Raw genomic sequence first — 56,249 nt, 5'->3', positions numbered from 1 at the left:
AGCAGCCAGCCCGTACTGCCACGCAGGCGACGGGCCTGCGCAAGACGCTCCGTGCCCTTGCCGCACGGCGGATCACCGCCACCGCGCTGACGGAGCAGGCCCTCGAAGCGGCGGAGGCCAGCAAGCGCTCCCTCAACGCGTTTTCCGCCATCGACTGGGATCGTGCGCTGAAGGCAGCTGCGGAAAGCGACCGCCGCTATGGCGAAAACCGGCAGCGCCCGCTCGAAGGGCTGCCTATCGCCATCAAGGACCTGATCGACACGAAGGGCATGGAAACCCGGTACGGGTCGGCTGCCTATCTCGGCAATCTGCCCGCTGCCGACGCCGATATCGTGAGAGCGCTGGTGGAGCGCGGCGCCATCATCATCGGCAAGACCACGACCCACGAGTTCGCGTGGGGCGTGACGACTGCCAGCGCCAGATTCGGCGACACCCTGAATCCGCTCGACCGCTCGCGCATCCCCGGTGGCTCCAGCGGCGGTGCCGCGGCGGCAATCGCGCACGGTGCCGTGATGGCGGGCGTGGGGACCGATACCGGCGGTTCGGTCCGGATTCCCGCTGCACTCTGCGGCGTCGTCGGCTTCAAGCCGACGCTCGGCACGCTCTCCACACGTGGCGTGTTTCCGCTGGCGCCGTCTTGCGACCACGTTGGCCTGCTCGGCGAACAGGTCGACGACGTGGTGATGCTCGCGGAAGCCCTTCACATCGAGGTTCCCGAGAGCGACGCGTGGCTTTCCGCTCGCCTCGGCGTGATCCGCGAGATCGCACCGGTGCCGCTGAGCCCGGATATCGCGGCCGCCTTCGATGGCGCCATGCAGCGCCTGGCGCAGATATTTGCGTGCGTGAACATCGGCACCTCTGGCCTGTTCGATGCCGTGTTCGATGCCTTTGCGAGCATCGTGCTGATCGAAGGCGGCATCGAGCACTTCCGTCGCAACGACTGGGACCGCATCGCCACGCACTACAACCCGGAGACCGTCGACCGGCTGAAGCGCGCGGAAACCATGGATCTGCGCGCCTATGCGGCGGCCCAGCAGACACGGCGGCAATTCACGGCGAGGCTGCATGAGGTGATGTCGACGGTCGACTACCTCGTGCTGCCCACATGCCCATGCATCGCACCGCATCTCGATGCCAGCAACGTCAGCATCGGCGCTTGGACCGGCACGGTCCGCGAGGCGCTGATGACCTATACCGCGCCGTTCAACATCGCGGGATTTCCGGCCATCTCGATTCCCTTGCCGACCGGCGACCACAGCCTTCCCGCGGCATTGCAGATCGTCGCGAGGCCCGGCGACGACGGCGCGCTGCTGCAGATCGCGCAACAGATGGAGCAGATGCTGCAAACGGTCGCCACCTGCGAGCCCTGACAGACGTACCCCCACAACGAGGAGACAACGATGAACGAACCCGTCAAGAATGCGTGCCCGGCACCGGCCGGCGCGTCGACCGGGCAGACGCCCTACAGTGCGTGGATGCACACCGACGTGCTCCACTCGCTGCAACATCCGGTCAGCGATCACCCCGGAGAGCATGCGTGGATCGTCTCGGTGCAGGTGTCCGAGCTCTACTGGATGCTGATCATCAAGGAACTGCAGATCGCCCAGGCGCAATTGCGCGCCGATGACCTCACGCAGGCCTGCCGGACGCTGCGGCGTGTCGTCGCCCATCATGAGCCGCTCAATGCCACGTGGCGCTCGATCGCGTGGATGACGCCGACCGATCTGCTGTCCATCCTGTCGCGCGCGGTGGCGACGTATGGCAAGGACACCGCGCTGCAGGGTTGGACGTATCGGCAGATGGTCTACCTGCTCGGCATCAAGCAAGCGGAGCATCTGCAGCACTTCACGCCGCAGCCCGAGCGCTGGAAGCAGCTCAACCAGGCGCTGGCCGAACCGAGCCTCTATGACGACGTGCTCGCCTATCTGGACCGCAACGGCTTTGCGGTGCCGGCGGCGATGCTGGATCGCGATTTCGGCGTGCCTTACGCGCCGAGCAAGGCCATCGAGAAGGTCTGGCGCGATGTCTACGCCGACCCGAACGAAAACCGGGAGCTTCAGCAGCTCGGCGAGACGCTGGCCGATATCGCCGAGGGATTCTCCACCTGGAAGTATCTGCACCTGATGGCCACACGCCGCACGTTTGGCGGCCGGCCGGCCTACTTCGGCACCGAGGGCGTTGCGTGGCTGGTGCCGACCATGGACGAGATTCCGTTTCCGGAACTCTGGTCGGCGCGCGGCTTCATCGGCGACCCGCCTGCGGTGTGTCCGCACATGCACAAGTAATGGGACGCGCGATTCGCGGAATCCTGTAAGCCAACCGCCAACCATTTAGCCAGGGGAAGCCAGCAATGAGCAATGATCAGGGGATAAAAGAACTCGCGGCGGGTGCCCGCGCCGCCATGGCCGATCCCGCGCGGATCACCATCGTGGGCCATGACGCGAACCCGCGTTTTGAACTGTTCCACGCGGCCAGTTCGCTGTGCTCGCAAAAGGTCCGCACGGTGCTGTTCGAAAAGCAGCTGCCGTATCGGTCGAACGATATGAAGATCCTGAGTTCGATGGGTCCGGACGGCGTCGTTCCCGCCGAGCACTACCACCCGCCCTACGTCCGTCTGCGGCTGATCGCCGGCCGGGAAGTCGGGCGGGCGTTTGTCAGCGGCTATAGCGGGCGCACGTCGGTGGAGACCGAGGGCTTCGATCCCTGCACGGTGCCGTTGCTGGTGGATTACGAAGCCGGCCGCGTGATCGCGGACTCGCAGCGGATCTGCTGCTATCTGGACGCGGTATCGCGCGATCCGGTTCAGCTACTGCCGGACGACGCCGAGGCGCGTACCGCGGTGATGCGTCAGGTGAGCATCGTCGACCGGATTCCGAACGGCACGCTGCTCTACGGCTTTCATCCCGACGCCGACCTGCGCCCCGATGCGCTCAAGACGGTCATGGAAACGGTCTACGACTACAAGATCATGGCGCTCGAAACCATGATCGCCGCCAATGCCGGGGATGCGAAACTGGTTGCCGCCTATCGCGCGAAGATCGCGAAGGAACGCGGCGGCAAGTCGGTCTGCCACGATGCGACCTTTCAGCGCGTCACTCGTCAGCACGTCGCGAATCTGCTGAAAGAGCTGGACGGTACGCTGGGTTCGGCAGCGGGGCCCAAATCGGGTCTCGATTCAGGGCCCTATCTCGCGGGCGCATCGTTCTCGCTTGGCGATGTGCTGTGGGGCGTCAATCTGGTGCGGCTGGCGTATCTGGGGCTGGCGTCGATGTGGGACGACCTGCCCGATGTCGCACGCTATGTCGATGCGCTGGTCAGGCGGCCATCGCTGCGCAAGGAAGCGCTCCAGGCCACCATCGACGCCATGCCGCCATCGCGGTATATGGATGCCCTGGCAGGCTGCGGGGGGACGGTATCGGCGTAGTCTTCCGAGTGAGCCCCTGCCTGATGACGGCACCTGCGCTGCAGGTACTGTGTTGACGCAGGGGCGATCATGCGTCCACCATCAGGGAAGCCAGCGCAAACGCGCCGAGCACGGCCACGATGACGGCAACCCAGTACGCCAGATTCCACTGTGGCAGCATGCCCTCGCGGTGCAGCGCACGCACGCGACGCCTGTGCTGGATCACCGCCGCGATCAGGGACCCGGTGCCAACCAGCACCATGGCGATCCCCACCACCGTCGGCGACCAGGTGTTGCCAAACCGACCAACCAGCGGCGCGCCCCGCTGGCTTTCCAGATACTGGAAGAACTTCGCCAGCGTGAAGCCAAAGCTGATCATCGACAGGGAGGTGCGCAGCCAGGCCATCAGCGTTCGCTCGAAGGCCAGGAAAGTACGTTCGATGGCAAGCGAAGTCGCCGTCGCCGGCGATTGCTTGTTTTCGTCAGCCCTTGAATCGCGCTTGGCGTCCGACGTCGGCGCGACTGCGGGTTCGCGGTCGGCAGGGAGGGTCATGGTGGGGACCTCAGGCTCGTTCCGAGTCGCCTTGCGCGCGGCTCGTCAAGGAAAGTCAGGGATGGATCGCGCACGGCGGCGCTGCCATTTCACGTAGGGAAGCGCCACGCCCGCGCACAGAATCAGGTAGAGGATCAGGGTCGGGGCAAACTGTTCCCCGGGATAGTTGGCCGACGCGACAGCCATGGCGATCGCCGGATGCCGCGAGGCCGTCGACAGCGCCAGCACCGAGGCGTGCTCCCGCGCCGGCCCGCCCAGCATGTGGCCGACGAGCAGGCCCAAGAGCACGAACGCGATGATCGCAAGCACCGTCCCATGCCCGGTGACCGACCAGATCGCGCGCCATGTGCCCGCCAGCAGGGCCAGCACCCCCGCAGCCAGCAGCCCGTTGGCCACGCGGCGCACGGGCACGAGCAGTGCTCGCGCACCACGAGGCGCCAGCTTCGAGAACAGCAATCCGGCCACCAGCGGCGCCACCACCATGGTGAGCACGATTTTTACGATGGCGTCCGGCCGCATGGCCAGCGGCTGTGCGAACACCAGGTCGAGAAGCGCGACCCAGAGCGGCACCGTGACGATCGCACCGAGCCCGAGCAGCAAGAGCAACGCCAGCCCGTACGATGTCGCGCCGCCGGCCTTCTTCTCCCTCGCCGGCAGCAGCGGTGGCACCGGCGAAATGGCCAGCGCGACCAGCACTACGCCAGTGGGCTGCGGCAGGTCCAGCAGCTTGACGCAGACGATCACCACCACTGGCACGATCACCAGCACGGCCAGGAGCGAGCGCAAGAGCAATCCGGGACGAATGGCGAGGTACAGCACGTCATCGCGCGTTGCCTGGAGGCCGTAGCTGAATACCGTCCCCGCGATTGCGATGTGGAACGCGAAAAGAACCAGGGTCTTGACGTCCATGGCGTGTCCTGGCGATGCCGGGCCCGGGGAGATGTCCCGAAGGACACCGCCCCGGCCGGCACCGGCATGTCGCCCAATTAGCGCCCGAATAGCGGCCAATCAGCGCCAGAAAGGCGCGGCTAACGCTGCCCGCCGCCGGCTGAGTCCATCATCTTCTCGATCACCTGGTCCACACCGAAGCTCGCCGCCTTCTGTCTCGGCGGGAATGCCTTGAACGTCTGCAGGAATTCGGCCACGCCGGCCTGCGCCGGCACGAGGATGAATACGTGGTCGAGCAGCCAGTCGTAGTAGGTGTTGGACGTGATGTCCGCCCGCTCGTAAGGGTCCGTGCGCAGGTTGAACACCTTGGGCACGCGCAGCGTGACGAGCGGTTCGGCCCAGATCCGCAAGGTGCCGGGCGTGCGCTGTTCCATGAAGACCACCTTCCAGTTGTCATAGCGCAGGCAGGCAAGGTCACCATCGTCGGTGAAATAGAGGAAGCCCTTGCGCTCCGGCTTCGCGGCCTTGCCGGTCAGGTACGGGACCAGGCTGAAGCCATCGAGATGTACCTTGAAGGTCTTTCCGTTGGCCTTGTGTCCCTTCTTCAGCTTTTCCTTGACTTCGGGATCGCCTGCCGCGTCGACAATCGTGGGCAGCCAGTCGAGGTGGCTGACGATCTCGTTGCACACCGTGCCCGGCTTCACGACACCCGGCCAGCGCACCATGCAGGGCACGCGGTATGCGCCCTCCCAATTGGAATTCTTCTCGTTGCGGAACGGCGTCATCCCCGCGTCCGGCCAGGAGTTCATGTGCGGGCCGTTGTCGGTGCTGTACATGACCATCGTATTGTCCGCAATGCCCAGCTCATCGAGCAGCGCCAGCATCTCGCCGATCTGCTTGTCGTGCTCGACCATGCAATCGTGGTACTCCGACTGCCATCGCCCCGCCTGGCCGCGGATGCGGTCTTCGATATGCGTCCGGAAATGCATGTGCGACGTATTGAACCAGAGGAAGAACGGCTTGCCCTCCTTGTGAGCCTTCTGGAGGAACGCCTTGGCCGCCTTGAGGAATTCGCCGTCGAGGGTCTTCATCCGCTCCTTGGTGAGTGGCCCGGTGTTCTCGATCTTCTGGCCGCCCTTGCCGTCAGACCAGCAGTGCAGCACACCGCGCGGGCCGAACTTCTTCCTGAAGTCGGGAAACTCCTTGGCATCCGGGTAATCGGGCAGTTCCGGCTCCTCTTCCGCATTGAGGTGATACAGGTTGCCAAAGAACTCGTCGAAGCCGTGCATCGTCGGCAGATGCTCGTCGCGGTCGCCGAAATGGTTCTTGCCGAACTGGCCCGTGCTATATCCCAGGTCCTTGAGCAACTCCGGGATATTCGGGTCCTCGGCGCGCATGCCCAGTTCGGCGCCTGGCAGACCCACCTTGGTCATCCCCGTACGCAGCCCGCACTGTCCGGTGATGAACGACGCGCGCCCCGCTGTGCAACTCTGCTCCCCGTAGTAATCGGTGAACAGCACGCCTTCCTCGGCAATACGGTCGATATTGGGAGTGCGGTACCCCATCAGGCCCTTGGTGAAGATGCTGAGGTTGGACTGACCGATATCGTCGCCCCAGAGGATCAGGAAATTCGGCTTCTTCTTTTCTGCCATGACACTCTCCTTTGTATCGAAGCCACCGTCATCGGTAGCGGATCTCCCGAGGGCCGGTTGCTGACAGGTCACGCCCGGGGTTCTTCTCGTACCTTGCTCAAGCGGGCGAATCTCCGCGTATCACGCAACGAAAGCCCAAATGGCATGTGGACGTGTCGACGGCCTGCGGCATTCTCGCGGCGGGCCGATAGCGCCTGCAGTAGTTCGGCGCGCACAGGTATGACCCGCCCTTCATCACCTTCCGTGGAATCTGAATCTGCGGTGTCAGTGGATCGACGCTAGCTTCGAGGGCCCCGCCGCGCGGGTTGTCCAGCGTGCAACAGGCCTTCACGATCTTGCCGTGGTCCTGGTACCAGTCGCTCGTCCACTCCCACACATTGCCGGCCATGTCATAGAGCCCGTAGCCGTTCGGGGCGAAGGAACCCACCGGCGCGGTCCACTCGTAACCGTCCTCCAGCAGGTTCTGCCAGGGAAACTCGCCTTGCCAGGTGTTAGCCATATGCTTGCCGCGCGGGGTAAATTCGTCGCCCCATGCGAACTCCGCGCCATCGAGCCCGCCGCGCGCGGCGAACTCCCACTCGGCCTCGGTCGGCAGGTCCTTGCCGGCCCAGGTCGCATACGCCATGGCGTCCTGGTAGGCGATATGCACGACGGGGTGGTCCCAGAGACCTTTGAGCGAGCTGGACGGCCCGCGTGGATGTCGCCAGTCGGCGCCGGGGGTGTAGACCCACCAGTTGTAGCGATCGCGCAGATCCACGCGATGCGAGGCCTTGGCAAACATGACTGAAGAGGGTGCGAGCATGTCCGGCAGTGCGCCCGGATAGTCTTCCGGGTTAGCGGGACGCTCGGCCAGCGTAACGTGGCCCGTGGCGTCGACGAAGCGCCTGAACTCGGCGTTCGTCACCGTGTGGCGATCCATCCAGAAGTCGCGAACGCTGACCTTGTGCGCCGGCGCCTCCTCGGGATAATGGCTGTTCGATCCCATGAGGAACGTGCCGCCGGCGATGGGCACCATATTGGCGGTCGGGGTCGACGCGTTGACCGAGCGTTGCTCGGCGTTCAACTCGCTCGCTATGTTCAGTGATCGATTAGCCATACATGACCCCGCGAGTCAGGCGTAAAGCCATTCATATCGACTGAACCATCCTATACCATGGCCCGATGCGTGCGCGGGCTGTTACCGATTGCGGGCGCGGCACATGATCGGACTGGCGGGTGTCGCGGCAGTGTCGCCACTAGCGCGACACTGCGCGAACGATGCGCGTCAGGCTGCCACGGGTTCCTGCGCGCAATGCAAGGAACGCGCGACGCTCGTTACCCTGCGGCCCTGGAAGCGGGCAACCGCCAGGTGGTCTTCATCGGGCTTCACCGCGTCGAGCTGCGAGACATGGGTGGCGCCATAGGGCGTGCCGGCCTTGAACATCGCGGCGTCGGCATAGCCCAGCGGCACGATGATCAGGCCCAGGTGCGCCATCGGCGTATAGATCGACAGCAGCGTGGATTCGTTGCCGCCGTGGCGCGATGACGTGGAACCGAAGACCGATCCCACCTTGCCGTTCAGCTTGCCCTGGAACCACAGGCCACCGAGCCCGTCGATATAGGCCTTGAGCTCCGTCGAGATCGAACCGAATCGCGTCGGCGTGCCGAACACGATGGCATCGGCCCACTCGGCGTCGGCCTCGGTCGGCGCTTCGTATTTGGCATTCATCTCCGTGGCGTTCTCCAGCCAGCCCGGCGCCTGACGCATGACGTCGTGGCCGACAACCTCGCGCGCGCGCCGCATGCGCACTTCCGCGCCGGCCGCGATGGCCCCTTCGGCCACGGCCTTGGCCAGCAATTCCGTCGAGCTGTTGCGCGAGTAGAAGACGATCAGTACTTTGGGTTTCTGCATTTCTGGTCCTGACAGCGTGAATACGGTTAAACGGAGATGGGTTCGAGGCGGCCGAGCAGTTCGTCCTTGCGATCCACCAGCCAGGGCGGGAGCTGGAATTCCTCGCCAAAGTGGCCGGGTTTTTCGTCGATGGCGAAGCCGATATCGGTGGTCGCCGCCTCGAACATCACGCCGCCCGGCATCTTGAAATACATCGAACGGAAGTAGTTGCGGTTCACCGACTCGGAGGTGTCGATGTAGCCCAGCGCCATGAACTTTTCCTTGAGGATCATTTGCTGGTCCATGCTGTCCACCGCGAAGGCCACATGATGGATCGTGCCTTCGCCATAGACCGACGACCCCTGGAGCCGGTCGGGCTCATGCTGGAACTCGACGACCATGCCGGGGCCGCCGGTGTGCGTCTCGAAGCGGTAGTAAGGCCCCGACTGACCCACCTGGCGGAAGCCGATGGCTTCGCTCATGAAGCGGATCGATTCCTCGACTTCGCGCAGCGACAGCGTGATGCTATGCACACCCCGGATTGCACAGGCTTCAGGAATGTCGCTCGCCATGCAGGCGGGGCGCATATCGAGATCCGTCTCGACGAGGTCGAACTCGATGCCGCACGGATGATGGAACCGCTGGCGCCGCTCATCAAACCGCTCGGTGATCTCGGTGTCATACGCGATGTTCATCGCATCGAAGCGGTTGCGCCAGAACGCGAGCGAGCCCCTGGGGACCGAGTAGTTGATGACCCTGACCTGGCCCGAGCCGGGGCGCGCCATCACGCCGCGCTGGCGGAACGGAAACGAGGTCACCAGCGTGCCCGGATCGCCGTTCGCATTGCCGTAGTACAGGTGATAGATCGGATCCTCGCCATCAAGCAGAACGGTCTTCTTCACCAGGCTCTGCCCAAGCAGCTTGACATAGAAATCCACATCTTCCTGAGCGTGTCTGACACCCGCGGTCAGGTGATGAAATCCCTTGATCATCGACATTGTCTTCTCCACTTTGAATATTGACGTACCAGAAAGAGACAGCGTGGGGGGCCGCTCTGGTGCGACAAGCTTAAGCGTTCAATATCGATTGGGAAGCCGTCATAACGTGTACGCAAGGTTCGGCAAAATCGAACGATCGCGGGCCGTGCGAGGTGGCGTGCACCAAGGTTTGCCCGGATGGCACCGTGCTCGGGGCGTGGAGTATGATCGGGCCCCAATTACAGCCCCCACCACAGCCGTTGCCATCGCCGGCAATGGCCCGTGCGCCCCCATGCAATGCTGGATCTGAAGGACGTCTATTTCTTCGTACAGGTGGTTGACCGTGGCGGATTCACCTCGGCCGGCGAGATGCTGCGGCTGCCGAAGTCGACGCTGAGCCATCGGGTCAAGGAACTGGAAGCGTCGCTGGGCGTCCGGCTCATCAACCGGACCTCGCGCCAGTTCGCCATGACCGAGGTGGGCCAGGAGTTCTACCAGTACGCCATGGCCCTGCTGCGGAGTGCCGAGGTTGCCGAAGAGGCCATGCGTCAGCGGCTTGCGGAACCGAGCGGCATCATCCGCGTCACGACCGCCGCCGAGATCGCGCAGTTTGCGCTGCGCCACGTGCTGCCCACCTTTCTCTCCAGCCACCCCAAGGTGAAGATTGTCGAATCCGCGACGGACCGGATGGTGGATATCGTGGGAGAGGGATTCGACCTGGCGATCCGGGGCCATACCGGCCAGCTCCAGGACTCCAATCTGGTCCAGCATCCGCTAGCCAAGGCGCCGTGGTTTCTCTTCGCGGGGTCGGAGTATCTGGAAAGGACGTCGCAGCCGGAACAGCCGGAAGATCTGGTGTCCCACTCGATCATCTCCATCACCGGCAAAGGGGCGCAACAGTGGCAACTGCAGGGGCCGGACAATCGTGTGGTCACCGTGCCGATCGATCCGAGATTCCAGAGCAACAGCCTGATTTCGGTGAAGGAAGCCGCCTGCGCGAACATCGGCATTGCGGCCCTGCCCGGATATATCTGCCAGGCTGAACTGAAGGACGGCACGCTGCGGCAGATCCTGCCTGACTGGATGGCCGCCGATGCCCGCATCACGGCCCTGATTCCGTATCGCACCGGCCTGCTGCCGGCGGTACGCACCATGGTCGACTATCTGGCGGTGGTGCTGCCCAAGGTGACGGCTTTCGACCGGAACTGAATCGGGCGATCCGTCGCGGCTACTCCCCGGAGCGCAGCCGACGTGCGGGCGAGCCGCCGCAAGGCGCCTCCACGGCACCACCGGGCAGCACCTCGATGGGCCCCGAACGCAGGGCGCGCAGCGAGGCTTCGGACAGCGTCAGCGGCGGTTCCGCCGTGGGCCGCGCCAGCAGATAGCCTTGCGCATAGTGGATGCCGAGATCACGGCAGATAAGCAGGTCGGCTTCCTGCTCGATGCCTTCCGCCACCAGCGCGGTGTTGCCGATCTTTGCCAGCTGGCACATCGCACGCAATGCCTCCAGCTGGAACGGCGACGACACCACGCCATCCACCACCACGCGGGCGATCTTGACGTAGTCGGGTTTCAGCGCGATCCACTGCCCGAGGTTGGCATGGCCGGTGCCGTAGTCGTCCAGCGCGAACTGCGCACCCCGGCCACGGATCGCGGCGACAGCTTGCGCCAGCGTTTCCAGCGAGCCGAGCGGCGCCTGCTCCGTCAGCTCGATCACGATGCGGTCGGTGGTGAGGCCCTGGCTTTGCAGGAACGCCCTCACCTCCTCGCGGGAACCGTCAATCTCGCGAATCGAATCGGCGCTGTAGTTCAGGAAGAGCTTGCCGGGCAGCCTGGCGCGCATGAACGCGGCGATGGCGATGCGCGAGGCCAGCCGCTCCAGCCGGACCAGGCAGCCCGCGCGCGCCGCTTCCGCGAACAGCGCGATGGGACTTTCCAGCGGCGTGCCGGCGGGGCCGCGAATCAGCGCCTCATATCCCATCACCTCGCCAGTGGCGAGTGACCCGATCGGCTGGAATACCGGCCGCAGGCGTTGGTGTTCGAGGCAATCGGCAATAGAGGGCGTCAGAGGTCGCGACAAGGCTTGCACTCAAACTGGCTGTGGATCGTGCTGTGGGCGAAAGCCACTCCCACCGCTGACTAACGGCGCGATCACGCCCCGACTTGAGCCCCCACTTGCCGGGGGTATGCCCCGGATGCCTCGCGCGCGCCCTGACAACGCGCGCAGGACGCGGTCAGACCAGCCCGATATCGCGCGGCCGGCTGCCCGGAAACACTTGCGCCAGGCGGCTCTCGTCCAATCCATACAGACGACGGAACACACCGCCCAGGATGGCCCGGTAGTCGTTGAGCACCGGCCAGTCGCGGTTCTGATTGAGCGTCGACTGCGACACGGCCACCTGCTCGCCGACGATGCGCCCGCCACGCACGGCACCGCCCGCCACCCAGTACACCGTGCCGTGTCCGTGATCGGTGCCGCGCGTCCCGTTCTCGCGGAAAGTACGGCCGAATTCGGAGATCACGACGACCGTGGTCTGGCGCCAGGCCGGCCCCATTTCCTCGGCGAAACCGGAGAGCCCCCGCCCGAGGTTATCCAGCAGGTTTGCGAGTTGCCCCTGCGCGCCGCCCTCGTTGACGTGGGTATCCCAGCCGCCCACATCGATAAAGCCGACGTTGAACTTGTCGCGCATCAGGCCAGCCATGCGGCGCGCCTCCTGCTCGAATCCGCGCGCGCTCAGGGACCGCCGGTTGGCCGCCTGCATCTCCTGCATCCGCCCCGCCATCGATTCGCCGCCGGCCTGCATCGCGGCCTCATGCCGGCGCATGGCTTCCGCCTGCTCCGCCACGGTCTGCCGCAAATCGAAGCCCTCGGCGATCAGCGACTCAAAGCGCGTGCCCTGGTACATCTGCGCGAGCAAGCTGGTTTGCCGCGCATCGAACGGCGTGCGGCCGGGGCCCTTGAGCGATACGTTCGGCACGCTGAGACCACCGGACAACACCATCGGCAGGCCATCGGTGAAGGCGACGGGCGCCGCCTGTCCGCCCATCGACTGCGCGAGCCGGTTCAGGAAACCGCTGCCGCGCGGCACGCCGCCGGCGTGGGCATCGCCGGACAAGCCGGCTTCGATCCCGTCCTGCGTCTCGAAATGGCTGCGCGACATGTCGTCCGTGCCCGCAAAAGGCACGAAAGCCAGTTCCTGACGCTGCCACAGCGGCAGCACCGTCGCGCCCAGCGCGGGATGCAGCGCCCACGTATCGACGCCCTCTCCACTCCCCGACCTGGGCAACGAGAGCGACAAGGCCGCTGCCGGGTCCGGTGTGCTGTCCGGCGCCACCGGCCGGCGGATCGCGATATTGGGTCGCGACGCGTAATAGAAATCGCTGCCGGCAGGCACCAGCACGTTCGCCGCGTCATAGCCACCGCGCAGGAACACCAGCAGGAAACGCGCATCGGCCTGCGCGGGCATTGCGAACACGCGCGAAGTCACTGCCGGCAGCGTCAGCGCCAGGCCCGCGCCACCCAACGTCCTGAGCCAGTTCCGTCGATTCATTGCCCGCTCCTATGCGCCGTCATCGTTGCATCCATTCCGGCGAACTCAGCAACACCGCATTCCACTCCCCCTGCGACGCGGCCTGCGCCAGCGCATCGCGCGTGCCGGGGCTGAGCGTTGCCTCGATGGTGTCGTAGAACATGCGGCTGTTCGGCACTGGGAATCCTCGCCGCGTGGCTGGCTGGCCATCCTCTCCGGCGAACAGGCCGGCCGGACCGCTACCGATCGCACGTGCGATCTCGAAGCGCCGCACCATCTGGCCCGAGCTGGCCCAGGCGCTTTCCATGGCCGGATAGCCATCGGGCGCCACGTGGCCATAGAGCGGCTCGCCCAGCTGGTTGAGCCAGTTGACCACCGGCCGCAGGTTCGTGACCGGCCGCCCGTCGTAGGCCAGCCGCATCGATGACACCACGAACACCATCGGGTCCTTGAACTTGCGGGTGCCCGCCGCAGGCAGGCGGTCGAATTCCTTCGACAGGAACAGCGTGGTCAGCACCGCGCCGATATCGCCATCCGTACGGACGAATGTGCCGGCCATGCGCTCCACCAGGGCCGGCGGCGGACTGTCGGCAAGGAAGTAGGTGGCGAGCTTGGCCGAGATGAATCGCGCCGTGGCCGGCTGGCGTGACAGGATCGCCACGGCCTGCTCCACTTCGGCAAAGCCTGACGGATCGATGCGCTGGCCCAGCAGCGTCTTCGGGCCAAAGTCATGCCGGTTCGGGTTGAACTCGAACAGCCCTTCGCCGCGATACAACCCCGCCCGCGCCGGCCCCAGCCGGGGCGGCTCGCCGCGCAGGTTGACGCCGACGCCGGTCAGCACCCGCGCCAGCTCCTGGACGTCCTGCTGCGTGTATTGGGACCCGCTGGGCCCGCCGGAGACACCGAGCGTGTGCAACTCCATCAGCTCGCGCGCGTAGTTCTCGTTGATGCGATTGACGGCGCTCTGCGCATTGTCGAGATACAGGAGCATGGCGGGCGCGGTGACCGTGGCCATGACCAGGTCGCGGAACTTGCCCAGCGCGCGCGGGCGAATCACCTTGTCTTCGTAGTCGGGCAGCGCCAGCCGCACCTGCCCCTTGCCGGCATAGACGCTGAAATGATTCATCCAGAACCACGTCATCTGCTCCCGCAGTTGCGCCGGCGAGTACAACGCGCGAAGAAGGTGGCGGCGGCCGGCATCGATCACCAGATCGCGCCCCTGCCGGTTCAGGGCCTGACGCGCCTGCTGGCGCTCGGTCTCGTCACTGAGCGCGGCGATGCGCTGGCGCTCGGCGCGCAGGGCCTGCTGGCGCGCCAGCGCGTCGGACTGGCTGACCGGCAATGCCGCGATGGCGGACGCCAGCGCCGGTGGATCGGCCACGGGCAGCGTCAGCTGTTCCTCCAGGTAGCGCTGGCGGCCGATCGCCTGCAGCCGCTGGACGCTGGCCTGGTCGGCACCGAAGCTGATCGTATTGAGCCAGCGCAGGTCCACGGCGGACAGGCTGCCTTTGGCACCTGCAGCGGCGGCGGCATCCGGGGACAATGCGGGCTGCGCACATGCCGCCAGCAACAGCGGCAACGCGAGCCACGACGCCAGCCGCTGGGTCCAGCGTGCCCGAGGATTGGGGTGAGCCATGTGGGAAGGCCTCTCGCATGCAACCGGGATGCCGGTTTGACGCATAAGCACGCGGATGGTTGACAGCACGATGCCGTCGCCCAGTTACAAAAACTTTCCCGCCAGACACTTCCCTCGCGACATCGGGATGAAAGCCCAGCAAAAACAACGATTTGCGGGCACCTAAGACCTGCATGCATGGCTTGACGTTGCGGCCTGGGGGCCACTCAGGCGCCGGTAGACCCGGCGCGCAGGATTCATGCTGCGGTGCACCCCGCGCCGACGCCGGTCAATCCAGATCTTCTCAGCGGTTGTGCCGGGCAGCATGGGCCGGCCCGACACTGCGCCATCACGAAAAATCGGTGCTTCTGGAAATGGCCTCGGAGGCGTGAAGCTCCTTATCCAGCGCCGCTCGCCTCGCCGTCACCAGATCGAAGGCATCGTTGCCCAGCAACAGGTGGATCGGCGGGTTTTCACGCTCGACCAGCGATAGCAGCACGGCAGCCGCCTTGGCGGGATCACCTGCCTGCTTGCCGTTCCGTGCCAGGCGGCCCTCGCGGAGCCGGTTGAACACGGCATCGTAATCATCGATGCTGCGTTCGGCGCGCACCATGGAACGCCCCGCCCAATCGGTGCGGAACGAGCCCGGCGCCACGGCGGTCACCTTGATGCCGAAACCGCGTACCTCGGCGGCGAGCGCCTGCGAGATGCCCTCGAGCGCAAACTTGCTGCCCGAGTAATACGTAATGCCCGGCAGGCCGATATGACCGGCCATCGACGTAATGTTGATGATGTGCCCCGCCCGGCGGCGACGCATGCCGGGCAGCACCGCCTTCATCATCGCCACCGCGCCGAACACGTTGACATCGAACTGCCTGAGTAGATCGTCAAGCGACGATTCTTCCATCGTGCCCTCGTGACCATATCCGGCGTTGTTCACCAGAACGTCGATGGGCCCGTATTGCTCGATGGCCTTGTCGACCGTGGGCGCGACAGCAGCGAGGTCGGTGACATCCAGCACCACGCCGTGCGCGCGGTTCTCGTGCAGCCGACCGAATTCGATCCGTGCGGCCTCGGTCCTCACGGTGCCGAGCACGGTATGGCCGGCCGCCAGCGCGGCTTCGGCGAAGGCGCGTCCAAATCCGGAACTGACGCCGGTGATCAAGAACACCCGATGATGATTGCCCATGGCACTCCCTTCCCACTTCATTGACGACTGAACTTGCGGCTACGGCCGTGTACTCCAATCTAGGCGATTCCGATTGGCGCTCGAATACATCGACGAGACAAACAGTTGTGCGCGGCAGGTACAAATGGCGTTCAGTTGGCACTTGCGTCAACGATGGTTTGGGGCGGAGCCGTCGGCTTTGCCACAGGGCCTTCCGGCGTTGCGGGCCCCCGACGCTGCAGCAGGTAAACGCCGCCAAGGATGGTGGCCATGGCGACCACATCGACGGGATGCAGCGGCTCGCCCGCGACCATCGTTCCCATCAGCAGCGCCACCACGGGCGGGATATAGGTAACGCTCGATGCCGCCAATGCGCCAAGCCGGCCGACGATGAAGTAGTACAGAAGGTACGCGAGCCCTGTGCCGCACAGGCCAAGGCCAAACAACAGGCCGATCGATGCCCGCCTGTCGTCGATCACGCGCGTGATGCCGTGGAAGTCGGTAATACATGCAATGACCACGAGCGCAAAGCCGATCTGCCACGTCGAAAGTGCCAGTGGCGACATATCGAGGTTCGACAGGAAACGCCGCGCGTACACGAACGAGCAACCGACGCTGAGGGAACCCGCGAGCATATAGGCCACGCCAACCGGATCCACGCCGGCATCGCTCGCACGCCACGGCTGCGCAATCAGCAGCACACCGACGAATCCACCGACGATGCCGACCAGCATCCGTGTCGTCGGGCGCTCCTGCCGCAGGAGTATCCAGGCGCAAACGAAGGAAACAAGTGGGATGGCGCCACTCAGCATGCCGGCGACGCCCGAGGCAAGAAGCGAAGAGCCCTTCGCGAAGGCGTAGTAGTAGATCACCGTGGCCAGCAGGGCCATCACCATGAAGTGGTGCCCATGCCGCAAATGGCGCCATTTCAGCGCACCGGTGAGCAGCGCGCACGCCAGGAGCGGCAGGAATCCGAACAACACGCGCAGGAAGACGATCTGGCTGGCGGACAGGTAGACGCTGGCCCACTTCATGAACAGGAAGTTGGTGCCCCAGATGAGGCCAAGCGCGGCAAAGGCGAGATGAGCGGGGTTCATGGCGAGGCATCGGAGGGCAATGACATGACCTCATTGTGGTGACGCCGTCGATCGGGTACAAACGATTAAATTTGCCCGATGAAATAGAAAAACTACGCCATGCGCCCCATCCCTCCCTTGAAAGCCGTGGTAGCCACGGAAGCTGCCATGCGATGCGGCAGTTTTACTCTGGCCGCCGACGAACTCGGGGTCACACCGGGCGCAGTGGGCCAGCAGGTCCAGAAGCTCGAAGACTGGCTTGGCGTGGCGCTGTTCGTACGGCAGATACGTCAAGTGACGCCGACTGCGGAAGGACTGGCATACATGGCGCAAATCCAGCCTGCGCTTGCCGAGATCGTACATGCGAGCCGTCGCTTGCGAGAACGCAAGCACAAGGCCGTGCGGCTCTCGATGCCGCCCAGCTTCGCCGCGAAGTGGTTCGCGCCGCGCATGGCGGATTTCCTGCAGGCGCATCCGGGCATCGCCCTGAACCTGAGCACCTCGACCGCGCTGGTGGACTTCGAACTCGATGCCGTGGATCTGGCAATCCGACACTTCGACGGCCTCGATCCCCAACTGTCGGTGCAGTTGCTTTGCCCGGATGAGGTGCGCGCGTACTGCAGTCCGGCGTACGCGAGGAAATGGCGGCTGAAGCGGCCCGACGATCTTCAGTCGGCGACCTTGCTGCACAACACGCTGCATCCTCACTGGGCAGCCTGGCTGGCGCGCTTTGGCAAGCTCTCCGACGGGCAGATCGAAGCGATCGCGGGCATCCAGTTCGATCAGTCGCTGATGGCAATCGAGGCGGCAGTGCGCGCGCAGGGCGTCGTGCTGACGAGCGCCATCCTCGTCGAGACCGAGATCGCCAACGGATTGCTGGTCGATCCGTTTGGCAAGGCCATGCCGCTATCTCACGGGTACTACCTTGTGCACCCGAAGTCGGCGCAGCTTCAGGCTGGCGAACTGGCGCTGAAGCAATGGTTCGCCAGCAACATGACGATGGAAAACTGACGCGCGGGCCGCCCCACGCGGGCCAGGTGGCATCACTTCCCCTTTACGTCTTTTTGATGTGTTCGCTGTGCCCTGATACGGCAACTTGATTCCCCTCCCTCTACCATTCAGTCATCGATCTATTCTTCAGTAGTGATTGTCCGGTTCTGGAGGTCTATGACGACACAGATACAAGTTGTCCCGTATCGCGATGGCTGGGATGTGATTCACGAAGGCGCACGTTACGCCGACTCCCATCACGCGGATCGCGAGGTTGCTGTCATGGCCGGGACGGTGTTGGCACGGGGCGAAGGCGCGACGCTGGTGACCTATGACCGCGCCGGCCGGGAGTGTGGGCGGGTGGATTACGCCACACGTGCTGTGGGTGCACTGGCATGACTTCCTTGTCGCCCGAGCGACGACCTTTGCGCGAGCAGGCGGATACGCTTCGCCCCCTGCCGCCGGTGCGTGCGGTGACGATGCATATCGTCGTCGATGTCCTGCACGCCGTGCCACTGCGCCAGGCCCTGACAAGAGACTGCAGCGGGCAGTCATGGACCATCAGCCTTTCCTTGCTGCCCGGGGGCTCGCGGATGCGTCTTTCCCTGACCCTGCCGCGCGTGGTCATCCCCAATGCCCTGCGGCGTATTCGCGACGTGGCACCAGGCGCGGAATTCGGTCACGTGGTCGAGATTCCTGAATCGCCGTCTGGTGCATGGATGGACCTGGTTCATGGCACGCGTCCGAAGCCATGGCCCAGTGCAGACGATTTCCGGCCCCGATCGCTTGGCGAGATGCTGTGCGAAGCGCATGTGGCACTTGACCTGCATGCGTCGGACCAGCCTGAATTGTTTCGCCAGGTCGGTGCGCTCGCCGCGCAACGTTTCGGCCTCGACGCAGAGGCCGTGACGGCGGCCCTGGCGGAACGGGAAGCCCTTGGTTCCACGGGGCTCGGTCAGGGGATCGCCGTACCGCACGGCCGCGTTCGAGGTCTTCCGCAAGCATTGGCTTGCTATGTACGTACCCGGGAACCCGTCGCGTTTCATGCGCCAGACGGCCGTGGCGTCGACAACCTGGTTTTCATCCTCTCGCCGGAATGGGATAACAACGCTCACCTGCACTTGCTGGCCAGCGTCGCACAGTACTTCTGCGATGCACGCTTCCGCGCGCTACTGAGGGACTGCCCGGACGCGGCTTCCGTTTGCCGGCTCTTTGCCAGCTACCGCTTCTGATTGCTCGCCCCCGCGTGGCGGGCGAGGAAAGATACGGGCCGTTGATTCTCCACGCCCCAGCTTCTTCGTGGCATTTATGCCGATCTCGATATCGTCTCTGTCCTGATGCTGCTTTTTCCAGTGCGCATCTGTACGGAGATCATTCATGTTTGAGATTGGCAAGGAATACACCCGCGAGCATATCCACACAGTCTGCGGCGGTAGCAAGCAAGCGTTTCTTCCTACAAAGAACGGCAAGGTGGTGGCGGTATGTCTGCGACCGGACCTCAACCCTCACGCCCCGGAGGCCATTCTTTGCAGCAGTGGCGCAGCGGCCCGCGCCGCCGGCAGGACGCTGGCCACGCAGTCGGAAGCCATCCCGGTATTCGTCAGACGGGAGACCGACAAGTACCACTATCTCGGCCAGTTCACTGCAGCGGAGTCGCTAACGTCGCCGCTGGCATGCGCGCCGTATGTGGTCAACAGCGGCTTTACGCTTGGGCAGATTTCCCGCGTCATCAAACTGAAACCGGTAACCACCACGAAATGAGGCATTCATGCCGAGGCAACTGACGGGTACGGCGGCTCCCCATGAACGCCACGGCCACACGCATGGCTTCCGGTATTACTTCACCGTGTCAGCCTGCCTCGTTGCCATCGGCATGCTCTACGTTCTGTAACGCGCAGTGCCGCGCGTGCCGCAACATGTATTGAGCGCTCCGGCGGTTTACTTCGCACGCGAATTATCTATATACTTCGCATGCGAACTTAAACCGGATGCCGGCCCGGCATCACGCAACCACCTGGAGACCGATCATGACCTCGGAAATTCGCACTGAACTGACCGGCGGCGTTCTGACCATCACGTTTGCCCGGCCGGACAAGAAGAACGCCTTGACGAACGAGATGTACGGCGTCCTCGCCGACACGATCGAGCAGGCACAGCGCGACAGCCATGTCCGTGTGTTGCTGCTGCAGGGGGACGGGGACATTTATACGGCGGGGAATGATGTGGCCGAGTTCGCGGCAATCGCGGCGGGAAAGGGCCCCGGCGAACGCCATGTGCACCGCTTTCTGCACGCCCTGGCCAACTCGACCGTGCCGATTGTCGCAGCGGTCAACGGCAAGGCCGTCGGCGTCGGCACCACCATGCTGCTGCATTGCGACTACGTCGTGCTGGCGCAGGACGCGCAACTGATCACGCCTTTCGTCAACCTGGCCCTTGTGCCCGAAGCCGCTTCGAGTTACCTGCTACCCCTGTGCATCGGGCACGTCAGGGCCTTCGAGATGTTTGCGATGGGCGAACCGCTCGATGCGCAAACCGCTGTGGCATGGGGCATCGCGAACAAGGTTTGCGCCAATGACCAGTTGCGGGCGGAAGCGCGCCGGATGGCCGAGAAGCTTGCCGCCAAGCCCGCCGGCTCCCTGAGTGCAATGAAGAAACTCATGCGCGACGCGGAGAAGCTGGTTTCGCAGATGGACAGCGAAAGCGCCAGGTTCCAGGAGCGGCTGGCAAGCGCCGAAGCCAGGGAAGCCTTTTCGGCCTTCGCGGAGAAGCGCAAGCCGGACTTCACCAGGATTGCCCAGTAAGAAGCGCCAGATAGCGCCTCCAAGTCGAATGCCTCGCTGCCTTACGGCTGCCGAGGCTACTCCTCGCCCTCGCCGACGGTCGGAAATTTCGTCTGCAGGCTGGTCAGCCACCGCGCCACCACGTCGATCTCGGCTTCGGTGAAACCTTCGGTCAGCCTGGCATTCAAGGCCTTCATGCCGGTCTTGGAGCGCTGGCGAGCCGCGCGTCCCGCCTCTGTCAGCCACAGGCGTGATGCGCGGCGATCCGTCTCGTCCGGCCGGCGTTCGATCAGCCCCGCCCTTTCGGTCCGGTCGGCCAGTCCGCTCATGCCGGGCGCGCCCAGATCCAGCGCTGCGGCCGCCTCGCTCATCAGCGCCCCGTCGTTCGCACCCAGAAAGAAAAGCAGCCCGCCCTGGGCTGCTGTCACGCCTCCGGCGGTTGTTCGCGCTTGCGACCACCGTTGCAGCCGGCGCTGGCCGACATTCAATAGATAAACGAGGCGATGGTCCATGTTGGGGAAGGCACAAGAGATGGCGTTTAGTTCGCATGCGAATATTATCATGCACCCCGTGCCTGCTACGGTTGCCCCGTATCGCACCCATGCTTGCGCACGAAATGCTCGCGGATCACCGATGTCACGGACATGCGGCGGGTGCTCTCGAGCATGCCGACGCGCCGTGCCCAAGGCTTGCCCGGCAGCGGCAACAGACATAGCGCGGGGTCTCGATCCCACCCGAAATGACGCAGCACAGGCGCGATGGAAACCCCCGCGCCCTGGCGGACCAGCTCGACGATGGCCGGTAGCGAATTCATCGCCACTAGTTCGTTAGGTTGTATGCCACACCGACGCAACAGCAGGTCGATTCGCGCCCCCGTGGTCACCGCACGGTCGAACCGGATAAAGGGCTGGCTGCACAGCAGATCCATGGCATCGACGCCGGGGAGCGCCACGCGGGCATGGGCGACGAGCATCAGTGGCTCGCTATACAGGTGCGACCAGATTGCAGCGCGGCCATCCGGTCGGGTGGATTCCACGATGATGGCCGCATCCAGTTCGCCGGTCAGCACTTTGGCGTAGAGATCGGGCTGTCGCCCGTTTTCGATGCGGATATCGAGCAACGGATAGGGCACCTTGAGGTCCACCACGCTGGTGGCCAGTGCGCCCATGGCGGAAACGATGGCGCCGATGGTCACCGTGCCGGCGATTTCGTCGCTGGCGGGCGCTTCGGCCAGCAAGTCCTCGTAGTCGGCGATCAACCGCCGCGCCCGCGCCACCAGCGCCACGCCCGCCGGCGTGAACGTGACGGCGCGCCCGGTGCGATCGAACAGCGGCCGCCTGAGCAGATCCTCCAGCGCCCGCATTTGCGCACCCACGGCAGCCGGCGTCAGCGCCACTCGCTCGGCGGCGGCGGCGAACGAGCCGTGGTCAGCCACGGCGATGAAGGTCTTGAGCATGCGGATCGCGCTCATGGGGAAATGGGGAAATGGGTGAGCCTTGGGAGGGGCTCATCATAAAACTTTTCTTTAGGTTCCCTAAAAGAGAATCCATTTTTCTTTTATGGTCGTTTCGTCAAGAATGGGCGTGCCGGCCCTCCGCCGGCAATCGCCAGAACAATACCGACGCGCCACGCGTTGAGAACCCGAGACAAACCTGATGCCCCTGACTGCCAGTTTTCTGAAACAGTGGACACCGGCCGCCGCACTGCTGGCGGGCGCGCTAACGCTCTCCCCTGCCGCCCGCGCGGCCACGGCCTGCGAAACGCTGATGGAAGCGAGCCTGCCCGGCGTGACCCTGACTGCCGCCGCGCAACAACCTCCGGGGACGCTGGCATTGCCCAATGGCCACAAGATTGGCGACTTGCCGACGTTTTGCCGCGTCTCCGGCCGACTGACGCCGACCACCGACTCCGATATCGGCTTCGAACTCTGGATGCCACCCGCCGACGCGTGGAACGGCAAGATGCTCGTGGTCGGCAATGGCGGCTACGTCGGAGCGATCCGCTACGACGAACTGGAACCCGCCGTGCGCCGCGGCTACGCCGTGATCTCCAGCGACAGCGGACATACCGACAAGGCCGGCTATCGCAACGAGAGCCTGAACTGGGGCGTGGGCCACCCCGAGAAGATCGCCGACTGGGCCTATCGCTCCGTCCACGCCGCGGCCGTTGCGGCGCGTGCGCTGATTACCGCCTTTGAACAGCGCGATGCCAGCCACGCCTACTATTTCGGCTGCTCGACCGGTGGCGGCCAGGGCCTTGCCGCCGCACAGCGCTACCCCGAGGACTTCGACGGCATCATTGCCGGCGCGCCGGGTAACAATCGCACGGCGCTGAACGAGGGGTTCCTGTGGATGGCGACCCAGAACCTGAAGAACCAGGCCGGCTACATCCCGCCGTCGAAGCTGCCCGCGATCAATCGTGCGGCTATTGCCGCGTGCGACGCCGGGGACGGACTGGTGGATGGGCTGATCGGCGACCCCGCCCAGTGCCGCTTTGACCCGAAGGTGCTTCAGTGCAAGGGCAATGCCGACGCCGATACCTGCCTGACCGGGCCACAGGTCGATACCCTCAGGCGTCTCTACGCAGGCGCGCGCAATCCGCGCACCAAGGCGCAGATCTATCCGGGCTGGCCGGTCGGAAGCGAGTTCGGCTACCTCGGCGGCTGGGGCTATGCCATCGAGGGCCCGCAAGCGTTCCGCACCGAATTCTTCCGCGACTGGGTATACAAGGACGCCAACTGGGACTGGCGCAGCTTCGACTGGGACCGCGACGTGGATCATGTGAAGGCGCAAATCGGCCCGCTCGTCGACTCCGTCGATCCGGACCTGACCGCATTCAAGCGGCGCGGCGGCAAGCTGATCCTGTATCACGGCCTGGCCGATCCGATCGGCAACGCGAATGACACGATCCACTACTACGCATCCGTCACCCGGACCGTCAGCCATACCCCCGACTTCGCACGACTGTTCCTGTCGCCCGGCATGGGCCATTGCCGCGGCGGCGTCGGGCCGAACACGTTCGACGCCATCGGCGCGCTTGAAAACTGGGTGGAAAAAGGTCACGCGCCCGACCAGATCGTCGCAGCGGCCAAGGGCCTGGAAAGCAAGACCGGAGGTCTGGCCACCGCAGCGCAGGTAATGGATGGCACCAGCCGCACGCGCCCCCTGTGCGCGTATCCGAAGCAGGCCAAGTACAAGGGCAGCGGCAGCATCGACGACGCGCGCAACTTCGCGTGCACCACGGCGTCGCGCTGACAATGAGACGCTTCTGAATCCGCGCATGCCGCACGCGCCGCGAGGTCCTCGACGGAAAGCGGCGCACGCGGGGCATTTGGCGACAGGGCCTGGAATTCATCAGGCCACTTCCGCCAAAAGCAGCGCAGTTTCGGCAGCGGGGCAAACGGATGGCACAACGTGGGCATAAGCTAGCGCCCCATGAAATACGCCATCCTCACCCTGTCATGGCTGGTCGCAGGCTGCGTCACGCAGGTCGCCCTGATCGACGCATCCGGCAACGCCAGCCACTTCAGTGTCAATCCTGCCTCGCGCACCGTCTCAGGGGCGATAGACGGCAAAGCCTACTCGGGCAGCTACGTCACCAACCAGTCGACCTGGCGTCCCATGTTCACGGAATCCAAAGGCAGATCGTTCCAGCCTGCCGCGTGGACGTCGCCCGGCACCTCCGGCCAGGCGCTTCTGTTCGCATCGGACGGCGCCAATCTGCGTTGCGATTTCGGTTACCAGGGCCTCACGGTAATGGGCCAGTGCCATGGCAGCCACGGTGCATCCTATGTGCTGACCACCGACGCGCCGCCGTAATCGCTGACGGCAACCTTTGCCTTGAACAAGGCGGATTCCGGGGTCAACTTCCCTTACGCATCACATCCGCCGATGTCTGTAGGGAAATGTATTGAATGCGGTCATGGATACGTAGCGATACGTTCGAGCCTGTGGAGCACCATAGACCAGATACATGCCAATCCTTCAATGCTGCATATGCAACAGAATCCTCCGCGTTGGGTGGAGCCTGTTTTTCAGTGATGATGGAAAGGTGAAAGGTATGACAACAACATCCACGGCTGGGCGCTCGTTTCGACGCTCTGGCGCCCTCTGCGCCACAGCCACGGCCGTGCTGCTCGCCGCGCTGGTGGCAGGCTGCGCGAACATGACTTCGTCGGAAAAATCGGTGCCCGAGATCGGGTATGTGCAGATCCAGCCCGATCTCAAACTCAGGCGGCTGGTCGTACATAACGCCAGGCCAAAGGGCACCGTGCTATTCGTGCATGGCTTCCCCGAGACGCTCTACGCATGGAAGGATATTGCCGCGACGCTGGGTCAGGAATACGAAGTCCATGCATTCGACTGGCCGGGATACGGTCAGTCATCCCGCCCCTCCGCCGACAAGTTCGCTTACGCGCCACGGGACTACGCTAATGTGCTGAAGGGGTATATCGAGCAAGCCGGGATCGACAAGCAAAACCTGGTGATCTACGCAACGGACATCGGCGCATTGCCGGCGTTGCTTGCTGCGATTGACGACCCGGTGATTGCAAGGCGCATCATCGTTGGCGACTTCGCGCCGTTCAATCGACCGCAGTACATGCAGGAACGCCTGCAAGGTCTGAAGGAGCCGAAGTCGGCGGACGCGGTCCGGGCGGCCTTCAACAAGTCGCGCGACGAGATTATCGAAAATGCGTTCACGCGCGGATTGCCTGCGGCGTCGCACTATGCGCTGCCTCCGGAATTCAAGGCGGACATGGCGCGTGGCTGGCAGAACGGAGCGCTGACATCCGCCGACGCGTTCTATCACTACTATTCGCACTTCACCCGCGATCAGGATTATCTCGAGGCGAACGTAGCGAAGCTCAAGACACCCATCAAGGTCATCTGGGGAGAGCAGGACATCTATATCAAGAAGGAAATGGGCGTCGAGTTCGCCGAGAAGGCCCACGCGGAACTTACCCTGCTTCCTGGCATCGGGCACTACCCGCACCTGCAGAGCCCGCAGCAAACCATCGAGGAAATTCGCGCCTCGTTCCGGTGAAGGGGTTGCGTTGTCGACGGGATGCCGCCGAACTATTCGGCGGCAAATCACGCCGGCAAATCGCGCCGGCAAATCGCGCCGGCAAATCACGCCGGCAAATCACCCGCCAGCGCGTCTGTCAAGGGTCGACGCCTGAACCAAAGATCGAATCTGCCGCACGGCTACTCCAAACTCCCTTTGTCCCTTACAATCCGGCATCGGCGCCCCCAAACCCCCTGAACCCAATCCCCCCAATCCCATGGCACGCTCGCTTGCGCTCGTCGCGTTGGCCGCTTCGCTGTCTGGTTGTGCCGGGGCCCCCTCATTCAGTCTGTTCGGGGCCTATTTCCCGCTCTGGCTACTCGCCGCGGTGCTTGGCATCGCGGGCGCCTTGATCGCCTGGCGGGTGTTTATCGCGACTGGCTGGGCGGAAATCGTGGGTCTCCAGTTACTGGTCAACACGGCGATCGGCCTGATGATTGCCGAAATCGTCTGGTTATTCGGCACGGGGCACATCCTATGAAAATGGCTGGCGTCCGCCGCGGCCCGATGCGCGGGAAATTGATTGCCCTGGCAATTGTCCTGCTTGCCGTCCTTCTTTCCATCTACGCCTACCAGCGCACGATCCGTTATCCGTCGTCCGACGATGCATCGCTCGATGCCGATCTGGTGCACGTCGCCTCTCCCGTCGGCGGGCGCATTGCCCGGATCCTGGTGACGGAGAACCAGCAGGTCTCCAAGGGCGCCATCCTGTTTGAAATCGATCCCGTGCCTTACCGGCTCGCCGTGGCCCAGGCGACGGCCGACCTGGAGCTCGCCCAGGCCATGCTCGGCACCCGGCGCCGGGCCATCGGCACGGAGCGCGGCACGGCGTCGGTGGCATCCGACCAGATCGACCGCGCCGAGCAGAATTACGCGCTGGCCACGCGCACCGTGGAACGGCTGCGGCCATTGGCTGCCGATGGCTATGTGCCGAAGCAGCAACTGGACCAGGCCGAAGTGGCCAAGCGCGATGCGGCGGTGTCGCTGAAGCAGGCCCAGGTGCAGCGTGCCACGACAGCGCAGGCCGTGGGTAGCGAGGAAGACGCGATTGCCACCGTCCACGCGCGCGAGGCCGCGCTGGCAATCGCCCAGCGCGCGCTGGACGACACCGTGGTCCGTGCCCCGCACAATGGCCGGGTGACCGGGCTCACTGTCCTGGCCGGCGAAGTCGTGCTTCCCAACCAGTCCCTGTTCGTGCTCGTGCATACCGGCGAGTGGTTTGCCGTGGCGAACTTCCGCGAAACGCAACTGGCGGACATCCGTATTGGCGATTGCGCCACGGTGTATTCGATGATCGACCGGCGCCAGGCCATGCGCGGCGTGGTCGAGGGCATTGGCGCGGGGATCACCGACGCTGACCGGATCAACCTGCCGCGCTCCCTGCCCTATGTGCAGGCATCGGTGAACTGGGTGCGGGTAGCCCGGCGCTTCCCGGTGCGGATCAAGCTGGAGGCGCCGGCGGAAACATTGGCCCGGGTGGGTGCCAGCGCAACCGTCGAGGTCCGGCATGGCGCGGCCTGCCACTGAGAGGCTGCGTCTCGGCGTGCCCGATATTGGTGCGTTGCTGGCGCCGTTTCCGGGGCGCACAGCGGCGACCACGCGCATTGCGGCCGCCAGCACACTGACGGTGCTCATCACGGCGATGTATGGCACGCCGGAAGCGGCCATTTCCGCGTACGTCATCTTCTTCATCAACCGGGCCGACCGCACCAGCAGCATCGTGATGAGCGCGGCGATGCTGATCCTGATCAGCATCATCATCGGACTAGTGATCCTGCTGGGCGCTTACACGCTCGACAATCCGATGCTGCGCGTGGCGTGCATGGCCGTGGTGTCCGCCACCCTGCTCTTCCTCACGTCGGCCAGCAAGCTTCGTCCCGTGGGCGCCATCGTGGCGATGATCGTCGGCTTCGGGCTGGACGAGCTCGGGCTGGTGCCCGCCGGCGAGCTTGCCACGCGCGGTCTGCTCTATGCGTGGCTGATGGTGGCGATTCCGATCGGCGCGAATATCGTCGTCAACCTGGTACTCGGGCCGTCGCCACGCCGGCTGGCCTGCGACCGGCTGGCGCACTGCCTCCGCTTGGCGGCACAAAGCCTGCGTGATCCGGCATCGGACGGCATCGCGCTTGGCGCGGTGTTGCGCGATGGTGTGCAGCCCGTGGCCGGCTGGCTGAAGCTGGCGAAGTTCGAAGGCAGCGCGAGCGCGGCGGACGTCGTGGCGCTGCGCCAGGCGGCGGCGTCGACCATGGCGATCCTGATGGCGGCCGACGTCGCCTGCCGGCAACCGGGTGCCGCGCTGCCGGCAGCGCAGGCCGAGCCGATCGCCGATACGCTCGACGCCATGGCCCGCATGCTCGATGCGGGCGGTTATCCGGTGGAAATCGCGCTCTCCCTGCCCGACGCGGAACTGCCACCGGTCCAGCAGTCCGTCCGGCGCGAGCTGCGCAGCGCCATCGAGCGCTACGCGGAGCCAGACGAGGCAGCGGTGCCCCACACCGCCCCGCCGCCCGCAAAAGCCGGCGGCTTCCTCGATGCCGACGCCTTCACCAACCGCACCCATATCCACTACGCGCTGAAAACCACCGGCGCGGCGATGTTCTGCTACCTGCTCTATCAGCAACTGAACTGGCCGGGCATCCACACCTGTTTCATCACCTGCTATCTCGTATCGCTCGGAACGGCCGCGGAATCCGTGGAAAAGCTCACGCTGCGGCTGGCCGGATGCCTGATCGGCGCGGTGGTGGGCACCGCGGCCCTCGTCTATATCGTGCCGGCCCTGTCGTCGGCGGGCGGCCTGCTGGCGCTGGTTTTCGTGGGCACGTGGCTGTCGGCGTGGGTCGCGCAGGGATCGCCGCGCATCGCGTACGCGGGCTTCCAGATCGCGTTTGCGTTCTATCTCTGCGTGATTCAGGGGCCGGCGCCGGGCTTCGACCTGACCATTGCGCGCGATCGCGTCATCGGCATCATCGTCGGCAACCTGGTGGTCTATCTGGTCTTCACGCGGGTCTGGCCGGTCAGCATCACCGGGCGTATCGAGGGGGCACTGGCCGCATTGGCGCGCCAGTGGCAGCAACTGGTCGATGCGCGCCTGCCCGATGCGCGCCGCCAGCACGCTGCCGCCGCGCTCGGCCTGCAAGGCGCCATCGCACAGGATCTGGTTCTTGCGCGCTATGAGCCCGCATCGGTGGGGCCCGCGTCATCGTGGGTCGATGATTGCCGCCGGCGTCTGGGCGTGCTCGATGCCATCGCCGGCCCCCTCTTCCTGCTGGCTGAACGCTTTCCGGGCGACCCCGCTGTGGCGGCCAGTCTGCGCGCGCTGCGCCCCGCCGAGGCTGCCCATGCCGCCGAGGCCGGCGGAACGGCTCCAGGCACGCCGCCCGCGCATCCCATGACAGACCACGACACCCAGACACGCGACGCGCTGCTGGCGCTCGTCGACAAACGATTGGCCGACATGCCGCCCGATGGCCCGGGCACATCCCCTTCCTCCCATGCGCAAACCTGACCCGCAGGCACTCCCGCTCATGCTCGTGCCCGCGCTCGTGGCGCTGACCCTGGCGGGCTGTGCCACGTCCGCGCTCGATCTCGCGCCGCCGCAGCCTGACCGGCCTTGGCAGCCGCCCACCACGGCAAGCGGGGAAATCGTGGCTGGCGCGGCAAGCAAGCCGGCGCCCGTGAGTCAGCCATCGGACTACACGCTGCCGGCCAACCGGGCGCTGGCCACCATTGCGCCACCACCGGCCCTGGAGCCCGGCCACGCGTATTCGCTGCCCGAGCTGATCGACATGGCCGAATCGTCCAACCCGCTGACGCGCGTCGCGTGGAACGACGCTCGCAATGCAGCGCTGGCCGCTGGCATCGCCCGCAGCAGCTATCTGCCGCAGATCTCGGTGGCGGCGATGGGCGGCTACCAGAACGGGCATCTGTCGACATCGACCGCACTGGGGCAGGCGGGCGCCGATATCTCGCACCACGGCGCCGTATCGGTGTTGTCGCTGCAGTGGCTGCTGTTCGATTTCGGGGAGCGTGCGGGCCTTGTGGAGGCCGCCGAGCAAACCACGATTGCCGCGAACATTGCGTTCACGGCCTTGCACCAGCGCATCATCCACGACGTCAGCGTGGCGTTCTATCGCTATCAGGCGGCCCGTTCGCGCTCGGGGACCGTCCAGCAGGCGCTGACCAATGCGGATGCGGTGCTGGCCGCGGCCAAGGCCCGCTACGCCCGAGGCATCGGCACCGTGGTGGAAGTCGCGCAGGCCACGCAGAATCGCGCGCAAACCAACCTGGCGATGGTGCAGGCGCAGGGCGCGGAAACCGACGCGTATCTGGGCCTGGTCACCGCCATCGGCATTTCACCGCTGTCGAAGCCGCGCATTGCCGAAATGCCCGCGCGGCCGCTGTCGCCGGCGCTGCGCAGTTCCGTGGAGCAAATCGTGGAAACGGCGATCGCGCAACGGCCCGACGTGCTGGGCGCGTATGCCGTGGAACGCGCCAATCAGGCCAGGGTCAGGTCCGCCGAGGCGGCGTTCCTGCCGAAGGTATTCATGTCCGCGTTCGCGTCCTACGCATCGGGCGGGTCGGCCATCACGGCGATACCGCCGGTGGGCCAGCAGCCGCCCACGGTCAACCTCAATGGCTACCGCTACGGCAACAGCGTGTTCCTGGGCGTGACGGTGCCCATCTACGACGGCGGGCTACGCTCGGCGGTGCTGGCGCAGGCGCGCAACGACGTCGATAGCGCGTCCGCGAAGCTTGCGCGCGCCAAGGAGGAATCCGTCCGGCAGATCGTGGTCAGCCAGAGCGCGCTGGAAACGAGCCTGGCCACCTATGACGCCGCCAGGGCGCTGGCCGATGCCGCCCAGACCACCTATGACGCCGCATTTGCCGCGTATCGCAAGGGGGTGGGTTCGGTGACCGAGGCCAACCTCGCGCAGAACCAGCTGCTTCTGGCGCGCAATGCGTCAGCCGACGCCTACAGCGGCGCGCTGGCCGCCGCCGCCGCGCTGGCGTTGGCCACGGGCACCATCGGCTCCACGCAGTGATCGGCTGAACCGGGCTTCAACCCGGCTTCAAAGCGGCTTCAAAGCGGCTTCAAAGCGGCTTCAAGCCGCGTCGCCCGCTATCCGCTGGACGTCGCCGATCTGGCGGCTGCGCTGTCATCAGTCCGTCACATCTGGCGACGAGAATGCATCCCGCAAACACAGGCGCAAGACCCGTCCGCGGCCTCGATCACTCCCTTCTGATGCGGCAGTGCAGCGACGGAAAACCTTGACGCCTGATTTTTCGGCGCTTCAATGAAAACGTTTTCAAAGTTGCGACTGAGCCAGTTGAGGAGCCCATGCCAACATCCCGCCGTCCTGCTTCGCCACCACGCATCGCCGCCGCCGAACCCGGCAGCGGCGTCACGCTGGCCGACGTCGCGCTGGCGGCCCGGGTGTCGCTGGCTACCGCGTCCCGCGTGTTCAGCCATCCCCAGCTGGTGCGCGAGGCCACCGCGCAGCGCGTGCACGATGCCGCACAACGGCTGGCATTCCGGCCCAACCTGCTGGGCGCCAAGTTGCGATCCCAGCAGACACGAATCATCGGCGTCATGTTGCCCACGCTGGAAAACGCGGTGTTCGCGGAATGCTGGCGTGGCATCGAGGAAGCCGCGCTGGCGGCCAGTTATTCCCTGATGCTGGTGACCAGCGGCTACGACCCCGCCCGCGAACGCGAGCGCGTGGAATACCTGCTGCGCCATCGCGTCGACGGCATGGTGCTGACCGTGGCGGACGCGGCGCACAGCCAGGTGCTGGACCAACTCGACGCCGAGTCCATCCCGTACGTGCTGGCCTACAACCAGGCCGCGCCGCAGGGCCGGCGTCACTCGGTTTCCGTCGACAACCGCGCCAGCGCATGCGAAGGAGTCACGGCCCTGATTGCGGCCGGGCATCGCCGCATCGCCGTGGCGTCCGGATCGTTCACGGCGTCCGATCGCGCGCGCCAGCGCTTTGCGGGCTACGAGGATGCGATGCGCGCGCACGGCTTGCCGGCGATGGCGCCGGTCTGCCTGCCCTCCCATACCGCCAGCAATGCCGGACAGATCCGCGCGCTGATGCAGGCACCGGACGCGCCGACGGCGTTGTTCTGCACCAATGACCTGCTGGCGATCGGCGTGATCTCCGACCTCAAGCGGCTGGGCCTGCGCGTGCCGCGCGATGTGTCCGTGCTGGGGTATGACGGCATCGCGCTCGGCGCGCTCGTGGAGCCGCCGCTGGCAACCGTGGTGCAACCCAATAGCGAGATTGGCGCCGGTGCGATCCGGCACATCGTGTCCCGCCTGCGCGCCGCCACGCGCGCGGAAGCCGTCGCCAGTGCCGAGCCCTGCGTCACGCTGTTGCCGCATGCCTTGCGCGTGAACGGCACGGTCGCCGCGCCGGCCAGCCCCGCTTCCACCGCGCCGATCTCGCGGACGGCGTAGCCAGAAGTCTGCCTTTTGCCTTTTGCATGTTGCTGTTTTCCGTTCGCTGTTTGCCTTTTCGTCGTCTCTTTCTTCGTTCGATTTCCACCAGGGAGCCTTACATGTCAACGCAATCCTCCTGGCGCCGCCCGCTGCGCTGGCTGGCCATGGCCGTGACGGCCGCCGCATTCAGCCAGGGCGTGGCCGCACAGACCGCCATCTGCTACAACTGCCCGCCCGAATGGGCCGACTGGGCCGCGCAGATCCGCGCCATCAAGGAAAAGACCGGCGTCACCGTGCCGCTCGACAACAAGAATTCCGGCCAGTCGCTGGCGCAACTGGTGGCGGAAAAAGCCAGCCCGGTCGCCGACGTGACCTACCTCGGCGTGACCTTCGGCATCCAGGCCAAGGCTGACGGCGTGACGCAGCCGTACAAGCCCGCCAACTGGAACGAGATTCCGGACGGCCTGAAGGACCCGCAAGGCAACTGGTTTGCCATCCACTCGGGCACGCTGGGTTTCATGGTCAACGTGGATGCGCTGCGCGGCAAGCCCGTGCCGCAGTCGTGGGCGGATCTGCTCAAGCCGGAATACAAGGGCCTGATTGGCTACCTGGACCCGGCCAGCGCGTTTGTCGGCTATGTGGGCGCCGTGGCGGTGAACCAGGCCATGGGCGGATCGATGGACAACTTCGGCCCGGCCTTCAAGTACTTCAAGGACCTGCAGAAGAACCAGCCGATCGTGCCGAAGCAGACCGCTTACGCACGCGTGCTGTCGGGCGAGATCCCCATCCTGCTGGACTACGACTTCAACGCCTATCGCGCGCGCTACAAGGACAACGCGAACGTGGCGTTCGTGATCCCGAAGGAAGGCTCGCTGGTGGTGCCCTACGTCATGAGCCTGGTCAACAAGGCGCCGCATGAGGCCGAGGGCCGCAAGGTGCTGGACTTCGTGCTGTCCGATGCCGGCCAGGCGCTGTGGGCCAACGCCTACCTGCGTCCGGTGCGCAATGTGCCGATGCCCAAGGAGGTGCAGGCGCGCTTCCTGCCGGCCGCCGACTATGCGCGCGCCAAACCGGTGGACTTCGCCAGGATGGCCGCCGCGCAGAAGGCCTTCAGCGATCAGTACCTGAAGGAAGTCCGCTGATCCGGACGCATCCGGACACCGCACGCAGCATGCAGGCTGTCTCCCCTCCGTCCAATGCGTCCGCAAGGGCGGAGGGGAAACGCCCCCTGATGACTCGATCCACCACCGCCCCGTCACTGCCATGACCAAGCGATCTCCGCCCCTGTTCCTCTTCGCCCTGCCCGCGCTGGTGGTCTTCCTCGCGTTCTTCTGCCTGCCGATGGCGCGACTGGTCGAAGTCAGCCTGACCGGCAAGGAAGGCGCGGGCGTCTACTGGACGGTGCTCACCAGCACGCGCTACCTGCACAGCCTGCTGGTCACGGTGCTGCTGTCCGCCACGGTCACGCTGGCCACGCTGGTCATTGCCGGCATCGCCGGCACGTTCCTGCAGCGCCATCCCGTGCCCGGCAAACCGGTGCTGGTGGCGATGCTCACCTTTCCCCTGGCGTTTCCCGGCGTGGTGATCGGCTTCATGGTCATCATGCTTGGGGGCCGCAACGGTCTGCTGGCGATGATCGGCGACGTGGTGGCCGGCGAGCGCTGGACCTTTGCCTACGGACTGGCCGGCCTGTTCGTCGGCTATCTGTATTTCTCGATTCCGCGCGTGATCCTGACCGTGATGGCCGCCGTCGAAAAGCTCGACACCTCGCTGGAGGAAGCCGCGCGATCGCTCGGCGCCACGCCTTGGCGCGTGGTGTGCGACGTCATGCTGCCGGCGCTGATGCCCGCCATGCTCTCCAGCGGTGCGATCTGCTTTGCCACCAGCATGGGCGCGTTCGGCACCGCCTTCACGCTGGCCACGCAGCTCGATGTGCTGCCGCTGACCATCTACAACGAATTCACCAACTACGCCAACTTCGGCACGGCCGCCGCGCTCTCGATCCTGCTGGGCGCGGTCACCTGGGCCTTGCTGGCGCTGGCGCGCTGGTATTCCGGCGACGCCGTCGCCGCCACGGCCTGAGGAGCCTGCCCATGACCTCCCCCCGTCGCCGCGCCGGCTACTGGCTGCAACTGGCGCTCACGCTCGCGGTCTGCGTCTTCATGACCGTCCCGGTGGCGCTGTCCGTGCTGGCCGGCCTGACCAACAACATCTTCGTGGGCGTGGCCAGCGGCCTGACCACGCGCTGGCTGCTGGAAGTCTGGTCGCTCTATCGCAGCACCATCTTCCTGTCGCTTGGCATCGCCATCGCATGCCTTGCCTGCACGCTTGTGATCGGCGTGCCCGCCGCCTACTACATGGCGCTGCGCCGTAACCGCGTGACGCGGCTGATCGAGGAACTGCTAATGCTGCCCGTGGCGCTGCCCGGCCTGGCCACGGCGCTCGGCCTGATCCTGCTGTACGGCACCTGGCAGGGCCTGCGCACGAGCTGGGTGTTCATCCTGATCGGCCATGTGCTGTTCACCTTGCCGTTCATGGTGCGATCCGTGCTGGCGATCCTGGCCGCCATCGACATCCGCACGCTGGAGGATGCCGCCGCCAGCCTGGGCGCCACGCGCTTGCAGCGGTTCTTCACCGTGGTCCTGCCCAACTGCCGCCAGGGCATCCTGGCCGGCGCGCTGATGGTGGTCACGCTGTCGGTCGGCGAGTTCAACCTGACCTGGATGCTGCACACGCCGACCACCCAAACCCTGCCTGTGGGCCTGGCCGACAGCTACGCATCGATGCGGCTGGAGATCGGCTCCGCGTACACCATCGTCTTCTTCGTGATGATCATTCCGCTGCTGATGCTGATGCAGGCGCTCTCCGCGATGGGCGCCCGCGCGCGGCGGCACGTTGCGGAGCCGGACGTGGCCGCGCCATCCGCCGCGTCGTCGAGACTCATCTCCCCCGCTACCCCGGCAGCCGCTCCCGCGACGCCCAACCCCGCCGAGACCCGCCATGCATGAGCCCACCACCATCCGCCTGCGCCAGTGCGCGAAGACCTTCGCGGACGGCACGCTGGCCCTCCAGCCGCTGGACCTGGATATCGGCGCGGGCGAAACCCTCGTCCTGCTGGGGCCGTCCGGTTGTGGCAAGACCACCACGCTGCGCATCATTGCCGGGCTCGAACAGCCGGATGCCGGCGGCGAGGTTTGGTTTGGCGATACCCGCGTGACCGAGCAGCCGATCGAGGCGCGCGGCGTGGGCATGGTGTTCCAGAACTACGCGCTGTTCCCCAACATGACCGTGGCCGAGAACATCGGCTATGGCCTGCGCGTGCGGCGCGTGGACGCCCCCGCGCGCCGGCGCCGCGTCGACGACATGCTGGCGATGATGCATCTGGGGCCGCTTGCCGACCGCCGCGTCGACCAGCTCTCCGGCGGCCAGCGCCAGCGCGTGGCACTCGCCCGCGCCATCGCCGTGCAGCCGCGCGTGCTGCTGCTGGATGAGCCGCTGACCGCGTTGGACGCCAAGCTGCGCGATGCCCTGCGTGCCGACATCAACCAGTTGCTGCGCAGCCTGCATATCACCGCCGTCTACGTGACGCACGACCAGGCGGAAGCGATGGCGCTGGGCGACCGCATCATCGTCATGGACCGCGGCCGCATCGCGCAGTCCGGCACGCCGCAGGAGATCTATCGCGCGCCGGCCAACGCGTTCGTCGCCGATTTCATCGGCACGATGAACCACCTGCCGGCCACCGCCGAAGCGGGACTCTGGCGCGTGCCCGGTGGCACGGTGCCGATGGGTCCGCCCACGGAGACGCCCGTGACGCCCGAAGCGCGCCTGATGTTTCGCCCCGAGGACGTCGCGCTGGTGCACGCCGACAACGCCCACGTCGAGGGCACCGTCGTCACGGCGCTGTTCCTGGGCAACCATACGCGGGTGCTCGTCGATGTGGGTGCCGCCGCACCGCTGATCGTCGACACCGCTCGCCGCGATGGATGGCAGCCCGGCGAACGCGTGGGCCTGCGCATCGACACCGGCCACCTGATCACCCTGCCGCAAGCCGCATGACCACCGCCGCATCTTCCGCAATGTCCACGTCCTCCACCTTGCCATCCTCGTCCGCCACGTCCGCGCTGCCGCCGGCGGCCGGCGCGCCGTATCTCGTCGCCCAGCTCACGGACCTGCATATCAAGGCCGGCGGCAAGCGCTCGTATCGGCTGGTGGATACGGCCGGGGCGCTGCATCGCGCCATCGACACGCTGCTGGCGGCGCCCCAGCAGCCGGACACGGTGATCATCACCGGCGACCTGGTCGACTTCGGCAGCGAGCACGAGTACCGCTTCCTGCGCGACATCCTGCAGCGCCTGCCGATGCCCATCAGGCTGCTGCCGGGTAACCACGACCATCGCACATCGCTGCGCCGAGTCTTCGCCGATCACGACTATCTGTTCGCCAACGGCGACGGGGAGATGCCGATCCACTACGCCGTGGACGCGGGCCCGCTGCGGCTGGTGGCCCTCGATTGCACGGTGCCCGGCCAGCCGGGTGGACGCGTGGAGGCCGACGGGCTGGCGTGGCTCGACGCCACGCTCGCCGCCGCGTCCGCGCGACCGACGCTGGTCATGCTGCACCACCCACCGTTTCACACCGGCATCGGCCACATGGATCAGCAGGGGCTGGAGAATGCCGCCGCGCTGGAAGCCGTGATCGCGCGCCATCCGCAGGTGGAACGTGTGGTGTGCGGGCACCTCCACCGCCATATCATCCGGCGCTTCGGCGGCACCATCGCCATGACGGCGCCGGGCCCCGCGCATCAGGTGGCGCTGGACCTCGACCCGCAAGCGGTGTCGCGCTTTCGCATGGAGCCCCCCGGTTTCCTGCTGCACTGGTGGCATCCGGTGCATGGCCTCGTCACCCACGCGGCGGCCAGCGGCGACTACGGTCCGCTGCATCCCTTTTACGATGCAGACGGGCGGCTGATCGATTAGGAGGCGCAACGGGCCGTGGCCCGATTGAAGCGAACGGGAACGCTCGGGGGACAAATCAGCGCTGCCAGAAAGGATGGCGACCATCGGGCCCGCGCGAGTTGTCATGCGCCTGTCACCTTGGGTACCATCACCGGCTTACCCAATTCCCCGGACCGCTGTTCCGCATGACGGAACGGCAGCGATTCCCTCGACATGGACCTCCTTCTTCTCAGCAACTCCACCTCCGACGACGGCTATCTCGTCCATGCGGCCGACGCCATTACCGAACTGGCCGATGGACAAACCGAGGCGCTCTTCGTGCCGTTTGCCGGTGTCACGCGCGACTGGGACGAATACGCCGCGCAGGTGCGCGAGGCCTTCGCCCCACTGGGGATCGCCATCCGGTCGTTGCATGAAGAGAAAGACGCACTCGCCGCGGTCAACGCCGCCAGGCTGATCTTGGTCGGCGGCGGGAATACCTTCCGGCTGCTGCAGGTGCTGCGCCAGCAAGGGCTGCTGGCACCGATGGCCGCGCGGGTGCGCAGCGGCGCGGCGCGCTATATCGGCTGGAGCGCGGGCTCCAACCTGGCCACGCCGACCATCCGCACCACCAACGACATGCCGGTGGTGGACCCGGGCGGCTTCGATGCGCTGGGGCTGGTGCCGTTCCAGATCAATCCGCACTATTTCAACGTGCTGGTGCCCGGATTCCGGGGAGAGACGCGAGACCAGCGGCTGGCGGAGTTCACCACGATGTCGCCGGCCACGCCGGTGCTGGGGCTGCCCGAGGGGGACTGGGTCCGGGTGTCGGACGATCGCTACACCCTGCATGGCGCCCATGCGGCGCGCTGGTTCCTGGGCACGCAGACCTGGGACGTCACGGCCGGGGCGCTGTCCCTGCCTGCCTGACCGGCGCCTCGTGACCGCTGCAGTCAGGATGCCGCCCGCCGGGCGCGGCGGCATTCGCTGCATTTGCTTTTTGTGCTGTTAAAAAAATACCCACAGCCGGGTGGAGTGGGTATTCAAAGTGGTATGGACAAGTCGCGGAATTCGTCCACGCCGCCATCGTGGCACCCGTTTCGGAAAGCACCAATAATCTTTCCGGACTACCCCGCACGAATGAGCAACGCCCTGCATAGGTGCATGGACAAGCACGTCAGAATCGAGTCCAATCGTTCACTCCGCCCCCTGCGCCCCCGCGCCCACCTATGCCGCGTGCCCGACTCCTGCTGATCGACGACCACACCCTGTTTCGCACCGGGCTGAAGCTGCTGCTGGCGGACAGCCCCAGCGTGGCGTCGATCATCGAAGCCGGCTCGGTCATGGAGGCCGCGCAGCAACATGGCGACAAGGAAGTCGACATCCTGCTGCTCGATATCCAGATGCCGGGGCTTAACGGCATCGAGGGCGTCAGGGTCCTGCGCCGGCACTTTGCCACCGCGAAGATCCTGATCGTCTCCGGCACCTCCGGGCCGGACGCGATCCCCGCCGAGGCGCGCAAGGACATCGCCGGCTTCCTGCCAAAGTCCGCCGATGCACGCGAAATCGAGGAAGCCATCGCCTGCTGCCTGGCCGGCGGCACCCATTTCACGGCCGATGGCAACTGCGATGGCACGGCGCCGTCGCCGGCCTATCAACCCAGCCAACTCACGGCGCGCCAGCTGGAGGTATTGAGTCAGCTGAACCTGGGCCGCTCCAACAAGGTCATCGCGTATCACCTTGGTTTGTCGGAAAACACCGTGCGCGTGCACGTGGCCGCCATCCTCGATCATCTCGGCGTGGTCAGCCGCGTGGAGGCGATCCTGGAAGCCCAGCGTCGCGGGCTGGTGCAGGCACAGCGCTAACCGCATCCCGGCGATCGCATGACGCTCGCTCTGCTGCCTCGCTACGACGAGCCGCGCCTGCTGACGGCGCAGATGGAGCTGATCGACCAGAGCTTTGGCATTGCCATGCTCGGCTGCTCGCTCGCGGCATTGATCCTGGCCTCCGGGCTGGCCATCACCGGTGGGCATCCCGGCGCCCTGCCGTGGGCCGCGACGATGGTCGTGGCCTGCGCCATCGCCCACTTTGGCCGGCTGGCCGTGCCGGACCGGCTCACCGAAGCGCGCTCCGGCCGGTACGCGCGCGCCATGACCGCGATGCTGGTCCTGATCGGCAGCCTGTGGGGGCTGGTCGCCTGGCTGTACCTCGACATCCGCTCACCCGCCGTGGTGATCTGCGTGCTGTCCCTGATCGCCGGCATGAGCGCGGCCGCGCTGGCGGTGTTCTCGGCCTGCCTGCCGGTGGCGGTCGGCTTCTTCGTGCCGGCCATCGTCCCCGTCTGGATCGTCTTCCTGGCCACCGGCGATATCGCCTACCTGCCGATGTTCCTCGGCACCCCGCTCTACCTGGTGGTGCTGATGATCTTCGCGCGCAACTACGCGCGCGTGGCGCGGCATGCCATCGCGCTGCGCTTTGAAAACCTGGAGCTGATCTCGCAACTGCGCGATCAGACCGCGCGCGCCGGCCAGGCCCAGCGGCAGGCGGAGGAAGCCAACCGTGCCAAGTCGGTGTTCCTGGCATCGGCCAGCCATGACCTGCGCCAGCCGCTGCACGCGTTGGGGCTCTTTGTGGTTTCACTGAGCCGGACCACGCTGGACGCCCACCAGCGCCAGTTGCTGACCCATATCGAAGCGTCATCGGGCGCGGCACGCGAAATGCTGAACACGCTGCTCGATTTCTCCAAGCTGGAAGCCGGCGTGGTCACCCCGCGCCCGCGTCCGTTCCGGCTGCAGCCGCTCTTGCACAAACTGGAAAACGAGTTCGCGCCGCAGGCCAATGCGCGCGGCCTGGTCTATCGCACGCGCGATACCACCGCCACGCTGTTCGGCGACCCCTCGCTGGTGGAGCTGATCCTGCGCAACCTGATCGCCAACGCCATCCGCTACACGCGCGCCGGCGGGGTCCTGGTGGCCTGCCGGCCGCGACGCTTCCACGTGTCCGTGGAGGTCTGGGATACGGGCATCGGCATTCCGCCCGCGCAGCACCGCGACATCTTCCGGGAATTCCACCAGCTCGGGAATCCGGAGCGCGATCAGCGCAAGGGGCTGGGCCTGGGGCTGGCCATCGTCGAAGGTCTGGCGCGCACGATGCAGACGCGCGTGATGCTGGCCTCCACGCCGGACCGGGGATCGGTCTTCCGCCTGCGCCTGCCGCTGGCCTGGACGGCGCCCGAGGAGGCCGCCGATCCGCAGGTCGCCATGCGGCTGGACGGCCTGCGCGTGCTGGTGATCGATGACGACGCGGCCATCCGCGAAGCCATGGCAGGCCTGCTGGCCATCTGGAATTGCCCGTGTCGGACCGCCGAGAACGAGGACGAGGCGCTGGCCCGGCTGGACGATTTCTCGCCAGACCTGATCCTGGCCGACTACCGGCTGCGCGGCCATCGCACGGGACACGAGGCGATTGCGGCGATCCGCGGTCGCGTTGGCCGCCGCTTGCCGGCCATCATCATTACCGGCGACACCGCCGCCGACCGCCTGCGCAACGCGCACGCCGACGGCACCGCGTTGCTCCACAAGCCCGTGGTGCCGGGCGAGCTTCATACCGCCATCAGCACGCTGATGCGCGAGTCTGAATGGAGCCGGGCCGAACAATAAGGTCGGGCCACATTCATGCGCTGGACGTATGAATGGATCATTCCTATTAATTGGACTTAGGGTAGGCCCACGCCCACACTGCAAGACAAAGCGGGCCTGATCTACCGGCCAACGCTCACGTCATCCCGATCATGACTTTGCAGCGAGGAGCCTTCCATGACCCCGTCGACCCCCTCCACCCGCGATCTGCCCCGGCATGACCTGCTGATCGACGGCAAGCGGCTGCCCCCCGGCGGTGGCGAATACTCCACCGACATCAATCCCGCCACCGAAGACGCCATCGCGCTGGTTGCCCAGGGCAACGCGTCGGACGTGGATCTGGCCGTGCAGGCCGCCCGCGCCGCGCTGAAAGTCTGGAACGCCATGCGCGCGGCGGACCGGGGCCGCATCCTGTATCGCTTTGCCGACCTGCTGGAAGCCCACGCGGAAGAACTGGTGGCGCTGGAAAGCCTGGACGCCGGCAAGCCCCTGGCCGCCGTGCGCCGGCAGGACATGCCCGCCGTGATCGATACGGTGCGCTATTACGCAGGCTGGTGCGACAAGATCAACGGTCAGGTGGTGCCCACCCGGCCCGATGCGCTGACGTATACGGTGCGCGAGCCCGTGGGCGTGGTGGCGGCCATCGTGCCGTGGAATTTCCCGCTGATGATCGGCATGTGGAAGATCGCGCCGGCGCTGGCCTGTGGCTGCACGCTGATCGTCAAGCCGGCGGAAATCACGCCGCTGACCATGCTGCGCGTGGGCGAACTGGCGCTGGAGGCCGGGGTGCCATCCGGCGTGTTCAATGTGGTGACCGGCAAGGGCAGCGTGGTGGGCAACGCGCTGGTGGCGCACCCTGGCATCGACAAGGTCACGTTCACCGGGTCTCCCGGTGTGGGGCGCGGCATCATGCAGGGCGCCGCGGCCAACTTCAAGCGCGTGACGCTGGAGCTGGGCGGCAAATCCGCCAACCTGATCTTTGCCGATGCGAACGTGGACGCCGCCACGCGCGCGGCGGCATCGGGCATCTTCTTCAATGCGGGCCAGGTCTGCTCGGCGGGATCGCGCATCCTGGCGCAACGGCAGGTGTATGACGAAGTGGTGGAACGGCTGGCGTCACGTGCCAGGGCCATTCGCGTCGGCGACCCGTCGGCGCCGGACACGACGATGGGCCCGGTGGTTTCCGCCGCGCAAATGAAGACCGTGCTGGACTATGTGGAGATTGGCAAGCGCGAAGGCGCCAGCGCGGTGACGGGCGGCGCGCGTATCGGCGAGCGCGGCTTCTATGTGGAGCCCACCGTGTTCGCCAACGTCGAGCACGAAATGCGCATCTCTCAGGAAGAAATCTTCGGCCCGGTGGCCAGCGTGATTCCGTTCGACGACGAAGCGGATGCCGTGCGCATCGCCAACGGCACTGCGTTCAGCCTGGCCGCGGGCGTATGGAGCGCGGACATCGCACGCGTGCACAAGGTGGCGGGCGAACTGCGCGCGGGCACGGTGTGGATCAATACCTATGGCTACACGGACGTGCGCCTGCCGTGGGGCGGCTCGGGAGATTCGGGCCTCGGGCGCGAGCACGGCGATGCCGCGATCGAGAACTTCACGGAACCAAAAGCGATCTGGCTGTCGCTGCGATAGGGTTGCCGGGAGGGGTTGGCCGAAAGGATTGGCCGAGACAGGTTGCGCAGGCGGCAGCGCCGGCGCGACAGCGCAGGACAGGTACGGTGGCTTGCAAGGGCCACCGTATTTTTTTGAGTCTCGCAGTAGGCCGAAGCGGTTATCCGGCCGGGATCCGCCCAACCGTCACGACTCGGTCAGCAACGTCAGCCGATCATGCGCATCGGCAACAGCGCGTAGACGACCGTCAGCAACCCGACAATCGCCGGGGAGCCGTATTTCAGGGCCGCGCTCTGCGATTGCACACCCAGGTAGGCGTACATGCAGATAAGCATCATGGCGCAAACAAAGACGAGGCCGTCATAGACTTGCATGGATGTCTCCCAGAGTTCGTTCTACGACTACTTCTGTGATGGCGGGCTGGCTCAGTGGGGCGCCCGCGGTACTGCCCAACGCAATCTATTGAGGCCATGGTCGCGCGGGTGCCTGCGCGCGGCAATCATGGAAATCCCTTCGTTTTTGATAGTTCGAGCATGCTGCGATGCCGCAGCGGTGGCGTGTTCATCACGCCCGCGGACCGCCTTGCGCGGCCCGGAAAGTCAAGCTGGAAATACAAGGCGGGCGGATGCCAGCGGCGATGCCGCAGCGCGGGAAATCCAGCGTATCGCGCATGGCGGCTGGAGCCGGGACCTGGTTCGATCCCGGCCGGATACTGTGGCGTAACTGCCGTGGCGCAGCTCGCGGAGCTCAGTCCGCCGGCAGCAGTTGCGGGTTCCAGGCCACTTCCCAGACGTGCTGGTCGGGGTCCTGGAAATAGCCGGCGTATCCGCCCCAGAAGGTGTCGTGCGCCGGCTTGACGATGGTGGCGCCGGCCGCCAGCGCACGGGCCATGGCTTCGTCCACTTCCTCCCGCGACCGCACGTTATGGCCAAGCGACAGGTCCGTCGGCGCGGGTGGCGACACCTGCAGCCCGGTGTCGTGAGCCAGGCTCGCACGCGGCCACACCGCCAGCTTCAACCCCTCTTGCAGGTCGAAGAACGCCACCGCTCCGTGCTCGAATTCCTTGCCGATAATGCCTTTCGACGGGAACCCGAGTCCATCCCGATAGAAGCGGTACGCGCGCTCCAGATCATCGACGCCCAGGGTAATCATCGTCACGCGCGGTTTCATGGTGTCTCCTCTTTCTGTGCGCTCTTTATGCGCTCTCAGTGCGCACGCGGCGCTCAGCGCTGGCCGAAGTGCGCGTCCTTGAACAGGTCCGCCAATCCGCGTGGCTGCGATCGCCAGTACTGCTTCGGCGCGCTGACGCTTGCGCCCAGCGTGGCGGCCGCGTGCCACGGCCAGCGCGGGTCGTACAGCATGGCACGCGCAATCGAAATCACGTCCGCCTCGTTGTTGGCGATGATCGCCTCGGCCTGCTCCGGTTCCGTGATCAGGCCCACGGCAATCGTCGGCAGCCCCACCTCCGCCTTCACGCGCTGCGCGTACGGCACCTGGTAGCCGGGGCCGAGCTTGATGGCCTGCTGCGGCGACACGCCGCCGGTACTCACATGCACCGCCGCGCAGCCCCGCGCCTTCAATGCGTGGGATAGCGCGATCGTGCCTTCGATGTCCCAGCCGTTGGGCACCCAGTCGGTGGCGGACACGCGCATCCACACCGGCTTGTCGGACGGGAACGCCTCACGCACCGCGTCGAAGACTTCAAGCGGAAAACGCATGCGGTTTTCCAGGCTGCCACCGTACTCGTCCGTGCGGTGATTGGCCAGCGGCGACAGGAACTGGTGCAGCAGATAGCCATGCGCGCCATGCACCTCGATGCCTTCCAGCCCGAGTCGCGCCGCGCGCTTCGCGGCAGCCACGAAGTCATCGCGGATCTTCTTCATGCCGGCCTTGTCGAGTGCCGTCGGCGGGACTTCACCCTCCGCGTGCGGCACCGCCGACGGGGCCACCGTTTGCCAGCCATGCGGGGCGTCCGGGCGAATCTGCGAGCCGCCTTCCCACGGCGCATGGCTCGATGCCTTGCGCCCCGCATGTGCCAACTGGATCGTCAGCGCGATCGGCGAATGCATGCGCACGGCATCCAGCACGCGACGCAGCGCGGCCTCGTTGGCATCGTTGTACAGGCCGAGGTCGGCCGGTGTGATACGGGCTTCCGGCGATACCGCGGTCGCCTCGAGAATCAGCATGCCCGCCCCCGACAATGCCAGATGGCCGAGGTGAATCATGTGCCAGTCCGTGGCCGAGCCCTCTTCCGCCGAGTACTGGCACATCGGCGCAATGGCGATGCGATTGGCCAGTTCGAGATTGCCGATCTTGTAGGGATCAAAGAGATGAGGCATGAAGCATTCCTGTTGAAACGTCATGGCACGCGGTGGCCGAAATCGACGCCCGCGTGGCCGAAAAATGTCTCCGGCGATTGTAGGGGCTGCTGAAAAACCATGCTGACCCTGTGCGCGACATGGGATAGCAAGGGGTCAGGCCACCTCGGCCACCTCAGCCACATCGGCCACCCTGGCCGGCGCCTTGCGGACCACGACATCCGCCACCAGGGCCAGCCCCAGCGCCACCGCCCCGCACGTAAAGATCAACGCGTAGTTCTCGTGCATCCGCGAGAAGAGGTACGAGTAGCCATAGCCCGCCAGCATCTGGAACAGCGCAAACGCCGTGGTGGCCCGGCTCCACGCCGCGCGCTGCGCCGTAGGATCGTGCGGCAGCATTTCCTGCACGCGGCCCAGCACCAGCGGCACGATGCCCGGCGTGAAGGCCCCCAGCACGATGGTCGCCACCACCAGCGCCACCGTGCTGCCCGACATCGCCAGCAGCAACACCGCCAGCCCCTGCAACAGCAGCGCCAGCCGGTACCCATTGCGGAAGCCGATGCGATCGCCCATGAAGCCGCTCAGCAGCGGCCCCACGATGGCGGCCACGCCATAGAGCACCCAGTAGCCCGCGCCCACCGATGCGCCCTGCCCCAGGCCGCGCGCGACATAGTCGACCAGCAGCACCATCGCCGGCACCAGCCCGAGCGCGTTGGCGGCGTACTGCGCGTACAGCACGCGCAGCGCGGACTTGTGCGTGTGCAGCGCGTGGTCCGCGGCGTGATGCCCGGCCGCCGTGGCGGGCGGCAATCCCGCGGGCGCATCGCCCGGCGGCCAGCCGAACCAGCTGAGCGACGTCAGCAGCAGGGCCACCGCGCCCAGCCCGATCCACGTCTCGCGCAGGCCCAGCTTCAGCAGCTCCGGCACCAGCGTGCCCGACGCCGCAATGCCCAGCCCGAGCCCCAGGAAGATCATGCCGCTGACAAACCCGCGCCGTGCCGGGGCGATATGCGGCAGGATCGCCGTGGCCACCAGCACCATGATCGCGCCGCCCGACAGCCCCGACAGGAAGCGCCAGCCGAAGAACCAGCTGACCGACACCGGGAACGCGCAGGCAAAGAAGGCGATGGTGGCGATGACCATCAGCCAGCGCAATGCATGGCGATTCGACAACCGCGCGGCCAGCGGCCGGCCCAGCAGCGCGCCGGCCAGATAGCCCGCGAAATTGGCGGCGCCCAGCGTCACCACGTCAGAGGCGCTGAACCAGTGCGCCTGGATCAGCGGCGGAATCAGCGGCGTATAGGCAAAGCGTGCCAGGCCGATGGCGACAAGGCTGGCGCACAGCCCGGCCAGCGCGGCATACATCGCGCGGGCATCGAGTGTGGCGTCGGAGGGCGGTGCCGAAGTGGCGGCATCGTGAGACATGTGAGGACTCCTGAGGACGAGCGTGGCCACCACGCAGCGGCAGCTGCGCGTCGGCAGGGAAATTTCAATCGGGAAAGCGAGCGCGCCGGCGGCGCGGCGCGTCAGTGAGGCGGTGTTGGCGGCGTTGACCTCAGGCCCAGCATCGCCAGTGTCGGCCGTACGGAAGCCTCCAGCGTGGCGCGGTCCGCCATCAGGCGCGATAGCACCCGCAAGCCGACCTGCACGGTCAGCAACATGGCCGACACATCGGCGGGATCGTGCGACGCGGCCACCGTGCCCGCGGCCTGCGCGGCGCGCACGGTCCGCTCGAAGAAGGCGCGCAGCGTGGCCAGTTCATCGGCCACCACGCGCCGGAGTTCCGGATCCTCCTGCGAGGCATCCAGCGCGGCGTTGATCAGCATGCAGCCACGATGCCGGGGATCGCTCGTCGCACGCTCCACGCTTTCGGCGAAGAACACCACCAGCGCCTGATCGGGCGGCAGCGTGGATTCCATCCGCGCAATGCGTTCGCGCAGCGTGCGGTTCAGGTAGTCGTCCAGCGCCAGCAGGAACAAGGAGCGCTTGTCGCCAAACGCGTTGTAGAGGCTGGGCTGCGTCAGTCCCATCGCCTGGGTCAGCTCGCGCGTGGACGTGGCCTGGTAACCCTTGGCCCAGAAGGCATCCTGCGCAGCGGCGAGCGCCGCATCGGCATCGAATTGTCGTGGTCTTGCCATCCTCAACCTGTTTTGTATCGTTCAGTACGGAATGGATTATAGAGCGGACGATACAAAACGCAAGGCCGGCTTCGGATGGCGTGGAAAAGCGATGCGGCAGGCGCCCGGGGTCGCACTCAGGCGGCCCTTTGATCGCTCGCAAACCCCTTGATGCGAACGGTTCGTATTATCCGGCTCTTCCATCAAATCGATGCCAGTGGCGGAACCGCCCTCGCTGGCCGCAGAACGCCGATGAGCCAAGTCACTCCAGCCGCCCAAAGCAGACGCCGCACGTGGCGTCCGTGCACGATGGTCGCCACCATGACGCTGACATGGCTGCTCGCGGCCTGCGGCGGCGAAGACACGGAAAACGATGCCGCACCAGCCGGCGACAAGCTCTCGGCCATGGCCTATGTCGGCCGGCAGATCTTCGCCGACACGGCGCTGTCGGCCTCTGGCCAGCAATCCTGCGCCACCTGCCACGTTCCCAGCCGCGCCTATGCCGCCGACGACGGCCTGGCCGTGCCGCTCGGCGGGCCTCGCATGGATCTGCCCGGCCTGCGCAACGCGCCGTCGCTTGCATACGCGCAGTTCACGCCGCCCTTCCGCTTCGACCCTGACGGCACGCCGGTCGGCGGCTTCCATCGCGACGGCCGCTCCCTGTCGCTGGCCGATCAGGCCGAAAAGCCCTTCCTGACCCCATTCGAAATGGCCAATGCATCGGCCGACGACGTGCTGTCGCGCCTGCTGACGCGGCCCTACCTTGGCGAATTCATGGCCGTGTTCGGGCCGGACGCCATACGGGACGGCACCACGGCGCTGCGCCATATCGGGCAGGCGCTGGCGCAGTACGAAGTGGAAGACCCTTCCTTCCATTCCTTCTCCAGCAAATTCGACGCCTACCTCGGCGGCCGCGCCACGCTGGACGCACGCGAGCTCAACGGGCTGGCCTTGTTCAACAACCCCGACAAAGGCAATTGCCTCGCCTGTCACGTCAGCACGCCGGATGGCAACACGCCCGCGCTGTTTACCGACTTCACCTACGACAACGTCGGCCTGCCGCGCAACTGGCGGATTGCCGCCAATGTCGACGGCAACACGCTCGACTATGTGCCGCGCAATGGCGCGCCGCTGGGCGAGCCCTGGCATGACTACTTCGACCTCGGCCTGTGCGGCCCGCTGCGGACCGACCTCGCCACGCAGACGGAACTGTGCGGCGCCTTCAAGGTGCCGACGCTGCGCAATATCGCGCTGACCGCGCCCTATTTCCACAATGGCGTGTTCGACACCCTCGAGGAATCCGTGGCGTGGTACGTCACGCGCGATACCCTGCCCGCGCGCTGGTACGTCAAGGCGGACGGCACGCCGGACATCCCCTACAACGACCTGCCGGTCATGTACGACGCCAGCGTCAATGTGGCGGAAGTCCCCTACATCCCCGCGATGGCGCCCACCCTGACGAACAGCGAGATCGCTGACGTCGTGCGCTTCCTGTGCACGTTGACCGACGGCTTCGATCCCGCCAATCCGGCCGCCTATCCGATGCCACCGCAGTGCGCGTCGACCGAGGCCAGCGTGGCGGCCACGCTCGCCGGCCCCGCGCGCCACGTCGCGCATCAAGTCAGCATCCACGGCGCATCGACGCAAAGGGATGGCAATGATGGAAAGTGAAATGAAGCGGCGCCCGATGGTCACCGACTGAAAGGCTCCCGACGGGCATAGGCCCGAGCGCCGCGCGGATCGACGTCGCGCAAAGAAAAAAGGCCGTCCGGCGCAAGCGCGTCGGACGGCCTTGTCATGCCGGCAACCCCAAGCGGGTTACTGGCTCAGCTTCGCCACGGTCAGCCTGGGGTCCGCCGCGATGGCCTGCTCCGAGAACGGCAGCGAGATCCAGCGCTTGGCCGAGAACTGCTGCATCTGGTCCCACGCGTGCGGCGAGGCCGGATCGATCGACTGGCCGTACACCAGCAGCGCCTGCGCCACCGGGCCGTTGTCGTCGAAGCCCACGGTCTGCACGTAGCTGGTGCCGAAGTAGACCTGCATGCCATCGGCCGAGACCGGCTTGCTTTGCAGCTTGTTCAGCACGCCCTCGTACTCCTCCCCGCCATGCAGCGGGATGCGGCCGTTCGGCGACTTCGCGGCCTGGACCTCGCCCAGCGGCGCGTCCAGCGCAAAGCCGGCCTTGTGCATGGCCTGCACCGCGTCTTTCAGCGCCTTGAACACCGCCGCATTGACCTTCGCATCCTGCATATGCAGGCCGCGCGGCGTGTTGACCGGATCGGCGGGATTGAAGGCGACGGCGTAGATGTTCGGGATCGTATGGGCACGCATCCAGAACTCGCGGAACAGCGGCGCGGCACGGCTTTCCAGGTTGCTGCGGCGGTCCCACTTGCGCAGCGCCGCGCAACCATCGCGCAGATCCCCGTCGGCCAGCACGGCCTTGTCGCCACAGGCACGCAGCAGGTCGTCGAGCACCAGCTCAGAGGCCAGGTTGCGATCGCGGAACAGCACCGCCTGCAGGCTCTCCACATCGAACCGGTTCCCCGGCAGGCCATCCACGCCTGACAGGCGCTTGCCGATCTCCATCAGGCCCACGCGGGTGCGCAGCCGCTGCGGCACCGCCTGCGGCCCCAGCACCGGCGAGAAGCCTTCAAGCTTCTGCGCGGGGTTGGTCAGCCACGAACTGTCGTTGCTGTTGGCCACGAAGTCGTCGCGAATCAGCACTGGCATGGCCGACGGCGGCACCAGCCCCGGCACCGGCGACGCCGCATCGACGGTCCAGTTGCACTCCCCGCGCGAGCCGTCCAGCAGCACCATGCCCGTACCGATCATCAGCTTCTTGGCCAGCACCGCACCATCGCCGGCCGGCGCGCACTGGCCCAGCATGGCAGTGGAGACATTCGGCGTCACCGACACGTCGGCGAACATCGCGCGGCCCGTGCGATCCGTGGCAATGGTGTTGACCCACGGAATGCCGAGGTTGCCGATGGCGTCGCGAATCTCGCCGACGTTCGTCGCACGGGCGATATTCAGCCACGTGTCGATCGACCGCGTGTTGTTCCGGTTGGCATCGCGCAGCGTGTAAGCCTTCTGCGCCGTCCACGGCAGCCCGGCGGCCGGCATCGACAGCACCGGACCGTATTCGGTCATGTAGAACGTATGGGTGCGCGACTCCGTCCGCCCATCCGCCAGCCGCGCTGTGTAGCGGACCGTCTTCGTGGTCATCTTGCGCGGCTTGCCGTCGATCAGGTAGGTCGTCGGGTCACCCTCGGCCAGTTTCAGCTCGAACAGCGTGAAGCGGCGCGCGGTGGACACCGTGTGGGTCCACGCCACGTCCTTGTTGAACCCGATGCTGATGATCGGGAACGAGGCGATCGACGCGCCCATCACGTCCATCTTGCCCGGCACGGTCAGATGCGCTTCGAAGAAGCGGTTGGTCGTGGTCCAGGGGAAGTGCGGGTTGCCGAGCAGCAGCCCCTTGCCATTGGCCGTGGCCGACTTGCCGAAGGCCCAGCCGTTGCTGCCGATGGGCGGGTCGAGCAGTTGCAGGTCACGATTGACCGCATCGAAATCGATGGCGGCGACATCCAGCGTTGCGGGCACGGCGGCGGCCTTCGCAGCGGCCGGAGGCGCCGCGGCCACGATGCCGGCCGCGAGCGCGCCTGCGCTGGCCTGGATGCCTTTCTCCTCCGCCAGGCGGGCCATGTCCAGCGCGGTGATCGGGCGCACCCACGCCGCGTTGCGGCAGGCGGCCGGGCGCTGCGACGGCGGGGTATCGCGCAGGTAGCGGTTGTAGCCGGCGATGTAGCCCCGCAGCAGTTCCCGGGCTTCGGGCGATTGATTCGATACGCTGGCCTGGATCGCATCGTCGTCGATGATCGCGCGGAAGAACGCATCGGCGTCGCTGTTGCGGAGGCGCTTGAAGGAGACCTCCGTGGTCTCGTCCGCCCCGAACGTCGCGGAGCGCTCGCCGCTCACGGTCACGACCTGGTCCGCCATCAGACAGACGTTCTCCTGCGCATAGGCGTAGGCCATGCCGAACGCGACGCCGGCATAGTCGTTGGCGCGAATATGCGGAATACCGAAGGACGTGCGCCGGATTTCGGCGGACAGGCCTTGCTCGCTCCAGTTGCCACCCCCGGTTGCGCAGCCTGCCATGGCCGCGGCCGCCAGCGCGGCGGTGCCGAGCACGGTTGCGCCTCGCGCGATGCGTTGCTTCATCTGTCTCTCTCCTGTTGTACGTATTCTTGTTGGGCGCAGGGGCGTCGCCACCCCTTGTCGCTGCTGGCAATGGTCGGGTAAATCGGGGTATGACAGATAGCGGGAATCCCGCCAGAATTGGCGTCATTCCCGCCACGCCCCTACGCCACTACCCCGCGCGCATGCCCACTGCCTACCTGCTCTGCTACCCGTCCAGCGCCATTTCCACGCTCGCGGTGGCGGCCGACACGCTGGCCATCGCCAACACGCTGGCCTCCATGCAGACGCGCAGGCGTGGCGGCGCAACGCCGTTTCAGTGGCAACTGGTCGCCGCCGAGCCGGAGCGCTGGCATGCGGCGGCGGAGGTCATGCGGACGAAGGTCTCGGGGCTACGGGCGCTGGCCGAAGCGGATGGCGACAGCCTGGTGGTCATCGCGCCGCCGCTGTTCGATCACATCGCCGGGCTGGAACTGCTGCTGTCAAAGATCGGCAGCGAACGTGCCGCCCTTGCGGCCGCTGCTGCCAATGGCGCGCTGCTGGTGGCGCCCTTCACGGCCGTGGCGTTACTGGTCGGGATGACGCTGCCCGGACCGTGGCGCATGGCGGTGCCGTGGCTGATCGCCAACTGGATGCGGGCGGCGGAGCCCGCGCGCCGGCTGCCGGCCGACCAGGCAATCGTCCGCAGCGGCAACCTGCTCAGCGCACGCGCGATGGACCAGGTGCATGCGCTGATGCAGCAGGCCGTGGCCCAGACGGCCGGCAACGCGCTGGCGCGCACCGTCGGCAACACCCTGCTGGACCAGCCCGAGCGCGGCGCGGCGCTGAAGGTATGGCTGAAACACGGCGATCCGCCGCGCGAAAGCGTGGTGCTGCGCGCACGCCGGTACTTGCAGCAACATCTGGCCGAACCCTACGACCTGGCGCGGCTGGCGGCGGTGGCAGCCACCAGCGAGCGCACCTTGCTGCGCCATTTCCTGAAATCGGTGGGGATGTCGCCGCTGCAGTTCCTGCACCAGCTTCGCGCCGAGCGCGCGTGCCATTTGCTGGAAGTCACCACGCTGAGCCTGACGGCGATTGCCGAGCAATGCGGCTATCAGGACATGTCGGCATTCCGCACACTGGTGCGCAAGCACACGGGGCTGCCGCCCGGCGCACACAGGCGCGCGCATTCCGTACGCGCCGAGTTGCGCGCCTGAGCACGAAATCGGGCGCGAACGAAGCACGAAATGAAGTGGGAAATGAAGCGGGAAATGAAGGGGGAAATGGCACCCGGACCTCGGGGGAGAGGACCGGGACCAATCAGAACTTGGGAATGCGCAGCGTCTTGCTGATCATCAGCGAGCCCGACAGCACGAACAGCAGCGCCATCGGATGCAGCGTGGCGGCGCCGATGGACCATGCGCCGCCGTACAGCGCGTCGCCGATGCGACCCTCCACCGCACACCACGCCAGGATGCCGGTCAGCACCACGCTGGTCGGGATCGGCGTGCCTTCGAAATACTTCACCTTGCCGCTGTCTTCCGCCAGCGTCTCCGCCGTGACGTTGAAGCGCGCCAGACGGCTGACACCGCAGCAGACGAAGTAGATCAGCGCCGCGAGGTCCCAGCCGCCGCGCATGCCGGCGGCAAACGCGAGCGTCGCGGGACCCACGCCAAACGAGATCACGTCAGACAGCGAATCGAGCTCCCGCCCCAGCGCCGAGTGGGCATGCCGCCAGCGAGCGATGCGACCGTCGAGTACATCGAAGATAAAGGCGGCCGGCGCCAGCGCGGCCGCGATGTAGAAGTGTCTGAGCGAGGGCTCCGCCACGAAGTACATGGCAAAGAATACCGAGCCCATGCCGCACGCCGCGTTGGCCAACGTAAAGAAGTCGGCCAGCTGCAGATCGCGCAGCATCGAGAAATGCCGGGGGCGCTCCCGGGGCGTCGACATGCGACGGCTCCTTTGGCGGCGGGCGCCGCTCAGAGCACCGTGTTGACGTGGTGGACCTGCGGCGGCGCCGAGAAGCAGTCGCCCACGAGCTTGCGCCAGGTCTGGAAGTCATCGGATTCGCGGAAGTGGACCATGTGGTCTTCCACGGTCTCCCAGGCCACCACCAGCGTGTAGTGCGACGGCTCCTCGATCCAGCGCTGCAGGTTCATGGCGTGGCAGCCACGCGAGCGCAGGAACAGCGGTTTGGCCTGGGCCACGCCGGCTTCGAACTGTGCCTCCATGCCGGGCTTGATCGTGATCTGGGCGATTTCATGAATCATGGTGGTCTCTTGTCTGTTCAGGTTGGACGAACCGCAAAGCGGCGTGCCGTCTACCTTAGCAGATTTGCCTGCGAACGGCGCATGTGGGGGACCACCGCCCCTCATGCGCCGTGCGCGTCGTGTCAGGCATTGGCACCGTCCAGGTACGGGTCGATCGTGCGACCCGGCGTACCGGATACGCCGCGCGTATCCATGCCGGCGAGCATGCGGGCACCGTCAGTAAACGTATCGAGCTTGCGGGCGGGGTCGGACGAAACGCCGGTGCGGTCGAGGCCTGCGACGGTGCGGGCACCGTCGGTGAACACATCGACGATCCGGGCGGGGTCGGACGAAACGCCGGTGCGGTCGAGACCTGCAATGGTGCGGGCGCCGTCAGTGAACACATCGACCATCCGGGCTGGGTCGGACGACACTCCCGTGCGGTCGAGACCTGCGAGGGTGCGGGAACCATCGGTAAAGGCATCAACCTTTCCCGCGCGTGCGCCGTCCGTGAACGGATCGCGCATGTCCTTGCGCGCGCCATCGGTGAAGGGGTCCGTCGTGCGGAAGTTGTAGCCGTACTTGTCGCCGGTGAAAGTGCTGTCGCGCGGGCCCTGTGCGTGGGCGGCGGTGATGGCGGCGAGCGAGGCGGCAACCACGAGAAGGGTCTTGGCAAGGGTGCGGGTCATGGCGAGTCTCCTGATGCAGGTGGTGGTGGAACAACGCGAGAGAATTTCCCGTTGGTCGCCACGCCCTGCCCGCCCTTACAGCATTTCTTTCCCCGACTCGTATTTATTTTTCAGTGGCGCATCATCCACTGACCTTGTGCCGGGCCAGCCCTTGCAACAGGTAGATCACCACCAGCGTATTGGCGACGGCCAGCCCCACGTGCAGCCAGTTCGGGTGGCGGATCGCCTCATACAGTTCGACGGGGATATAGATGCCGCCGGACCACACCCCGATCCAGTTGCCCCAGGCGCGACCCCGCCACAGTCCATAGGCTTCCGCGAAGCGCATCAATGCGTACACGGCCGCCGACCCGCCGATGGCCCACAGGCGGCCATCGGTCGGATGCGCCAGCAGTGACAGGAAAATGGTCGGATACCGGCTGGCCGGGTTGATATGGAAGCGGCTGACGATGGCCTCGGCCAGCGCCTGCGCATCGCGATGCAGCAGCGCAACCAGGCCGATGCCTGCCAGGATGACCAACGCGCCCTTGGCGGCCTCGAACAGGGCGATCGATTTCAGGCCCAGCTGGGTGCTGGCTTGTGCCATGACGGGAATCCGGGAAGTCGGCGAAGTCGCCATTGTGCAACATCGCCGGCGCCACCTCCCGTCCCGCGTTTCAGCGCTGCCGCTCCACCATCGGACCGGCGGCGTCGATGCCACCGCCCGCTTCGATGGGGCCATCCACGGTAATCGGACCATCGACGTGAAGATCGCCGTGCACGACCATCGAACCGTGTACCGTCAGGGGCCCATGGAACACCTTGAGCAGCGACCTCTCCGGAGGGCGCGGATAGCCGCGCCCCGGCGACGCAAACCACGCGGCGGTCACCGGCCCCTGGGCATAGACGCTGCCATCCACGCTCAGCGTGCCGTGGACCGTGACCGGCCCCTTGACGTGGGCCGAGCCGCCCACCGCGATCGAACCGGTGGTCGATGGCTGTGCATTCGCCGATGGCGGCAGCGCCGCACCCAGCAGCGCGCAAGTCATGGCGATGAGGATTCTGGATGTCATGGTGTTAGGTTCCTCCTTCCAGCCTGGCCTTGAGGCGCCGTACCGCCTCCGCCGATTCACTGTCCACGCGCTGGCGCAGCGCCACCCAGTTCAGCAACGAAAACAGCAGCGTGGGAGCCCGATAGGTGAACTCGCGTTCGAATCGCGTACCCTGCCCGTCCGGCGTCAGGGTGTAGACCACGGTGCCGGCGGCCCGGCCGTCGATTTCGCCTTCGATCGCCCACGCGCGCGGCGCCTGCCGGTTCGCGACGGTCCAGACCACGGTGCCCTCGCGTCCGGCCACACGGAACGCTTCGGTCACGCGTTCGCCAGGACGCAGCGAGTGGTCCGTGGCGCCCGTGACGCCCAGTGAGGAGGGATGCCAGAGTGGCCAGTTGGCCGGCGTGGAAACGTAGTCGAAGACGACCGCCGGCGGGCGGTCAATCGTGACTTCGCTATGGATGCGGGTGAGCGGTTGCCAGGGCAGTGGCACGAACAATGCCGCGACGATCACGACGATCGCCACCAGCACACGAAACAATCCCGGGCGAGAGGTCATGGCACAGACGCTCCGTTGCGCCGGCCTCGAAAAGAAAACTGGCGCGATGTATCCAGTGTAGTGCTCCGGATACATCGCGCCAGCCCTGCCCGCAAGGGGCTTACGACTTGTTACGGCTTTGTGGGTCGCGCCGCGTCGGGCGCGACCTTGCGCTCGCTCAGTTGGCAGCCTTCTTCGCAGCGCCCGCGTCGTTGACCGCCACCGCTTCCGGCAACGGCCCCCAGCCACCGCCGAGGCTGCGCACCAGCGACACCGTCGCCGCGGCACGCAGGCCCGCCACAGCGTTCGCGTCGCGCTGCGACTGCAGCACGGTGCGATCGGCATCGATCACGGTCAGGTAGTCGACCGCGCCGGCGTCGTAGCGGCTGCGCGAGGTGCGTTGCGCACGCTTTGCGCCCGCCAGTGCGCTGTCCAGCGCCGCGCCCTGCTGGCTCAGCCAGCGCACATCGGCCAGGCTGTCCTCGACTTCGCGGAAGGCCACCAGCACGGTCTGCCGGTAGCGCGCCACGCTTTCCTCGTGCGCCGCACGCGCGCCCACGAGGTTCGAGCTGTTGCGGCCGCCGTCGAACACCGTCTGCGCGATCGTCGACCCCACCAGCGGCCCGAGCATCCACGTGCGCGACGACCACTTGAACAGGTTCGACAGATCCGCCGATTCGAAGCCCAGCAGCGCCGTCAGCGAGATGCGCGGGAAGAACGCTGCCTTGGCGATGCCGATGCGCGCATTGGCGGCGGCCATCTGCCGCTCCGCCGCCGCGATATCGGGACGACGTTCGAGCAGTTCCGACGGCAGGCCCGGCGGCACGGCCACCGGCGCCGTATCGAACGGCCGCGCGGCCAGCGAGAACTGGGCCGGCGGCACGCCGGTCAGCACCGCCAGCGCATGCTCCTGATTGGCGCGGCG

55 protein-coding genes (1 of these 55 running past the window's edge) are annotated in these 56,249 nt (G+C 66.2%); 29 read left to right on the top strand and 26 right to left on the bottom strand.

The features are described from left to right. From BLR29_RS29855 to BLR29_RS29845, 3 genes are all read left to right on the top strand, one after another. Positions 1-1,370, top strand: partial view of an amidase gene (locus tag BLR29_RS29855; RefSeq protein WP_255371512.1) — the 3' portion only. The gene continues 19 nt to the left of window position 1, outside the view; 1,370 of the gene's 1,389 nt are visible here — the last part of the coding sequence; its start codon lies beyond the left edge, outside the window; its stop codon occupies positions 1,368-1,370. 30 nt (positions 1,371-1,400) lie between these two features. Beyond that, the gene (locus BLR29_RS29850) at positions 1,401-2,285 is read left to right on the top strand and encodes a tryptophan 2,3-dioxygenase (RefSeq protein ID WP_092143122.1); all 885 of its coding nucleotides are present in this window, start codon (positions 1,401-1,403) and stop codon (positions 2,283-2,285) included. A 65-nt stretch (positions 2,286-2,350) separates the two neighbouring features. After that, positions 2,351-3,424, top strand: a complete 1,074-nt coding sequence (locus tag BLR29_RS29845; protein ID WP_092143119.1) for a glutathione S-transferase family protein — start codon at positions 2,351-2,353, stop codon at positions 3,422-3,424. Between the two features lie 67 nt (positions 3,425-3,491). On the opposite strand, the gene BLR29_RS29840 is transcribed toward BLR29_RS29845, so the two are convergent. From BLR29_RS29840 to BLR29_RS29815, 6 genes are all read right to left on the bottom strand, one after another. Then, positions 3,492-3,956 (bottom strand): YidH family protein, encoded by a 465-nt coding sequence (locus BLR29_RS29840; RefSeq protein ID WP_092143116.1) that lies wholly within the window; start codon positions 3,954-3,956, stop codon positions 3,492-3,494. A 45-nt stretch (positions 3,957-4,001) separates the two neighbouring features. After that, on the bottom strand, positions 4,002-4,865 hold the full coding sequence (locus tag BLR29_RS29835) for a hypothetical protein (RefSeq protein WP_092143113.1): 864 nt from the start codon (positions 4,863-4,865) through the stop codon (positions 4,002-4,004). Between the two features lie 119 nt (positions 4,866-4,984). Continuing rightward, positions 4,985-6,496, bottom strand: coding sequence for an arylsulfatase (locus tag BLR29_RS29830; RefSeq protein WP_092143110.1), 1,512 nt, complete (start codon positions 6,494-6,496; stop codon positions 4,985-4,987). A gap of 97 nt (positions 6,497-6,593) precedes the next feature. Next, the gene (locus tag BLR29_RS29825; protein ID WP_218132732.1) at positions 6,594-7,592 is read right to left on the bottom strand and encodes a formylglycine-generating enzyme family protein; all 999 of its coding nucleotides are present in this window, start codon (positions 7,590-7,592) and stop codon (positions 6,594-6,596) included. A gap of 168 nt (positions 7,593-7,760) precedes the next feature. Next, positions 7,761-8,387, bottom strand: a complete 627-nt coding sequence (gene wrbA / locus BLR29_RS29820) for an NAD(P)H:quinone oxidoreductase (RefSeq protein WP_092143107.1) — start codon at positions 8,385-8,387, stop codon at positions 7,761-7,763. A 26-nt stretch (positions 8,388-8,413) separates the two neighbouring features. Next, positions 8,414-9,364 carry a ring-cleaving dioxygenase gene (locus BLR29_RS29815; protein WP_092143104.1) on the bottom strand — a complete coding sequence of 317 codons (951 nt, stop codon included), beginning with the start codon at positions 9,362-9,364 and terminating at the stop codon, positions 8,414-8,416. Positions 9,365-9,640: 276 nt separating this feature from the next. Here BLR29_RS29815 and BLR29_RS29810 point away from each other — a divergent pair, with 276 nt between their 5' ends. Beyond that, positions 9,641-10,552, top strand: coding sequence for a LysR substrate-binding domain-containing protein (locus BLR29_RS29810; RefSeq protein ID WP_092143101.1), 912 nt, complete (start codon positions 9,641-9,643; stop codon positions 10,550-10,552). A gap of 19 nt (positions 10,553-10,571) precedes the next feature. On the opposite strand, the gene BLR29_RS29805 is transcribed toward BLR29_RS29810, so the two are convergent. The 5 genes from BLR29_RS29805 to BLR29_RS29785 form a co-directional block, all read right to left on the bottom strand. Further along, positions 10,572-11,423, bottom strand: coding sequence for an EAL domain-containing protein (locus BLR29_RS29805; protein WP_255371511.1), 852 nt, complete (start codon positions 11,421-11,423; stop codon positions 10,572-10,574). A gap of 154 nt (positions 11,424-11,577) precedes the next feature. Continuing rightward, on the bottom strand, positions 11,578-12,894 hold the full coding sequence (locus tag BLR29_RS29800; protein WP_092143098.1) for a DUF1501 domain-containing protein: 1,317 nt from the start codon (positions 12,892-12,894) through the stop codon (positions 11,578-11,580). A gap of 19 nt (positions 12,895-12,913) precedes the next feature. Beyond that, entirely contained in the window at positions 12,914-14,509 is a 1,596-nt protein-coding gene (locus BLR29_RS29795; protein WP_092143095.1) for a DUF1800 domain-containing protein, read from the bottom strand. A gap of 328 nt (positions 14,510-14,837) precedes the next feature. Beyond that, positions 14,838-15,677, bottom strand: a complete 840-nt coding sequence (locus BLR29_RS29790; RefSeq protein ID WP_092143092.1) for an oxidoreductase — start codon at positions 15,675-15,677, stop codon at positions 14,838-14,840. A gap of 131 nt (positions 15,678-15,808) precedes the next feature. Continuing rightward, positions 15,809-16,753 carry a DMT family transporter gene (locus BLR29_RS29785; RefSeq protein ID WP_092143089.1) on the bottom strand — a complete coding sequence of 315 codons (945 nt, stop codon included), beginning with the start codon at positions 16,751-16,753 and terminating at the stop codon, positions 15,809-15,811. 99 nt (positions 16,754-16,852) lie between these two features. Here BLR29_RS29785 and BLR29_RS29780 point away from each other — a divergent pair, with 99 nt between their 5' ends. The 6 genes from BLR29_RS29780 to BLR29_RS29760 all read left to right on the top strand — a co-directional run bounded on the left by BLR29_RS29780 (position 16,853) and on the right by BLR29_RS29760 (position 20,523). Beyond that, positions 16,853-17,743, top strand: a complete 891-nt coding sequence (locus BLR29_RS29780) for a LysR substrate-binding domain-containing protein (RefSeq protein WP_092143086.1) — start codon at positions 16,853-16,855, stop codon at positions 17,741-17,743. A gap of 156 nt (positions 17,744-17,899) precedes the next feature. Beyond that, on the top strand, positions 17,900-18,121 hold the full coding sequence (locus tag BLR29_RS29775) for a DUF2188 domain-containing protein (protein WP_092143084.1): 222 nt from the start codon (positions 17,900-17,902) through the stop codon (positions 18,119-18,121). Positions 18,122-18,201: 80 nt separating this feature from the next. Further along, the gene (locus tag BLR29_RS29770) at positions 18,202-18,954 is read left to right on the top strand and encodes a PTS sugar transporter subunit IIA (protein ID WP_255371510.1); all 753 of its coding nucleotides are present in this window, start codon (positions 18,202-18,204) and stop codon (positions 18,952-18,954) included. Between the two features lie 145 nt (positions 18,955-19,099). Continuing rightward, a complete protein-coding gene (locus tag BLR29_RS29765; RefSeq protein ID WP_092143078.1) occupies positions 19,100-19,483 on the top strand; it encodes a DUF6697 family protein in 384 nt (127 codons plus the stop codon). Positions 19,484-19,490: 7 nt separating this feature from the next. Next, positions 19,491-19,613 (top strand): hypothetical protein, encoded by a 123-nt coding sequence (locus BLR29_RS33070; RefSeq protein ID WP_255371509.1) that lies wholly within the window; start codon positions 19,491-19,493, stop codon positions 19,611-19,613. Positions 19,614-19,749: 136 nt separating this feature from the next. After that, positions 19,750-20,523: an enoyl-CoA hydratase gene (locus tag BLR29_RS29760; protein WP_092143075.1), complete on the top strand. Its 774-nt coding sequence runs from the start codon at positions 19,750-19,752 to the stop codon at positions 20,521-20,523. Positions 20,524-20,579: 56 nt separating this feature from the next. Here BLR29_RS29760 and BLR29_RS29755 read toward each other — a convergent pair whose 3' ends face one another. Together BLR29_RS29755 and BLR29_RS29750 are read right to left on the bottom strand one after the other, a co-directional pair. Beyond that, a complete protein-coding gene (locus tag BLR29_RS29755; protein ID WP_092143072.1) occupies positions 20,580-21,014 on the bottom strand; it encodes a MarR family winged helix-turn-helix transcriptional regulator in 435 nt (144 codons plus the stop codon). 65 nt (positions 21,015-21,079) lie between these two features. Continuing rightward, positions 21,080-21,973, bottom strand: coding sequence for a LysR family transcriptional regulator (locus BLR29_RS29750; RefSeq protein WP_092143069.1), 894 nt, complete (start codon positions 21,971-21,973; stop codon positions 21,080-21,082). Between the two features lie 184 nt (positions 21,974-22,157). Here BLR29_RS29750 and BLR29_RS29745 point away from each other — a divergent pair, with 184 nt between their 5' ends. The 17 genes from BLR29_RS29745 to BLR29_RS29665 all read left to right on the top strand — a co-directional run bounded on the left by BLR29_RS29745 (position 22,158) and on the right by BLR29_RS29665 (position 42,221). Then, positions 22,158-23,756 carry a tannase/feruloyl esterase family alpha/beta hydrolase gene (locus tag BLR29_RS29745; protein WP_092143066.1) on the top strand — a complete coding sequence of 533 codons (1,599 nt, stop codon included), beginning with the start codon at positions 22,158-22,160 and terminating at the stop codon, positions 23,754-23,756. 180 nt (positions 23,757-23,936) lie between these two features. Then, positions 23,937-24,320: a hypothetical protein gene (locus tag BLR29_RS29740; protein WP_092143063.1), complete on the top strand. Its 384-nt coding sequence runs from the start codon at positions 23,937-23,939 to the stop codon at positions 24,318-24,320. A 310-nt stretch (positions 24,321-24,630) separates the two neighbouring features. Next, on the top strand, positions 24,631-25,545 hold the full coding sequence (locus tag BLR29_RS29735) for an alpha/beta fold hydrolase (RefSeq protein WP_255371508.1): 915 nt from the start codon (positions 24,631-24,633) through the stop codon (positions 25,543-25,545). A 238-nt stretch (positions 25,546-25,783) separates the two neighbouring features. Continuing rightward, the gene (locus BLR29_RS29730; RefSeq protein ID WP_092143056.1) at positions 25,784-26,047 is read left to right on the top strand and encodes a hypothetical protein; all 264 of its coding nucleotides are present in this window, start codon (positions 25,784-25,786) and stop codon (positions 26,045-26,047) included. After that, positions 26,044-27,093: a multidrug transporter subunit MdtN gene (gene mdtN / locus BLR29_RS29725; RefSeq protein WP_092143053.1), complete on the top strand. Its 1,050-nt coding sequence runs from the start codon at positions 26,044-26,046 to the stop codon at positions 27,091-27,093. The genes BLR29_RS29730 and mdtN overlap by 4 nt, the downstream gene beginning before the upstream one ends. After that, complete coding sequence (locus BLR29_RS29720) at positions 27,074-29,071, top strand: FUSC family protein (RefSeq protein WP_092143050.1); 1,998 nt, start codon at positions 27,074-27,076, stop codon at positions 29,069-29,071. Before mdtN ends, BLR29_RS29720 begins: the two co-directional genes overlap by 20 nt. Continuing rightward, positions 29,058-30,608: a TolC family protein gene (locus BLR29_RS29715; RefSeq protein WP_092143047.1), complete on the top strand. Its 1,551-nt coding sequence runs from the start codon at positions 29,058-29,060 to the stop codon at positions 30,606-30,608. Before BLR29_RS29720 ends, BLR29_RS29715 begins: the two co-directional genes overlap by 14 nt. A 296-nt stretch (positions 30,609-30,904) precedes the next feature. Next, the gene (locus tag BLR29_RS29710; protein ID WP_092143044.1) at positions 30,905-32,026 is read left to right on the top strand and encodes a substrate-binding domain-containing protein; all 1,122 of its coding nucleotides are present in this window, start codon (positions 30,905-30,907) and stop codon (positions 32,024-32,026) included. A gap of 101 nt (positions 32,027-32,127) precedes the next feature. Further along, positions 32,128-33,150: an ABC transporter substrate-binding protein gene (locus BLR29_RS29705; protein ID WP_092143041.1), complete on the top strand. Its 1,023-nt coding sequence runs from the start codon at positions 32,128-32,130 to the stop codon at positions 33,148-33,150. A gap of 121 nt (positions 33,151-33,271) precedes the next feature. Then, the gene (locus BLR29_RS29700; RefSeq protein WP_092143038.1) at positions 33,272-34,090 is read left to right on the top strand and encodes an ABC transporter permease; all 819 of its coding nucleotides are present in this window, start codon (positions 33,272-33,274) and stop codon (positions 34,088-34,090) included. Between the two features lie 11 nt (positions 34,091-34,101). After that, entirely contained in the window at positions 34,102-35,016 is a 915-nt protein-coding gene (locus BLR29_RS29695; protein ID WP_092143035.1) for an ABC transporter permease, read from the top strand. Further along, positions 35,009-36,067 (top strand): ABC transporter ATP-binding protein, encoded by a 1,059-nt coding sequence (locus tag BLR29_RS29690; RefSeq protein ID WP_092143032.1) that lies wholly within the window; start codon positions 35,009-35,011, stop codon positions 36,065-36,067. Before BLR29_RS29695 ends, BLR29_RS29690 begins: the two co-directional genes overlap by 8 nt. Before the next feature lie 20 nt (positions 36,068-36,087). After that, complete coding sequence (locus BLR29_RS29685) at positions 36,088-36,987, top strand: phosphodiesterase (RefSeq protein WP_092143153.1); 900 nt, start codon at positions 36,088-36,090, stop codon at positions 36,985-36,987. Positions 36,988-37,179: 192 nt separating this feature from the next. After that, entirely contained in the window at positions 37,180-37,875 is a 696-nt protein-coding gene (gene pepE / locus BLR29_RS29680) for a dipeptidase PepE (RefSeq protein WP_092143030.1), read from the top strand. Between the two features lie 299 nt (positions 37,876-38,174). Then, complete coding sequence (locus BLR29_RS29675; RefSeq protein ID WP_092143026.1) at positions 38,175-38,810, top strand: response regulator transcription factor; 636 nt, start codon at positions 38,175-38,177, stop codon at positions 38,808-38,810. Positions 38,811-38,828: 18 nt separating this feature from the next. Beyond that, positions 38,829-40,604, top strand: coding sequence for an ATP-binding response regulator (locus tag BLR29_RS29670; RefSeq protein ID WP_092143023.1), 1,776 nt, complete (start codon positions 38,829-38,831; stop codon positions 40,602-40,604). Between the two features lie 156 nt (positions 40,605-40,760). Then, positions 40,761-42,221, top strand: a complete 1,461-nt coding sequence (locus tag BLR29_RS29665; RefSeq protein WP_092143020.1) for an aldehyde dehydrogenase family protein — start codon at positions 40,761-40,763, stop codon at positions 42,219-42,221. A 185-nt stretch (positions 42,222-42,406) separates the two neighbouring features. Here BLR29_RS29665 and BLR29_RS32620 read toward each other — a convergent pair whose 3' ends face one another. From BLR29_RS32620 to BLR29_RS29645, 5 genes are all read right to left on the bottom strand, one after another. Further along, positions 42,407-42,574, bottom strand: coding sequence for a hypothetical protein (locus BLR29_RS32620; RefSeq protein ID WP_176861094.1), 168 nt, complete (start codon positions 42,572-42,574; stop codon positions 42,407-42,409). Positions 42,575-42,947: 373 nt separating this feature from the next. Continuing rightward, positions 42,948-43,370: a VOC family protein gene (locus BLR29_RS29660; RefSeq protein WP_092143017.1), complete on the bottom strand. Its 423-nt coding sequence runs from the start codon at positions 43,368-43,370 to the stop codon at positions 42,948-42,950. A gap of 53 nt (positions 43,371-43,423) precedes the next feature. After that, the gene (locus BLR29_RS29655; RefSeq protein ID WP_092143014.1) at positions 43,424-44,539 is read right to left on the bottom strand and encodes an NADH:flavin oxidoreductase/NADH oxidase; all 1,116 of its coding nucleotides are present in this window, start codon (positions 44,537-44,539) and stop codon (positions 43,424-43,426) included. Positions 44,540-44,674: 135 nt separating this feature from the next. Next, positions 44,675-45,943: a YbfB/YjiJ family MFS transporter gene (locus tag BLR29_RS29650; RefSeq protein WP_092143011.1), complete on the bottom strand. Its 1,269-nt coding sequence runs from the start codon at positions 45,941-45,943 to the stop codon at positions 44,675-44,677. Between the two features lie 101 nt (positions 45,944-46,044). Continuing rightward, a complete protein-coding gene (locus BLR29_RS29645; protein ID WP_092143008.1) occupies positions 46,045-46,656 on the bottom strand; it encodes a TetR/AcrR family transcriptional regulator in 612 nt (203 codons plus the stop codon). Between the two features lie 231 nt (positions 46,657-46,887). On the opposite strand from BLR29_RS29645, the gene BLR29_RS29640 reads away from it, so the two are divergent. Continuing rightward, the gene (locus BLR29_RS29640; RefSeq protein ID WP_369804738.1) at positions 46,888-48,306 is read left to right on the top strand and encodes a cytochrome-c peroxidase; all 1,419 of its coding nucleotides are present in this window, start codon (positions 46,888-46,890) and stop codon (positions 48,304-48,306) included. A gap of 147 nt (positions 48,307-48,453) precedes the next feature. Here BLR29_RS29640 and BLR29_RS29635 read toward each other — a convergent pair whose 3' ends face one another. Then, positions 48,454-50,856: an acylase gene (locus BLR29_RS29635; RefSeq protein ID WP_092143005.1), complete on the bottom strand. Its 2,403-nt coding sequence runs from the start codon at positions 50,854-50,856 to the stop codon at positions 48,454-48,456. 89 nt (positions 50,857-50,945) lie between these two features. Here BLR29_RS29635 and BLR29_RS29630 point away from each other — a divergent pair, with 89 nt between their 5' ends. Then, positions 50,946-52,031: a helix-turn-helix domain-containing protein gene (locus BLR29_RS29630; protein WP_255371507.1), complete on the top strand. Its 1,086-nt coding sequence runs from the start codon at positions 50,946-50,948 to the stop codon at positions 52,029-52,031. Between the two features lie 103 nt (positions 52,032-52,134). Here the strand turns inward: BLR29_RS29630 and BLR29_RS29625 are convergent, their stop codons facing one another. The 7 genes from BLR29_RS29625 to BLR29_RS29595 form a co-directional block, all read right to left on the bottom strand. Beyond that, the gene (locus BLR29_RS29625) at positions 52,135-52,767 is read right to left on the bottom strand and encodes a CDP-alcohol phosphatidyltransferase family protein (protein WP_092142999.1); all 633 of its coding nucleotides are present in this window, start codon (positions 52,765-52,767) and stop codon (positions 52,135-52,137) included. 29 nt (positions 52,768-52,796) lie between these two features. Further along, on the bottom strand, positions 52,797-53,087 hold the full coding sequence (locus BLR29_RS29620; protein WP_092142996.1) for a putative quinol monooxygenase: 291 nt from the start codon (positions 53,085-53,087) through the stop codon (positions 52,797-52,799). A gap of 122 nt (positions 53,088-53,209) precedes the next feature. Further along, positions 53,210-53,755 (bottom strand): hypothetical protein, encoded by a 546-nt coding sequence (locus BLR29_RS29615; protein WP_092142993.1) that lies wholly within the window; start codon positions 53,753-53,755, stop codon positions 53,210-53,212. Positions 53,756-53,876: 121 nt separating this feature from the next. Next, positions 53,877-54,341: a DUF2127 domain-containing protein gene (locus BLR29_RS29610; RefSeq protein ID WP_092142990.1), complete on the bottom strand. Its 465-nt coding sequence runs from the start codon at positions 54,339-54,341 to the stop codon at positions 53,877-53,879. Between the two features lie 70 nt (positions 54,342-54,411). Further along, the gene (locus BLR29_RS29605) at positions 54,412-54,807 is read right to left on the bottom strand and encodes a hypothetical protein (protein ID WP_255371506.1); all 396 of its coding nucleotides are present in this window, start codon (positions 54,805-54,807) and stop codon (positions 54,412-54,414) included. A 4-nt stretch (positions 54,808-54,811) separates the two neighbouring features. Further along, complete coding sequence (locus BLR29_RS29600; RefSeq protein ID WP_092142984.1) at positions 54,812-55,345, bottom strand: SRPBCC family protein; 534 nt, start codon at positions 55,343-55,345, stop codon at positions 54,812-54,814. 157 nt (positions 55,346-55,502) lie between these two features. Continuing rightward, positions 55,503-56,249: TolC family protein (locus BLR29_RS29595; protein WP_176861093.1), on the bottom strand; the 747-nt coding region annotated here is incomplete at its 5' end.

It is taken from the genome of Cupriavidus sp. YR651 (assembly GCF_900101625.1).
Lineage (GTDB): Bacteria > Pseudomonadota > Gammaproteobacteria > Burkholderiales > Burkholderiaceae > Cupriavidus.
This window is presented reverse-complemented; position numbering and strand designations above follow the sequence as displayed.

Bases quoted from the DNA above. Each gene is read 5' to 3' on its own strand.
- BLR29_RS29850 (WP_092143122.1), top strand. From the start codon at position 1,401: ATGAACGAACCCGTCAAGAATGCGTGCCCGGCACCGGCCGGCGCGTCG.
- BLR29_RS29845 (WP_092143119.1), top strand. From the start codon at position 2,351: ATGAGCAATGATCAGGGGATAAAAGAACTCGCGGCGGGTGCCCGCGCC.
- BLR29_RS29840 (WP_092143116.1), bottom strand. From the start codon at position 3,956: ATGACCCTCCCTGCCGACCGCGAACCCGCAGTCGCGCCGACGTCGGAC.
- BLR29_RS29835 (WP_092143113.1), bottom strand. From the start codon at position 4,865: ATGGACGTCAAGACCCTGGTTCTTTTCGCGTTCCACATCGCAATCGCG.
- BLR29_RS29830 (WP_092143110.1), bottom strand. From the start codon at position 6,496: ATGGCAGAAAAGAAGAAGCCGAATTTCCTGATCCTCTGGGGCGACGAT.
- BLR29_RS29825 (WP_218132732.1), bottom strand. From the start codon at position 7,592: ATGGCTAATCGATCACTGAACATAGCGAGCGAGTTGAACGCCGAGCAA.
- wrbA (WP_092143107.1), bottom strand. From the start codon at position 8,387: ATGCAGAAACCCAAAGTACTGATCGTCTTCTACTCGCGCAACAGCTCG.
- BLR29_RS29815 (WP_092143104.1), bottom strand. From the start codon at position 9,364: ATGTCGATGATCAAGGGATTTCATCACCTGACCGCGGGTGTCAGACAC.
- BLR29_RS29810 (WP_092143101.1), top strand. From the start codon at position 9,641: ATGCTGGATCTGAAGGACGTCTATTTCTTCGTACAGGTGGTTGACCGT.
- BLR29_RS29800 (WP_092143098.1), bottom strand. From the start codon at position 12,894: ATGAATCGACGGAACTGGCTCAGGACGTTGGGTGGCGCGGGCCTGGCG.
- BLR29_RS29795 (WP_092143095.1), bottom strand. From the start codon at position 14,509: ATGGCTCACCCCAATCCTCGGGCACGCTGGACCCAGCGGCTGGCGTCG.
- BLR29_RS29790 (WP_092143092.1), bottom strand. From the start codon at position 15,677: ATGGGCAATCATCATCGGGTGTTCTTGATCACCGGCGTCAGTTCCGGA.
- BLR29_RS29785 (WP_092143089.1), bottom strand. From the start codon at position 16,753: ATGAACCCCGCTCATCTCGCCTTTGCCGCGCTTGGCCTCATCTGGGGC.
- BLR29_RS29780 (WP_092143086.1), top strand. From the start codon at position 16,853: ATGCGCCCCATCCCTCCCTTGAAAGCCGTGGTAGCCACGGAAGCTGCC.
- BLR29_RS29775 (WP_092143084.1), top strand. From the start codon at position 17,900: ATGACGACACAGATACAAGTTGTCCCGTATCGCGATGGCTGGGATGTG.
- BLR29_RS29770 (WP_255371510.1), top strand. From the start codon at position 18,202: ATGCATATCGTCGTCGATGTCCTGCACGCCGTGCCACTGCGCCAGGCC.
- BLR29_RS29765 (WP_092143078.1), top strand. From the start codon at position 19,100: ATGTTTGAGATTGGCAAGGAATACACCCGCGAGCATATCCACACAGTC.
- BLR29_RS33070 (WP_255371509.1), top strand. From the start codon at position 19,491: ATGCCGAGGCAACTGACGGGTACGGCGGCTCCCCATGAACGCCACGGC.
- BLR29_RS29760 (WP_092143075.1), top strand. From the start codon at position 19,750: ATGACCTCGGAAATTCGCACTGAACTGACCGGCGGCGTTCTGACCATC.
- BLR29_RS29755 (WP_092143072.1), bottom strand. From the start codon at position 21,014: ATGGACCATCGCCTCGTTTATCTATTGAATGTCGGCCAGCGCCGGCTG.
- BLR29_RS29750 (WP_092143069.1), bottom strand. From the start codon at position 21,973: ATGAGCGCGATCCGCATGCTCAAGACCTTCATCGCCGTGGCTGACCAC.
- BLR29_RS29745 (WP_092143066.1), top strand. From the start codon at position 22,158: ATGCCCCTGACTGCCAGTTTTCTGAAACAGTGGACACCGGCCGCCGCA.
- BLR29_RS29740 (WP_092143063.1), top strand. From the start codon at position 23,937: ATGAAATACGCCATCCTCACCCTGTCATGGCTGGTCGCAGGCTGCGTC.
- BLR29_RS29730 (WP_092143056.1), top strand. From the start codon at position 25,784: ATGGCACGCTCGCTTGCGCTCGTCGCGTTGGCCGCTTCGCTGTCTGGT.
- mdtN (WP_092143053.1), top strand. From the start codon at position 26,044: ATGAAAATGGCTGGCGTCCGCCGCGGCCCGATGCGCGGGAAATTGATT.
- BLR29_RS29720 (WP_092143050.1), top strand. From the start codon at position 27,074: ATGGCGCGGCCTGCCACTGAGAGGCTGCGTCTCGGCGTGCCCGATATT.
- BLR29_RS29715 (WP_092143047.1), top strand. From the start codon at position 29,058: ATGCGCAAACCTGACCCGCAGGCACTCCCGCTCATGCTCGTGCCCGCG.
- BLR29_RS29710 (WP_092143044.1), top strand. From the start codon at position 30,905: ATGCCAACATCCCGCCGTCCTGCTTCGCCACCACGCATCGCCGCCGCC.
- BLR29_RS29705 (WP_092143041.1), top strand. From the start codon at position 32,128: ATGTCAACGCAATCCTCCTGGCGCCGCCCGCTGCGCTGGCTGGCCATG.
- BLR29_RS29700 (WP_092143038.1), top strand. From the start codon at position 33,272: ATGACCAAGCGATCTCCGCCCCTGTTCCTCTTCGCCCTGCCCGCGCTG.
- BLR29_RS29695 (WP_092143035.1), top strand. From the start codon at position 34,102: ATGACCTCCCCCCGTCGCCGCGCCGGCTACTGGCTGCAACTGGCGCTC.
- BLR29_RS29690 (WP_092143032.1), top strand. From the start codon at position 35,009: ATGCATGAGCCCACCACCATCCGCCTGCGCCAGTGCGCGAAGACCTTC.
- BLR29_RS29685 (WP_092143153.1), top strand. From the start codon at position 36,088: ATGTCCACGTCCTCCACCTTGCCATCCTCGTCCGCCACGTCCGCGCTG.
- pepE (WP_092143030.1), top strand. From the start codon at position 37,180: ATGGACCTCCTTCTTCTCAGCAACTCCACCTCCGACGACGGCTATCTC.
- BLR29_RS29675 (WP_092143026.1), top strand. From the start codon at position 38,175: ATGCCGCGTGCCCGACTCCTGCTGATCGACGACCACACCCTGTTTCGC.
- BLR29_RS29670 (WP_092143023.1), top strand. From the start codon at position 38,829: ATGACGCTCGCTCTGCTGCCTCGCTACGACGAGCCGCGCCTGCTGACG.
- BLR29_RS29665 (WP_092143020.1), top strand. From the start codon at position 40,761: ATGACCCCGTCGACCCCCTCCACCCGCGATCTGCCCCGGCATGACCTG.
- BLR29_RS32620 (WP_176861094.1), bottom strand. From the start codon at position 42,574: ATGCAAGTCTATGACGGCCTCGTCTTTGTTTGCGCCATGATGCTTATC.
- BLR29_RS29660 (WP_092143017.1), bottom strand. From the start codon at position 43,370: ATGAAACCGCGCGTGACGATGATTACCCTGGGCGTCGATGATCTGGAG.
- BLR29_RS29655 (WP_092143014.1), bottom strand. From the start codon at position 44,539: ATGCCTCATCTCTTTGATCCCTACAAGATCGGCAATCTCGAACTGGCC.
- BLR29_RS29650 (WP_092143011.1), bottom strand. From the start codon at position 45,943: ATGTCTCACGATGCCGCCACTTCGGCACCGCCCTCCGACGCCACACTC.
- BLR29_RS29645 (WP_092143008.1), bottom strand. From the start codon at position 46,656: ATGGCAAGACCACGACAATTCGATGCCGATGCGGCGCTCGCCGCTGCG.
- BLR29_RS29640 (WP_369804738.1), top strand. From the start codon at position 46,888: ATGAGCCAAGTCACTCCAGCCGCCCAAAGCAGACGCCGCACGTGGCGT.
- BLR29_RS29635 (WP_092143005.1), bottom strand. From the start codon at position 50,856: ATGAAGCAACGCATCGCGCGAGGCGCAACCGTGCTCGGCACCGCCGCG.
- BLR29_RS29630 (WP_255371507.1), top strand. From the start codon at position 50,946: ATGACAGATAGCGGGAATCCCGCCAGAATTGGCGTCATTCCCGCCACG.
- BLR29_RS29625 (WP_092142999.1), bottom strand. From the start codon at position 52,767: ATGTCGACGCCCCGGGAGCGCCCCCGGCATTTCTCGATGCTGCGCGAT.
- BLR29_RS29620 (WP_092142996.1), bottom strand. From the start codon at position 53,087: ATGATTCATGAAATCGCCCAGATCACGATCAAGCCCGGCATGGAGGCA.
- BLR29_RS29615 (WP_092142993.1), bottom strand. From the start codon at position 53,755: ATGACCCGCACCCTTGCCAAGACCCTTCTCGTGGTTGCCGCCTCGCTC.
- BLR29_RS29610 (WP_092142990.1), bottom strand. From the start codon at position 54,341: ATGGCACAAGCCAGCACCCAGCTGGGCCTGAAATCGATCGCCCTGTTC.
- BLR29_RS29605 (WP_255371506.1), bottom strand. From the start codon at position 54,807: ATGACATCCAGAATCCTCATCGCCATGACTTGCGCGCTGCTGGGTGCG.
- BLR29_RS29600 (WP_092142984.1), bottom strand. From the start codon at position 55,345: ATGACCTCTCGCCCGGGATTGTTTCGTGTGCTGGTGGCGATCGTCGTG.